The sequence below is a fragment of the Dictyobacter formicarum genome, from assembly GCF_016587435.1.
In genome coordinates this window covers 288,356-346,026 of sequence record NZ_BNJJ01000004.1, presented here as the reverse complement: position 1 = coordinate 346,026, position 57,671 = coordinate 288,356, and the positions used below count along the sequence as shown (strand labels likewise).

General features: G+C 50.4%; 49 protein-coding genes (1 of these 49 cut by a window edge). 17 read left to right on the top strand and 32 right to left on the bottom strand.

From position 1 onward, the window contains the following. Positions 1-239: the end of a sugar phosphate isomerase/epimerase family protein gene (locus tag JMI88_RS09005; protein ID WP_236022873.1), read on the top strand. The gene continues 610 nt to the left of window position 1, outside the view; only the last 239 of its 849 coding nucleotides appear in the window; the start codon falls outside the window, past its left edge; it ends in the stop codon at positions 237-239. A gap of 388 nt (positions 240-627) precedes the next feature. Here JMI88_RS09005 and JMI88_RS09000 read toward each other — a convergent pair whose 3' ends face one another. The 5 genes from JMI88_RS09000 to JMI88_RS08980 form a co-directional block, all read right to left on the bottom strand. Continuing rightward, entirely contained in the window at positions 628-1,413 is a 786-nt protein-coding gene (locus tag JMI88_RS09000; protein WP_201361473.1) for an amidohydrolase family protein, read from the bottom strand. 194 nt (positions 1,414-1,607) lie between these two features. Further along, a complete protein-coding gene (locus JMI88_RS08995) occupies positions 1,608-2,462 on the bottom strand; it encodes an SDR family NAD(P)-dependent oxidoreductase (protein ID WP_201361472.1) in 855 nt (284 codons plus the stop codon). After that, complete coding sequence (locus JMI88_RS08990; protein WP_201361471.1) at positions 2,449-3,447, bottom strand: sugar phosphate isomerase/epimerase family protein; 999 nt, start codon at positions 3,445-3,447, stop codon at positions 2,449-2,451. Before JMI88_RS08990 ends, JMI88_RS08995 begins: the two co-directional genes overlap by 14 nt. Positions 3,448-3,493: 46 nt before the next feature. Next, positions 3,494-4,261: an SDR family NAD(P)-dependent oxidoreductase gene (locus JMI88_RS08985; protein WP_201361470.1), complete on the bottom strand. Its 768-nt coding sequence runs from the start codon at positions 4,259-4,261 to the stop codon at positions 3,494-3,496. Between the two features lie 692 nt (positions 4,262-4,953). Next, positions 4,954-6,720 (bottom strand): MFS transporter, encoded by a 1,767-nt coding sequence (locus JMI88_RS08980; RefSeq protein ID WP_201361469.1) that lies wholly within the window; start codon positions 6,718-6,720, stop codon positions 4,954-4,956. 473 nt (positions 6,721-7,193) lie between these two features. Between JMI88_RS08980 and JMI88_RS08975 the strand changes: the two genes are divergently transcribed. Next, positions 7,194-8,141 (top strand): LysR family transcriptional regulator, encoded by a 948-nt coding sequence (locus JMI88_RS08975; protein WP_373323802.1) that lies wholly within the window; start codon positions 7,194-7,196, stop codon positions 8,139-8,141. 133 nt (positions 8,142-8,274) lie between these two features. Here JMI88_RS08975 and JMI88_RS08970 read toward each other — a convergent pair whose 3' ends face one another. Next, a complete protein-coding gene (locus JMI88_RS08970; protein WP_201361467.1) occupies positions 8,275-9,180 on the bottom strand; it encodes a PhzF family isomerase in 906 nt (301 codons plus the stop codon). Next, the gene (locus JMI88_RS08965) at positions 9,177-10,157 is read right to left on the bottom strand and encodes a DMT family transporter (RefSeq protein ID WP_201361466.1); all 981 of its coding nucleotides are present in this window, start codon (positions 10,155-10,157) and stop codon (positions 9,177-9,179) included. Before JMI88_RS08965 ends, JMI88_RS08970 begins: the two co-directional genes overlap by 4 nt. A 551-nt stretch (positions 10,158-10,708) precedes the next feature. Between JMI88_RS08965 and JMI88_RS08960 the strand changes: the two genes are divergently transcribed. Next, positions 10,709-11,230, top strand: a complete 522-nt coding sequence (locus tag JMI88_RS08960) for an Lrp/AsnC family transcriptional regulator (protein ID WP_201361465.1) — start codon at positions 10,709-10,711, stop codon at positions 11,228-11,230. Between the two features lie 106 nt (positions 11,231-11,336). On the opposite strand, the gene JMI88_RS08955 is transcribed toward JMI88_RS08960, so the two are convergent. Then, positions 11,337-12,488, bottom strand: a complete 1,152-nt coding sequence (locus JMI88_RS08955) for a metallophosphoesterase family protein (RefSeq protein ID WP_201361464.1) — start codon at positions 12,486-12,488, stop codon at positions 11,337-11,339. A gap of 1,128 nt (positions 12,489-13,616) precedes the next feature. Here JMI88_RS08955 and rpoD point away from each other — a divergent pair. Both rpoD and hypF read left to right on the top strand, forming a co-directional pair. Next, the gene (gene rpoD, locus JMI88_RS08950; protein WP_201361463.1) at positions 13,617-14,738 is read left to right on the top strand and encodes an RNA polymerase sigma factor RpoD; all 1,122 of its coding nucleotides are present in this window, start codon (positions 13,617-13,619) and stop codon (positions 14,736-14,738) included. 259 nt (positions 14,739-14,997) lie between these two features. Further along, on the top strand, positions 14,998-17,301 hold the full coding sequence (gene hypF / locus JMI88_RS08945; protein ID WP_201361462.1) for a carbamoyltransferase HypF: 2,304 nt from the start codon (positions 14,998-15,000) through the stop codon (positions 17,299-17,301). A 111-nt stretch (positions 17,302-17,412) separates the two neighbouring features. Here the strand turns inward: hypF and JMI88_RS08940 are convergent, their stop codons facing one another. The 11 genes from JMI88_RS08940 to JMI88_RS08890 all read right to left on the bottom strand — a co-directional run bounded on the left by JMI88_RS08940 (position 17,413) and on the right by JMI88_RS08890 (position 28,585). Next, positions 17,413-17,745: a hypothetical protein gene (locus JMI88_RS08940; protein WP_201361644.1), complete on the bottom strand. Its 333-nt coding sequence runs from the start codon at positions 17,743-17,745 to the stop codon at positions 17,413-17,415. 623 nt (positions 17,746-18,368) lie between these two features. After that, positions 18,369-18,725 carry a bacteriocin gene (locus tag JMI88_RS40070; RefSeq protein WP_268905978.1) on the bottom strand — a complete coding sequence of 119 codons (357 nt, stop codon included), beginning with the start codon at positions 18,723-18,725 and terminating at the stop codon, positions 18,369-18,371. Between the two features lie 568 nt (positions 18,726-19,293). Further along, positions 19,294-19,635, bottom strand: a complete 342-nt coding sequence (locus tag JMI88_RS08930; protein WP_201361461.1) for a hypothetical protein — start codon at positions 19,633-19,635, stop codon at positions 19,294-19,296. 250 nt (positions 19,636-19,885) lie between these two features. Beyond that, positions 19,886-21,190 (bottom strand): copper resistance CopC/CopD family protein, encoded by a 1,305-nt coding sequence (locus JMI88_RS08925; RefSeq protein ID WP_201361460.1) that lies wholly within the window; start codon positions 21,188-21,190, stop codon positions 19,886-19,888. Positions 21,191-21,244: 54 nt separating this feature from the next. Further along, positions 21,245-22,561, bottom strand: a complete 1,317-nt coding sequence (locus tag JMI88_RS08920; RefSeq protein WP_201361459.1) for an MFS transporter — start codon at positions 22,559-22,561, stop codon at positions 21,245-21,247. A 56-nt stretch (positions 22,562-22,617) separates the two neighbouring features. Next, positions 22,618-23,199 carry a TetR/AcrR family transcriptional regulator gene (locus tag JMI88_RS08915; RefSeq protein ID WP_201361458.1) on the bottom strand — a complete coding sequence of 194 codons (582 nt, stop codon included), beginning with the start codon at positions 23,197-23,199 and terminating at the stop codon, positions 22,618-22,620. Positions 23,200-23,372: 173 nt separating this feature from the next. Then, positions 23,373-25,331: a HEAT repeat domain-containing protein gene (locus JMI88_RS08910; RefSeq protein WP_201361457.1), complete on the bottom strand. Its 1,959-nt coding sequence runs from the start codon at positions 25,329-25,331 to the stop codon at positions 23,373-23,375. 6 nt (positions 25,332-25,337) lie between these two features. Further along, complete coding sequence (locus tag JMI88_RS08905; protein WP_201361456.1) at positions 25,338-25,922, bottom strand: RNA polymerase sigma factor; 585 nt, start codon at positions 25,920-25,922, stop codon at positions 25,338-25,340. A 224-nt stretch (positions 25,923-26,146) separates the two neighbouring features. Further along, on the bottom strand, positions 26,147-27,181 hold the full coding sequence (locus JMI88_RS08900; RefSeq protein ID WP_201361455.1) for a zinc-dependent alcohol dehydrogenase family protein: 1,035 nt from the start codon (positions 27,179-27,181) through the stop codon (positions 26,147-26,149). Between the two features lie 609 nt (positions 27,182-27,790). Then, positions 27,791-28,018 carry a hypothetical protein gene (locus JMI88_RS08895; protein ID WP_201361454.1) on the bottom strand — a complete coding sequence of 76 codons (228 nt, stop codon included), beginning with the start codon at positions 28,016-28,018 and terminating at the stop codon, positions 27,791-27,793. A gap of 180 nt (positions 28,019-28,198) precedes the next feature. Continuing rightward, a complete protein-coding gene (locus tag JMI88_RS08890) occupies positions 28,199-28,585 on the bottom strand; it encodes a hypothetical protein (protein ID WP_201361453.1) in 387 nt (128 codons plus the stop codon). A gap of 162 nt (positions 28,586-28,747) precedes the next feature. Here JMI88_RS08890 and JMI88_RS08885 point away from each other — a divergent pair, with 162 nt between their 5' ends. Both JMI88_RS08885 and JMI88_RS08880 read left to right on the top strand, forming a co-directional pair. Beyond that, on the top strand, positions 28,748-29,674 hold the full coding sequence (locus tag JMI88_RS08885) for an EamA family transporter (RefSeq protein ID WP_201361452.1): 927 nt from the start codon (positions 28,748-28,750) through the stop codon (positions 29,672-29,674). A 147-nt stretch (positions 29,675-29,821) separates the two neighbouring features. Beyond that, a complete protein-coding gene (locus JMI88_RS08880) occupies positions 29,822-30,841 on the top strand; it encodes a hypothetical protein (protein WP_201361451.1) in 1,020 nt (339 codons plus the stop codon). A gap of 120 nt (positions 30,842-30,961) precedes the next feature. Here JMI88_RS08880 and JMI88_RS08875 read toward each other — a convergent pair whose 3' ends face one another. From JMI88_RS08875 to JMI88_RS08825, 11 genes are all read right to left on the bottom strand, one after another. Then, entirely contained in the window at positions 30,962-32,485 is a 1,524-nt protein-coding gene (locus tag JMI88_RS08875; protein ID WP_201361450.1) for an alpha,alpha-trehalose-phosphate synthase (UDP-forming), read from the bottom strand. A 764-nt stretch (positions 32,486-33,249) separates the two neighbouring features. Further along, positions 33,250-33,753, bottom strand: coding sequence for a hypothetical protein (locus JMI88_RS08870; protein WP_201361449.1), 504 nt, complete (start codon positions 33,751-33,753; stop codon positions 33,250-33,252). A gap of 269 nt (positions 33,754-34,022) precedes the next feature. Next, a complete protein-coding gene (locus tag JMI88_RS08865) occupies positions 34,023-34,478 on the bottom strand; it encodes an RNHCP domain-containing protein (protein WP_201361448.1) in 456 nt (151 codons plus the stop codon). 793 nt (positions 34,479-35,271) lie between these two features. Then, entirely contained in the window at positions 35,272-36,246 is a 975-nt protein-coding gene (locus tag JMI88_RS08860; protein WP_201361447.1) for a DMT family transporter, read from the bottom strand. Positions 36,247-36,380: 134 nt separating this feature from the next. Further along, positions 36,381-37,583: an enolase C-terminal domain-like protein gene (locus JMI88_RS08855; protein ID WP_201361446.1), complete on the bottom strand. Its 1,203-nt coding sequence runs from the start codon at positions 37,581-37,583 to the stop codon at positions 36,381-36,383. Positions 37,584-37,718: 135 nt separating this feature from the next. Beyond that, positions 37,719-39,356: a peptide ABC transporter substrate-binding protein gene (locus tag JMI88_RS08850; protein WP_201361445.1), complete on the bottom strand. Its 1,638-nt coding sequence runs from the start codon at positions 39,354-39,356 to the stop codon at positions 37,719-37,721. Positions 39,357-39,616: 260 nt separating this feature from the next. Next, a complete protein-coding gene (locus JMI88_RS08845) occupies positions 39,617-40,285 on the bottom strand; it encodes a methionine ABC transporter permease (protein WP_201361444.1) in 669 nt (222 codons plus the stop codon). Beyond that, positions 40,285-41,265 carry a methionine ABC transporter ATP-binding protein gene (locus JMI88_RS08840; RefSeq protein ID WP_201361443.1) on the bottom strand — a complete coding sequence of 327 codons (981 nt, stop codon included), beginning with the start codon at positions 41,263-41,265 and terminating at the stop codon, positions 40,285-40,287. Before JMI88_RS08840 ends, JMI88_RS08845 begins: the two co-directional genes overlap by 1 nt. A gap of 413 nt (positions 41,266-41,678) precedes the next feature. Next, positions 41,679-42,506, bottom strand: coding sequence for a MetQ/NlpA family ABC transporter substrate-binding protein (locus JMI88_RS08835; protein WP_236022872.1), 828 nt, complete (start codon positions 42,504-42,506; stop codon positions 41,679-41,681). Positions 42,507-42,818: 312 nt separating this feature from the next. Beyond that, entirely contained in the window at positions 42,819-43,919 is a 1,101-nt protein-coding gene (locus JMI88_RS08830) for a sensor histidine kinase (RefSeq protein WP_201361442.1), read from the bottom strand. Positions 43,920-44,234: 315 nt separating this feature from the next. Further along, complete coding sequence (locus JMI88_RS08825) at positions 44,235-44,945, bottom strand: hypothetical protein (protein WP_201361441.1); 711 nt, start codon at positions 44,943-44,945, stop codon at positions 44,235-44,237. A 634-nt stretch (positions 44,946-45,579) separates the two neighbouring features. Here JMI88_RS08825 and JMI88_RS08820 point away from each other — a divergent pair. From JMI88_RS08820 to JMI88_RS08795, 6 genes are all read left to right on the top strand, one after another. After that, entirely contained in the window at positions 45,580-46,404 is an 825-nt protein-coding gene (locus JMI88_RS08820; RefSeq protein WP_201361440.1) for a glycosyltransferase family 2 protein, read from the top strand. A gap of 362 nt (positions 46,405-46,766) precedes the next feature. Next, the gene (locus tag JMI88_RS08815) at positions 46,767-47,432 is read left to right on the top strand and encodes an alpha/beta hydrolase (protein WP_236022871.1); all 666 of its coding nucleotides are present in this window, start codon (positions 46,767-46,769) and stop codon (positions 47,430-47,432) included. Positions 47,433-47,796: 364 nt separating this feature from the next. After that, positions 47,797-49,119, top strand: a complete 1,323-nt coding sequence (locus JMI88_RS08810) for a DUF4352 domain-containing protein (RefSeq protein ID WP_201361439.1) — start codon at positions 47,797-47,799, stop codon at positions 49,117-49,119. 260 nt (positions 49,120-49,379) lie between these two features. After that, positions 49,380-49,823, top strand: coding sequence for a MarR family winged helix-turn-helix transcriptional regulator (locus JMI88_RS40065; RefSeq protein ID WP_201361438.1), 444 nt, complete (start codon positions 49,380-49,382; stop codon positions 49,821-49,823). Further along, a complete protein-coding gene (locus JMI88_RS08800; RefSeq protein WP_201361437.1) occupies positions 49,807-50,607 on the top strand; it encodes an ABC transporter ATP-binding protein in 801 nt (266 codons plus the stop codon). The genes JMI88_RS40065 and JMI88_RS08800 overlap by 17 nt, the downstream gene beginning before the upstream one ends. Continuing rightward, positions 50,564-51,439 (top strand): ABC transporter permease, encoded by an 876-nt coding sequence (locus tag JMI88_RS08795; RefSeq protein ID WP_236022870.1) that lies wholly within the window; start codon positions 50,564-50,566, stop codon positions 51,437-51,439. The genes JMI88_RS08800 and JMI88_RS08795 overlap by 44 nt, the downstream gene beginning before the upstream one ends. Before the next feature lie 63 nt (positions 51,440-51,502). Here the strand turns inward: JMI88_RS08795 and JMI88_RS08790 are convergent, their stop codons facing one another. Both JMI88_RS08790 and JMI88_RS08785 read right to left on the bottom strand, forming a co-directional pair. Then, entirely contained in the window at positions 51,503-52,009 is a 507-nt protein-coding gene (locus JMI88_RS08790) for a nucleotidyltransferase domain-containing protein (RefSeq protein ID WP_201361436.1), read from the bottom strand. A 180-nt stretch (positions 52,010-52,189) separates the two neighbouring features. Further along, on the bottom strand, positions 52,190-53,683 hold the full coding sequence (locus tag JMI88_RS08785; protein ID WP_201361435.1) for an IS4 family transposase: 1,494 nt from the start codon (positions 53,681-53,683) through the stop codon (positions 52,190-52,192). A gap of 371 nt (positions 53,684-54,054) precedes the next feature. Between JMI88_RS08785 and JMI88_RS08780 the strand changes: the two genes are divergently transcribed. From JMI88_RS08780 to JMI88_RS08765, 4 genes are all read left to right on the top strand, one after another. Further along, positions 54,055-54,660 (top strand): TetR/AcrR family transcriptional regulator, encoded by a 606-nt coding sequence (locus tag JMI88_RS08780; protein WP_201361434.1) that lies wholly within the window; start codon positions 54,055-54,057, stop codon positions 54,658-54,660. 51 nt (positions 54,661-54,711) lie between these two features. Continuing rightward, positions 54,712-55,950, top strand: coding sequence for a beta-ketoacyl-ACP synthase II (gene fabF / locus JMI88_RS08775; RefSeq protein ID WP_201361433.1), 1,239 nt, complete (start codon positions 54,712-54,714; stop codon positions 55,948-55,950). 144 nt (positions 55,951-56,094) lie between these two features. Then, a complete protein-coding gene (locus JMI88_RS08770; protein WP_201361432.1) occupies positions 56,095-56,703 on the top strand; it encodes an HdeD family acid-resistance protein in 609 nt (202 codons plus the stop codon). A 102-nt stretch (positions 56,704-56,805) separates the two neighbouring features. Further along, entirely contained in the window at positions 56,806-57,294 is a 489-nt protein-coding gene (locus JMI88_RS08765; RefSeq protein WP_201361431.1) for a cupin domain-containing protein, read from the top strand. Positions 57,295-57,671: the final 377 nt, after the last annotated feature.

Genomic DNA, 57,671 nt, shown 5'->3' with positions numbered 1-57,671 from the left:
GTCCCACCAAATATGAAGCATTAACCGCCATTGCTCCCTACGCAGAATCCTGCCACACAAAAGCCCACTTCTCAGATAAGGATGAACTAGATGGCGACGACTACGTGCGCTGCCTGGACATCACCCGTGAGGCCGGCTTCTCAGGTCCCTACACACTTATCTATGATGGCCCCAACCCCGATGAATGGCATGGCCTGACCCGCGAACGGCAGGTCGTAGTGCCATACATCCACTCGTAAAATACACATTAAGCTCGGCCAACAGGTGATTCCGTTGGATTTTTTGTAATAAAGTTCCATTAACACGAAACGTAACCCTGTAGGCGGCATAGGCTTGCGGCCTTTTCAACACGCTTCCCGCACGAAAAAGCAGCAAGCCGGCCTCGTGCATGCCGCCCAGTTGGCGTACGTAACGTTCCTAAGAAGCGTTCATGATGTCCATGTTGAAAACGCCATAACCAGCATTTCGTGCGTGAACAGAGCGGCATGCACAAGGCCGTCCGGCTGCTTATTTTTTCCCGTTTGGAAATCAAAAGCTCGCCGGACTATGCCGCCTACGGGGTTTTCGTTTCGTGTTTGAGGAAGGTTCGTTTATGAATGGAAACGTATTCGCGTTCAGGCAAGCTATTTATTCATGCCCCGGATGGTAGAAGGCCAGGGCGTTTTCGGAAAAGACGCGCCTGGCCAGCGAATCTCCCAGGGCTTCTATGACGAGGTCAACGTCACTATCCAAAAAGGGACGCGGAGCACGAGGACAGGGCAGGTCGGTGGCAAATAATAGGGCGGCAGGATTAACGGCGGCGATTGCCTGTAAGGCCTGGGGGACGGCAAAGTCGACGCGCCCAAAGCCGGTAGCTTTAACATAGATGCCCTGCTCTACTAGGCGCAACAAGACATCAAAGCCTGCCTGTGAGAGTCCTAGATGATCGATACAGACTCGTGGCAAGGATGCTAGCAAGGGAGCCAGTTCAGCCAGGTCCCGCGAGTCGATGTAGAGTTCTGCATGCCAGCCAGCCAGATCATAGACGCGGCGGGCCAGGGTCTCCAGCTTTTTTAACACTTCAACGCCACCGCGCCTGACATTAAAACGTACGGCCCTTACGCCAGCGGCATTCAATTGTTGAATTTCCTGATCGGAAACAGTAGCCGACAACTGGGTCACGCCAACAAAACCAGGGCCTAAGCGCTGGAGCGCATCAAGCAAATAGGTCTGATCCTCCGCCTGGAAGGAGCCCGAGACTATCGCGCCCCCGATGATCTGGAATTGCGCGGTCCGGGCACGGTAATCATCGACAGTAAAGGTATCTGGTAGATAACCTTGATTGGCGACCAGCGGAAAACGTGGATCGACGATATGCAAATGGCTATCAAAGATCGGAAAATGCACGCGTTGATTATTGTTCAATTCTTCCATAATTTTTTTTCTCTGTTAGAGGGTGTCAGACTCCCGTAGCATCCGCATGCACGGTGCATGGGTTTGCGCACCTCTCGTGCTCAGGATGTCCTTTCATGGCTGGTGCAGCAGGTGCGCTAATGCGCACCTGCTGCACCAGCCATGAAAAAGAGATTGTGGACTAGCTATGTGTTCTCACCTGCGTACAGTGGTGATCAGCCGAACCAGCAGACGATGGTTTCGCCGGTCAGGATGTCTGATTGAGTGCTAGCCAGGAACAAGATGATCTTTGCCATGTCTTCCGGTTGCGCGATACGTTGCAGTTTGGATCGGCCTTCTTCGCTGCCAACGCTGCGTGTCGCCAGAAAGCGTCCGGTGTAGGTGGGCGCAGGCGAAAGACAATTGACATTGACGCCAAATGGACGCAATTCCTCGGCCAAACAACGGGTGTAATGCGAGACGCCCGCTTTAGCGGCCGCGTAAATGAGTCCGGTGCGAGCCGCGACGTGACCGGCCGCCGAGCCGACATTGATGATCTTGCCCGTACCACGCGCACGCATATGGGAGCCAACATACTTGCAGGTGAACATAGACGTCAATAGATTGCGCTCGACAACCGAACGAATATCCGCGGGATCAATGTCCAGGGCGTCATTGGGATCGGGGCGAGGGGTGTGCGCGCCGATATCTCCACCCGCGTTATTGACCAGGATATCAATCTGACCAAGTTTGTCCAGGGCCTGCTGTACAAAACGTTCGACCTGCGCGGCATCCGTCAGGTCGGCGATAAAGAAGGCCGCTCTGCGCCCAAGGGCCTGTATCTCTTCAACCACGGCCTCGCCCGAGGGGGCCTCGCCAAACTCGGAGGCAGCCTGGGCGTGAACGTCATGGACGATCACATCTGCGCCTGCGCGAGCCAGGTGGAGGGCATAATGACGACCCAGGCCCCGGCTGGAACCGGTAACCAGGGCAACTTTTCCTGTGAGATCTTCTGCAGCCATGCGTGAAACCTCTTTCATTGCTTCAATCGAAACACTGCGATCCAGGGGAACTTTATCAGAAGCGTCCACTCAATACTTCTTGCTGGTTGGGCCCCCCGAAAAGCATTTGTAAATAAGCCAGGCTGGAGGCCAGCTGGCGTTGCTCATAGGCTACGACGGCCTCGACCGGCTCTCTCAGTTCGAACGGGGTACGCCACTCGCCGACGGGCCGGGCGTGCTGCTGCACAAAACGCCAGACCTGCGCGAAGTGAGGGGCCGAGCGGGGTGGATATTCCGGCCAGTAATCATCAGCCAGCACGCGCACATGTCGTCCCTCTAAAGCGCCCAGCTCCACCACCTTTGTGATCTCATGCCCGGTCTGGGCCAGTATATCAAGCATGGCCGGAAAATTGATCACTCCCTGCCCCAGGGGACAACGAACCAGGCGGTAGCCTTCTTCACTCAGGTAGATCCAATAGTCTTTGAGGTGCATGTGCTTGACGTAGGGAGCGATACGCCGTGTAAAGTCCAGCGGCTCCTCAGCTGTGGCCAGCGGATTACCCGTATCAAAGACGATGCCAAATTGTGGAGAGGCAATGGTCGAGCAGAGCCAGAGCAACTCCTCCGAAGCAATATCCTGGTGATTCTCTACCGCCAGGTTAACGCCCAGGCGTTCAGCCACCACGGTCGCCTGCTGAAAACCAGCCAGTGCCTGCTGCAGATAATCCTGCCAGTGTCCAACCATCTCGCGGCGATCGCCACCCAGTTTAGCGCCGCCCACCAGCGTACGCACCGTAGTGACCCCCAGACGTGCCCCTAGCTCAAGCACCTCGCTCAGATGCTCAGGATCATAACCATACGTATCCAGCGTAATAAAGAGCTGTTGTTCTTGAGCATAGCGCCTGAGTGCCTCGATATCGGCACCGTTCAGAAACACAAAGGGCAATTCGACCCCCTGCAATCCCAGAGCTAAAGCCTGCTCCATAAGCTGCTGTGGACGCAGGGTTGGGCGTCCAGAAGCGGGATGCACTCCCATACTAAATGTAGTGCCATAAACGGAAAGTCCAACTTGCATACCAACCTCGCTTTCATCGTGTGCCAATTCTACCAATGGCAAAAACTTACTCAGCCGTCCAACCTCCATCTACGGTAAGCGCGGAACCAGTCATAAAACTGGAGGCATCGGACGCCAAAAAAAGGATCGCGCCACCCAACTCTTCAGGGCGGCCCCAGCGATGCAGAGCGACATGATTGATGAAAAACTGGTTGGCCTCAGGATTATTCAGAACAGGCTTATTGAGCTCAGTCATGAAGGGTCCCGGGCACAGCGCATTTACAGTGATATTGTAGTCAGCTAATTCCAGGGCCAGCACTCTCGTCAGTTGAATCACGCCACCCTTACTGGAACAGTAAGCGCTACGCTCCGCCAATCCCACCTGGCCCAGCATCGAAGCGACATTAACGATACGTCCATACTGCTGCTTCTTCATAAAAGGAGCCACCGCTTTGGCACAGAGAAAAGGAGCCTTAAGATTAGTGGATTGAACGAGGTCCCAGCTCTCCTCATCGAATGCCTCCAGCGGCTTACGAATGTTGATGCCAGCGTTATTGACCAGGATATCGATACGTCCAAAATCCTTGATAATCGTCTGCGCCATATCCTCAACCTGCTGCGGCTGAGTCACATCCACGGCCAGACCCAGAGCGCGGCTATTGGAGCCTCTGGCAAGCTGCGCGGCGCTCTCCTCGGCCCGCGCGCGCTCCCGACTGGTCACAATCACGTCCGCTCCCGCTTCCGCCAGAGCCTGCGCCATCACAAATCCCAGGCCCCGATTGCCACCAGTCACCAGCGCCACACGACCCTGCAAATTGAATTTCTCTAAATACATAGGACAAAGTTCCCCTTTCATATCACCATCCGCCAACAACGGTTTCGCCGGAGAATGATCTTCAGTGTTTACAACAAAGCTGTCCGATGCATCTGAATATATCCATGCCTAGCGAATCGACACAAAATGAATTGTCAGAAAAGGAAATACTATTCCGGTTCAAGGTCGGGTACAATGGAGGATTTATCATCACAGGGGAGAAGGTATTGTGCCTGGTGAATCAATTTCCTCATCGAAATATATTCATTATTGTTAAGTCTAATAAGTGAGAATTCTGGTGTCAAGGAAAAAGTGTCTATATTTAATGGCAAAAGACAGGATGTTTGCCATGGGGCGGGGTTATGTGCGCCCGCATCCATAGGTTCGGAGCTTGCCTCCGATTGTCGCCCTCCGCAGGAGCGGCGACCCGGTGCCCGGCCGGTTCGGCTTCATCACCGCCATCCCCTCGACCAGAGAGGGCACCCGTGCCCGGGAAACGGCGTGCACCATAGGTTCCGGAGCTTGCCTCCGATTGGTTCCCTCATCAGCACGTTCCTCTTACACGTGACATTCGCCTATGGCGAGACGTTTTCGTGGGCGAAGGAGCAATCGGACGCAAGGTCCGAACCTATAAAAAGGGAGCCGGCAGAGCCGACCCCCTCGCCATAAAACGGAACACACGCGAAAGGGAAGCGGGAAAGTGGGTTGTCTGCCTACTGCTCTCCTGCCAATTCCGCGACAGCCTCAACCTCGGGGGCGACGACCTCCAGGTGTTCAATCTCGCTGGGGCTCACCTGCGCACGCTGCGCACGAATCAATGAGACGCAACCAGCTACCAGACACATGGCGGCGGCAATATAGAAAGCGATATGCAGGCCATCCACAAAGGGGCCAGAAATCAGATTGGGGAAGAAGCTCTTGCTCAGCAGATGGTTCTGACTGGCCTGTGGTAGGCTGTGAAGGACCGTCGGAGGCAGCATGGTCTGCATGGGATTAAAGCCCAGGAAGGCGGCGAAGAGAGCCGCGACAGGAGGCAGGTGCGCCACACCGTTCGCTATGCTAGCAGGCAAGCCCGCCTTCGTCAAACCATCAAACAGAGCATTGGGCAGCGAGGCCGCCAGACCAGCAGTCACAATGCTAAAGAACATACCCATACTGATAACGGTGGCCGCATTCTGGAAGGTGCTGCGCATGCCGGAACCAGCACCACGCGCGGAAGCCGGTACGCTATTCATAATATCGGTCGTATTGGGAGACGCAAACATACCCTGTCCAATACCCATTATAAACAGGATGACTGCAAACGGGAGATAATCAAAGTTGGTTGGTAAGAGGGTCAGCAGTACAAAGCCAATCGTCTGCAGGAACATACCTACCGCAGAAAAGATGCGCGCCCCAAAGCGATCGGAGAGCCAGCCACTCAGCGGTCCCATGATCACAAAACCAATCATCAAGGGCAACATATAGATGCCAGCCCACAGCGGGGTATCCTCAAAGTTGTAGCCATGCAGTGGCAGCCAGATGCCCTGCAGCCAGATGATCAGGATAAACTGCAGACCACCACGGGCCAGACCAGATAGAAGACCGCTAATATTGCCGGTAGTAAAAGCGCGAATTTTGAACAGCGATAACTGGAACATTGGATCAGCGACATGCAGCTCGATCCAGACAAAAGCGACCAGCAGCACAATACCAATCACCAGGGCCGCGATCACCATTGGATTACCCCAGCCCATAGCAGAGGTGCCATATGGCTCGATACCATAGGTCAGGCCGATCAGCAGAATCGTCAAGCCCAGGAAGAAAGTGATATTGCCTAGCCAGTCGATACCCTGGCGCTTCGAGCTCATCGTCGACGTTTCGCGTAGCTTCAAATAGGCCCAGATAGTACCAAGTACGCCAAACGGTACACTGACCAGGAAGACGTCGCGCCAGCTTACTACGGAGAGCAGACCACCTATGATCAAACCAAGGATAGAGCCCAGGATGGCTACCATCTGGTTAATACCCAGGGCCATGCCGCGTTGATGAGCGGGAAAGGCATCCGTCAAAATAGCCGTACTGTTAGCCATTAAGAAGCCAGCGCCCACGCCCTGAACCAGGCGGAATAAAATCATTAAGATAATGGCACTATCACCGGAGCCCGGGGTCAGGAACAATAGAATACTACCAAGAGTAAAAATGGCGAAGCCGAGGTTATATAATTTGACGCGTCCATAGATATCACCGATACGCCCAAAGGTTACCACCAGAGTAGCCGTGATAATCATATATCCCATCAGCATCCACAGCAGGTAATTCGTTTCACCGGGAGCCAGAGGATTGACGCCAACACCTGTAAAGATAGCAGGCAATGAGATGAGAACAATACTGGAGTTGATGGTGGCCATCAACATACCAAGCGTTGTATTGGACAACGCAATCCATTTGTAGTTTGGACCTATCGGACGAGCAGACCTTGGGACCGTTGTTTGAGACATATTGTATCCTTTTTACTCCATACCACTCTGTATCACCCACACATCACTGTGTCTCCTCCACATTTCATTTCAAATGGGGATAATAACTATTGATATGCTTTCAGTTATGCGCCTCACGCAGCGTCGAGAAGAAAGTATATAGATGTGCGCTTTTTAATATACTTAAAGTGTACCCTTGAATATTGATAATTTCCAATATATAATTTTCTATATATTCATTCGATTCAGGCTATGAGAGAATGTCAGCTTCCCAGAGCGCTAGGAAGCTGAGCGCCCCCGTACGGGCGTCCGCATACGCGGCCGCATCTTTTTTTTATTCGGTGGTGCAGACCCGTGCGCGGTGCGCACGGGTCTGCACCACCGAATGGGGTATGTTTTGAGCTCCTATTATGTTTTTATGTTTCAACTCATGCAAAGGAAAACCTGCCATAATGGGAGTTGAGCACTCTCTGAGAGAATTTGAGGAGGAAAGTGTGGATCTGCTACAGCTACGCTACTTTCAGACAGTGGCACGACATGAACATATGACGCGCGCAGCCGAAGAGTTAACGATCGCGCAACCCTCGCTGAGCAAGATGATCGCGCATCTAGAGAAAGAGCTGGGCGTACCACTGTTTGACCGTCACGGTCGCCAGATACACTTAAATAAGTTCGGCAAGATTTTTCTGCAGCAGGTTGAGCGCGCTTTCTTCGAGCTGGACGAGGGGAAGCGGCAGCTGCAAGATATGGCCGGACTCGAACATGGCTCGATCTCGATCGGCACCGCTAATGTCAATCTACTGGCCGAGATCTTAAGCGTCTTTTGTGCTCAATATCCCGCGATCAGCTTCCGCCTCTTTCAACAGCCCAACCTGACTATGGTCGAGCAGCTGGAGCACGGCGAAATCGATCTCTGCCTCGCCTCACCTCCCGTTGAACGCGCAGGCATCGGCTGGATCTCCCTGATGACCGAAGAGATTTTCCTGATTGTTCCCAGCAACCATCGGCTAGCCGACCGTGGCAGCATCCGCCTGAGCGAAGTCGCCAATGATGCCTTTGTGAGCGTCAAGCCCGGCTATGGGCTACGCGACATTACTGATCAATACTGCCAGCAAGCCGGCTTTACGCCAAAAATCATCTTTGAAGGCGATGAGCCAGCCGCCATTCGTGGACTGGTCAGGGCGGGATTAGGCATGACCTTTACCTCGGCCGTCAGCTGGCAATCCATTATCCAGCAACCGGACCCATCGTTCAGCATTCTACGCATCGAGGAGCCGGTCTGCCAGCGAACCATCGGTCTGGCCTGGTCAGAAGAACGCTATCTATCGCTGGCCGCGCGCCAGTTTCGCCAGTTTGTCATCGACTACTTCGCCCATAATGGCGAAACGCTGGGCAACCTTCCCCCATCGATACAATCAAAAACGTCATCTCTATCAACGTAGGTTCGGGCGACAATGGAAATCATGTATTCTCATTGAGGAGGGAGAGCAAAACCTCATCTAATTCCTGGAAAGAACTCTTCGCATGTTGCGCAACCCACGATCTCTTGTGGCGAAGTTATGGTCATTCCAACAACTACAAAGAGATCTCCGTCTGAAATACTGTGACCGCCTGGCCTGCCACCTGCACAAGCTCTGGCTCTTCGTCATGACCATGGACAAAGACCTCAACCTGTCCAGTGCGCTGCAGCGCTTCACCTTGCCTGCCGACAAAAGAGAAAAGTCCTTTCTGAAGAGGAAAAAGCTGATGGTGCACGAGATAAGCACCCAACGGACCGTGCGCATTCCCGGTAACCGGATCTTCGAGAATGCCAATGGCTGGCGCGAACATTCTTCCCCAGGTGAGGATGCCAGGTACATCGGAATCAAAAGTGAAGACAAAATACCCGTTGCACCCGATCTGGCGGCTTAACATCCGCAGCACCTCCATATCTGGAGCAAGCTGATTGAGAACGCTTTTCGACGTAATGCCAACCAGCACTTTAGAGTGGCCGGTTGAAACAATCTGGATAGGACAATGCTCGAGAAGCATCTCACGGCGAAGCTTCAATGCCTGTAAGAGCTTCTCTTGCTCATTCCCCTGGAGAATCTTGCCGAACTCCACCTTTCCCTGTGTCATCAAAATTTTATAATCATCGTTCTCCCATATAACTTCAATGGGTAAGATGCCCGCTCCTGTGAGGGTAGAGATACATATTGGAGCGGCCAATCCAAGCTCTCTGGCGCGCACATAATGTGCGGCGATAGTCGCGTGCCCACAAATGGGAACCTCAGTGACTGGAGTGAAATAACGGATATGAGCCTCATGATCGGGTCCTTGCGGGGGAAAGATAAAGGCTGTTTCGGAACAATTCACTTCTCGTGCAATCGCTTGCATCTGAGCTGAGTTTAATCCTTCAGCATTTGAAACAACCCCGGCCGGGTTGCCACGAAACTTCTGTTGTGTAAATGCATCTACTTGATAGAGACGATAGTGCTTCATGAGCGCTCCTCCTTCGCATAGAATTCTCTCTGCTGCGATGTCACCTTCGTCTGGGCGGCGAGTATTCTCTCACCTTGCTCCGGCAGGATTTCCACTACACGTTTCGGCCTGTCGGGCAACAACAGTTCTGTCACCAGGCCAGCGCCCACCAGGATGATTATCAGGCCTATGAACGGGCTGGGCGTGAGGGGTTCCTTCAGGAACAGTACTCCCCAGAAAACGCCAAAGACGGGTGCCAGGAAGGTCACCGTCAGCGTTTTCGTTGGGCCGGCATGGGCAATCAACCAGACGTAGAGCAGCAGGGTGGCAGCAGTGCAGAACACAGCCAGGGCAGATACCGCCAGCAGCACAGTGGGGGTTGGCATCTGCGTTGGAGGCGAGACAACGGTCAGTGGAATCAGAAAAAGGGCGGCAAAGAACTGGCTACTCGTGGAGATTGACAATGAACTTACTTTGTTCCCAAGGTAGACCTTGATATAGACGCTGGCGATAGCATAGGAGGCGGCGGCAGCCAGTGAGGCCCCAACCGCCAGGAGAAGCGCCATTGAAAATGGAAGCGTACTCCAGCCAACCACAACGACCACGCCCACGAGCCCCAGTCCAAGGCCCACAGCTTTTTTGATCGTCATCGCCTCCTTCATCCAGATCACTGCTGTTATCGCCCCAAACAGCGGCGTGGTCGCGTTGAGTAGCGCTGCCAGCCCACTGGTAAGGGAGAGTTCTGCCACACCAATCAAGGTAAAGGGCACCGCCGCATTGATGATCCCGACAACCAGGTAATACTTCCAATAGGTCCGCAGTTCCAACCGGGTACGGGTGGCCAGAGCAAACAAGAACAGGCAAAGCCCGGTCAGCACGACCCGCATTGCCATCAAAGCAATCGGCCCAAGCACTGGTGTGGCGATCCGAATAAACAGGAATCCTCCCCCCCATAGCGCCGAGAGCACCAGTAACACCCCAACTTCTTTTGCCTTCATATCTCTTTTTCCTCACGCGGTTCATACATACATAGATTATTCTTCTTCAATTAGTCTCTCAGTGAGCGTGTTTCTAAATACCATACTTTTCGCGCCTTCGGCCCCTGACGCTACGCGCCTTCGGCGCTCAAAAGATTTTTTAGTATGTGATGCAGAACAGGTGCTCCGCACCTGTTCTGCATCACATACTAAAAAAACAGTGCGGGCGCGCATGCGCCCGCCTGTAAGGGGGCGCTTTACTCTGACAGGTATAGGTTTTTTGGATTCACGCCAGGAAAGCGGGGATGCAAGGGGCGGCGAGCCCCTTGACTGGGGGTTTGGGGGCTGTGCCCCCAACTCTTCCCTTCCCCGTGCTGCCCGCAGGGCGGCATCAGGGGCCTCAGGGGCTACGCCCCTGAAAAACCTACACCTGTAGGGGCGCTTTACTTCCCATAAGAATGGGATTCAGAAACATTCTTAGACTTCTAGTATAGGATGTTTTATGGTAAAATTCGACGAAAAAGCAAAATATTTACTTGTATTCGCTTCAAATATGAAAGGAAAAAGAGGATATGGCTTTAGAAATTGAGAAGCTACTCGATGAGACAGGCTGGTCTCTCCTCCGAGAACTACAACAGAATGCTCGCCTCTCCTACAGTGAACTAGGACAGCGAGTTGGACTCACATCACCTGCAGTAGCCGACCGTATGCGCAAAATGGAGGAAGCGGGCATTATTACCGGCTATCGTGCCCAGATCAATCTCCCCAGGCTGGGCTTGCCGATACTGGCAATTATTCGCCTGGGAAGCTTTGCGGGTCAGGATTGTAATCGCGTGGCTACACGCGTGAGCCAGATTCCCGAGGTGCTCGAATGCTACCGTGTCACCGGCAGCGATTCGGTTGTTGTCAAGGTCGCTGCTGCCTCGATCGAACACATGGAAAAAGTCGTCGATCAGCTCTCTCTCCATGGGCTACCGACAACATCGCTTGTATTCTCTAGAGCCATGGAATCCCGAATAATCACGCATAAGATGCTTGAGCGAACAGAAAGTCGGGAGGATAACACCTTACAGGATGAGGCCCTAGAGAGGTAAATATATTGATTGGCCTACTTGTTATATACATAAACATTATCTACATAAACAGCCCTCCCAGGTCATCACCATACCTAACCTGAGAAGGCCAGTTAAGACTCGCCAGCTACCGCAGAGGAATGGCGAATTGGTCGAAGAGGGACGCCGGTGCGCTCCAGGATTCTTGAGAACGGGGAACGGTATAGTATTCACCCTGTATAGCGTCTGGCGTGACGGTCATTTTCAGGTATCCATGACGGTCATCACTAAACAAATTTAAGCTGATATCGGGTCGATCGGGCAGGGGATAAGGAAACTCAATCGGCGAGGGAGGGTGTTTGATGGCATTGAGCATGCTGTGCAGATTCCAGTAGCCACCAGCGCCAGCTACCAGATAAGTAATTGCCTTATTGTTGTACTGGCGGGTAAAGCGTTGGTAGTTGTGCACGTGCGCGGTCAACACCAGGTGCGGTATGCGCCCGGTAGCTTGCATCGCATCATCCAGAATGCCCTCCATATACTGGCTACCCGAGTGGTGCGTATCGCCCGAATAGATGGGATGGTGCGTCGCCACGATCAAAGCCTTATTGGTTGGGGCCTGCGACAACTCACTGTGAAACCAGTTAATCTGGGTAGCATCCAGAGCACCACCTTCAGGCACATTAGTATACAGGCCAATGAACGTCGCGAAAGGCGTATTCAGCGTCCAGTAGACATTTGGCTGCGTCATCGTGTCGCGCGGCGCATCCCCCGAGGAAGGCGCGATCCCGGCCTCAGGTGCACAGAAATTGGTCACAAAAGCCTGCAGAGAGGGCACAGACTGATCAATCAGGTCACCATCATGATTGCCAGGAATAGCAAAGATGGGTGCAGGATAATGTGAGTTCGGCTCATAAAATTGTGAATAATACTCGCTCTCTGCTCCGTAGTAATAAATCACATCTCCCAGATGATAAAAGAAAGCAGGGCGCTCAACTAGATTTGCGGACTGGAAATCCTCCTCCATATGATTGATAACCAGTTGCTGATCAGCTGGATGTTTAATTCCTCCTGTATCACCTATCGTATGGAAAACCATCTTTTGAGCATCAATCATGCTCTGCACAGCATCGGCTGGCAAGATCTGATCCAGGTTTACATGATAAGGAGGGTTCCCGGTAGGCTTGGGCAAAGGGCGAAACGGTTGGGTAGGGAATTTACCATGAAGGCGATTGATCTGAATACCCTGAGGATCGGGTACGTCCGCGCTAAAGCGGCGGAGCTGGCTACTATCAGTCATAAATGTTCTCCATTTCTATATTCTAAAAGGTTACTCACTGCCCTCCTGTTATAATATAAATGTTACTTTTCCATCTGCTATAAAATATAATCATAATTTATCACAAAATCAATTAAACATAATCAAATGCATAAAATTGATGACATAAAGGCAGAGAGGGGGATCAATAAACGCCCGTTGGACTAGCCAAAAATTCCCAGACAAGACATAAATGATCGTTACCTGGCTAATCCATATGGTATAATCGCAAGAGAATTTGTCACATTCAATGCCAGTTCGAGAGAGTATAATTCACACTCTCGAAATGATAGATAGGCAAATAATTTTTTACTACGATTTTCCATACTCTTACACAGAGGTATGTTGTGCCAGTTGAGGGTTCCGACTAACCAGCTCTCACTGTCTACAAACGAGATCTCTATCAACCTGACAGAATGGCATGATGCCCGCTCCTCTTAACATAGGATTAATGCTCCATCCGGCATGGATAGTGAGCAGCGGGTATGTCTGCGCATATTGGAAGAGGCTAGTACCAAATAGATATATGGCATAGTCCACTTTCAGATATTTTTTTTGTGTCACGTTGTACGCAGACAATACGTAGTAAAGTTAAGACGAGCGCAAAAATTTGGGATGCTGTAGTCATCATTCTTCGAATGAGCAGGTATGCCTTGTAGTTCAAGTTGCACTGCTAGCCTACCCACAATTCCAAATTTTATAAATAGGGGTACGAAATGGGAAGAAAAAAGCACAAAATTGTGTTATCATAGACAGAGATAAAATGATATATGATACTACATGTGCTTGATGTAGGATATTGAAAACACACTCCTGGATTTCTCCGATAACGCTCGTTCACTTATACGATTAACCGTAATTGCCAACGAAGTCAGACGAGTTAAGCTGCTCAAACCAGGCAACATGCGCCAGGTAAGCCTTATATCCAGTGAGCCGCAGCCGCGGTTACGCTAGTGCATCATAAAGCATGCTTTTAAGTTTTTTCCAATGTCGTTCGTCTATCATTATTAGCACCTGTGCCTGAGAGTGCAGACCAGCGCAACTGGCTTGAATATCACATCTACATGTATTTTATTCGCAGTACTTATTCTATATAATGGAGATTCCTAAATGGTGGCAATGCTTAAAGAACAAGATAAAGAAGGGACATCACCATCTCTGCAATTTGAGATTGACGACATGCCGGTGGTTTCTGATTTCGACGCAGTGAGTGATATTCATGAGCATGAAATAGATAGAGAAGTGTTCCTGGAAGAAGAGGATGAGGAAGAGGATCTAGAAGAGGATACCCAACTCGATACCAATCTGAAAGGACATAGCCTGCTGGCTTCTGGTACCAGTGAGGTTGATGATTCTGTTGCCATGTATCTGCGCGAAATTGGCCGTGCCCCTCTGCTGACCGCAGAGGCGGAGGTACGCCTGGCTCAAGCCATTGAGAGAGGCAAACTTGAGCGCATGCGCGCAGAGCAGCTACATGTTGCGCCCGATCGTGCGATTATCGAGCGAGCCAATGAAGCCCATCGTCACCTGATTGAGGCAAACTTGCGCCTGGTCGTGAGTGTCGCCAAGAAATACACTGGTCGCGGCATGTCCTTACAGGATCTGATCCAGGAAGGTAACACCGGACTGATCGGCGCGGTCGATAAATTCGACTATACCAAGGGCTACAAGTTCAGCACCTACGCCACCTGGTGGATTCGGCAGGCGGTAAGCCGCTCAATTGCCAACCAGGCGCGTACGATTCGCCTACCAGTGCACCTGGCAGAGACCATCAATCGCATGGGTCGTGTCAGTCGTGCACTCGTCCAGGAACTGGGACGCGAGCCTTCCCCGCAGGAGATCGCCGATAAAATGGGCATCTCAACGGAGAAAGTGCTTGAGATCATTCATGTCAACCAGAAACCTGTCAGCCTGGAAACCCCAATTGGCGAGGATAGTGATCGCAACCTGGGCGACTATGTCGAAGATGAGACAACCGCAACACCGACTGAGGGCGCCGATCGTCAACTGCTGAAAGAGCAGATCAACCAGGTACTCTTGAATCTATCTGAGCGCGAGCGCAAGATCATTCAGATTCGCTTTGGCTTTGTAGATGGTCAGAGTCATTCCCTGGAAGAGGTGGGAAAAACATTTAATGTAACTCGTGAGCGTATTCGTCAGATTGAAGCTAAAGCGCTGCGCAAGCTGCGCCAGTTGAGCACGACACACCATCTGCAGGATTACCTCGACTAAGAGCCCTATCCTGAAGGATGTATGTAAACAGAGCAACTCAGCTCATTGCATGAAACGTGTGCATTTTCATTGAAGATAATCCGCTGCGAGTACAAAAAGCCCGGTGGCCAGTTGGTCACCGGGCTTTTGATTATGTAATTCCAATACCATCAGCTACCGGAACAGTTACAAATAATGCCATAGCGACGTGAAGAAAGAGTGCAGGTATATTTAAAAGTCACAGGGCTAGGCTATATATGTGAAAACAGGGAGTGTGAGGATGGAGAGAGAACGATGGCGTCTCCTTGTGCGGGGAATTGTGCAGGGAGTGGGGTTCCGCCCTTTTGTATATGGATTGGCTCAACGCTGGCAGTTGAGCGGCTTTGTGCTTAATAATAGTCAGGGCGTGCAGATTGAAATTGAGGGACCACCCACAGCTCTGCGCTCGTTTCAGCAGGCCCTGCGCTCTGAGCTACCTCCGCTGGCACAAATCGATGAGATACAGGTCACGCAGATGGCGACGCATGACGATGCCTCTTTTGTCATCGTTGAGAGTCAGCGCCAGGCTACCAAACACACGCTGATCTCGCCCGATACCGCCATCTGTGCTGATTGCTTACGCGAACTATTTGATCCGCAAGATCGTCGTTATCACTATCCATTCATCAACTGTACCAATTGTGGTCCCCGCTTCACGATTATTCAGGACGTTCCCTATGATCGCGCCAACACAACTATGCGTGCCTTCCAGATGTGCGCGCAATGTCAGCATGAATATCATGATCCATTGGACCGGCGCTTCCATGCCCAACCAGATGCGTGTGCGTGCTGTGGTCCACAGGTGCATCTGACGATGCAGCCAGGCATGGGAATGGAAACGAGCATCTCCGCCACAGCGATTGATCAGGCCGCAGCCTTCCTGGCACAGGGAAAGATACTGGCAGTGAAAGGACTGGGAGGCTACCACCTGGCCTGCGATGCCTTCAATGAGCAGGCGGTACAACGTCTACGTCAGCGTAAACAGCGGGAAGTCCGGCCCTTTGCTTTAATGGTGGCAACCACAGATAGTGCGCGCCAGCTATGCCACATGACCGCTGAAGAAACTGCTCTGCTGGAATCCTATCGGCGTCCAATCGTGCTACTAGAGCAGAGGGAAGGGCAGCAAGTCGCTCCCAGTGTGGCGCCAGGATATCACACGCTGGGAGTGATGCTCCCGTATACGCCGCTCCATTATCTTCTCCTTGCGGCCTGCCAGAAGTACTTCAAACCAGATAAACCCATCGTACTGGTTATGACCAGTGGCAATATCAGCGATGAGCCCATCGCTTATCGCGATGAAGATGCCCGCACTCGCCTGACAGCGATCAGCGACGGCATCCTGGCGCATAACCGCGACATTTTCATTCGCTGCGACGATTCGGTAACACGAATAACCCGAGCGGGACCACAGTTCATACGCCGCTCGCGCGGCTATGTACCAGAGCCATTGACGCTCCCGTGGTCAATCTCAAGACCCATCCTGGCCTGCGGCGCCCACCTCAAAAATACATTCTGCCTCGCCAAAGACAAACAGGCCTTTATCAGCCACCATATCGGGGACCTGGAAAATCTGGAGACGCTGCTCTCTTTCAAAGAAGGCATTACACATTTTAAGCAACTCTTTGATATCCAGCCAGAAGTAGTCGTGCACGACCTCCACCCCGACTACTTAGCCACCCGCTACGCATTAGAGCTGGATCTACCAAAGATCGGTGTACAGCACCATCACGCCCATATCGCCAGTGTCATGATCGAACACGGTCTGACCGAAACGCTAATTGGCATTGCTCTCGACGGTTCTGGATACGGTCCTGATAATGCGATCTGGGGGGGCGAAATATTACAGGCAAACCTGAGTGATTTTGAGCGCTGCTTCCATCTGGCATATCTACCATTGCCAGGTGGTGAGCAGGCCATTCGACAACCCTGGCGCATGGCCGCAACCTATCTCTCAGCGGCCTATGGCCCAGATTTTCAGCAGCTAGATATTCCTTTCAACCGACACCTACCAGTCCAGACCTGGAAAACGTTGGAGCAGATGATCGAGCGCCACCTGAATTGCCCGCTCACCTCTAGCATGGGAAGACTTTTTGATGCGGTGGCCGCCTTACTGGGCATTCAGCTACAGGTGCAATACGAAGGGCAGGCCGCCATCGAGCTGGAACAGCTGGCCATAACGTGTACAGAAAGCCAGCCATGTTGTTACCCTTACTATATCTCAACCTCGACAGGTGAAATGAATGTACTCCCTATGATCCGCGCCATCACCAGGGACATTGAGCAGCATATAGCTACAGCAACCATCGCGCGCCGCTTTCACACCACGATCGCTCACCTGCTCGTCACCGCCTGTAATGAAGTACGCTACCAGAGCGGTCTACAAAAAGTAGCGTTAGGAGGGGGCGTTTTTCAAAATCAAGTGTTATTAGAGGATCTCATGCATCAGCTGAGACGGCACTCCTTCACTGTCTATCTCAACAAAAAAGTGCCAGCCAACGATGGAGGGCTGAGCCTGGGGCAACTCGCAGTGGCAGCGGCGCGATAAAAAAAGTAGCCGGATAACTCATTTGAAAGGATGTGGGGACGTTTCTACTTATAATAAACTAAAAAAACCATGTGGCCATACCCTACAGTCAGGATATGGCCACTCAACTAATTAACGATGGCGTCCGCGATGGCGTCCGCGATGACCGCGATGACGGCGATGACGGAAGTGATGGCGGAAGTGACGGAAGCGACCGAAGCCGAAACCATAGCCACCGAAGCCGAAACCATAGCCAAAGCCCAGGCCACCACCACAACCACCGAAGCCAAAGCCGTAGCCACCACAGCCACAACCACCGAAGCCGAAGCCGCGGCCACCCCACCCACCATTGACTGCCTCCAAGTCCATGTCAGACAGCTCCTCAGCATCTACATTGGCCAAAAATGCTGGATATGCCTGCTCACTCAGGACATCTACGCGCTGATCTGCTTTGCTGCTAAACATCACGTTCATCCTTTCGTAAAGTATCAGGAAGTCCTACCGGGGAAAACTCCGGGGGGCCATGTACAATTTCATATTTACTCGATTATTTTTTATATGTCAAGTCTACTATAAGTAGCTCATTCGATGCACTTTAATCATATATTAATCTATTTTTGTTGAGCATGGATCGATCTAATAGCAATATGCCAGAGTCTGCTGCTTGTAAAATGAGCGTTTGCGACAAAAAAAAGCTGTTCGGAGGCTGAAAATGACATTTTTTGGTGGACTGAGGGGAGAAAAAAAAGATACAAAAAAACCGGCCAAAAATAAAACTCATGATAAAGCAACTTCCTTAATAAATCCATATTGTAGACTTATATGTTTTTCTGCTTGCCAGAATACATTAGCAAAAAACACAGCCCGCAGGGAATGGATGTGACTGGAAGCGCTCTTCCATAGAGTATTCATGTATGTAGTTGCTTGGCGCAGACAGGTATGGATCGCCAGGCACGCAAAAATGATTGAGAGCAAGCGCACTTAGACAGGATAGCAGCACTATGAGAGCAGCAACCCCGGAAGAAATTGCTGCTCTCAGGTCAACCGTATGTATTATCATGCGGTAAAATGCATGAGCATACAAGCTGCTAGTGGCGATGTCCATGGCGATGTCCGTGGCGATGTCCGTGGCGGCGATGGCGTCCGCGACGGCGTCCGCGACCGCGCCCGAAACCATAGCCACCGTAGCCGCCAAAGCCAAAGCCGAAGCCATAGCCAAAGCCACAACCACCGAAACCAAAGCCACCACAGCCGCCGAAACCAAAGCCACCACAGCCACCAAAGCCATAGCCGCCGTAGGCACCACAGCCACCACCATTCCATCCACCGGTGACGGCTTGCAACTCATTGTCAGACAATTCCTCAGCATCCACATTCACTAAAAATGCTGGATATGCCTGCTCACTCAGGACATCTACGCGCTGATCTTTTTGACTGTCAAACATCACGTTCATCCTTTCATAAGGTATCAGGAAGTCTCACTGGAAAATTCCAGGTGGCCATGTGCCACTTCATATGTACCCTATAGTGATTTATATGTCAAGTCTGCTATAATTTATGTATTCGCTAAATTTAATAATAAGTTAATCTATCGATTTCATCGCATGTTGATCTAATAGCGATATAATGGAATCTATCACTCGTATAAAGGAAGATTCCAAAGTGAGAAGCTATCTGACGGATGCATTGAAGCCTGCTGGTGACTCAAAATGGGAAGAAAAATGAGAGGAAAAAAGCGGCCAAAAATAAAATTCTTACTGATGCAACTTCCTTTGTTGTTCACCAGTATACGTTACTTCGTTTTCATGTCCGCGGATTTACGCTCGCTATAGCTGAAACTATTTATAAATAGTTGAGCCTGACAGCGAAATTTTAAGTAGCATGTCGCGGCACATACAATTAATTTCTGCGCCACCACCCCGAGCTGAGCAGAAAGTTTCAACGTTTCTGCTCAGTCCAGAATATGGCAAAGGATGTGTGGTCATGCAGCCGATAGCATGACCACACAATCTACTAACGACGGCGTCCGCGACGGCCTCGTCCGAAGTTGCCGTAGCTACCGTAGCTGAAGCTGGCAAAGCCGAAGCCTAAACCGGAGCCGAGGCCACCACAACCGCCGAAGCCAAAGCCGTAACCGCCAAGGCCACAACCGCCGCCAAAGCCGTAGCCGAGGCCACCGAGGCCTAAACCACCGAAACCGAAGGCGAAGCCGTAGCCACCACCGTAGCCACAACCACCATGGGCACCGGTGACGCTCTGCAGCTGTGCGTCAGACAATTCCTCAACATCTACGTTTACCAAAAATGCTGGATATGACTGAGTATCCACATGCTGGTCTTTGTCGCTGCTAAACATCAGATTCGTCCTTTCATAAAGTATCAGGAAGTCTCACTGGAAAATTCCAGGTGGCCATGTGCCACTTCATATGTACCCTATGATGATTTATATGTCAAGCCTACTGTAATTTACGAATTCAGCAAATTTAATAATAAGTTAATCTATCGTTGCTTATGCCTATGCATTTAATAGCGGAATACAGGAATCTATGATTAACAGAAGGGAAAATCTAGCGCAAAAAGCCAGACAATAGGTGATGATGACCTTTTTAACGGGTCAATAGAGGGGGAGAACTTGTTAAAAGAAAGCCAGCCAAAACTAGAATTCCTATTAAGGCAACTGCTTCTAATATCAACCAGTATAGGCTGTATTGCTTTCGTACCCGCTGATAAATACCTATAGAGACCACAACTATAAGAAACACGATGATCTTTATGAGTAAGGCTCTTCCATAAATAGTATTGAAGAGGCTAGAAATATGAGCGATCTGTAGCCAGCTTAAAACCAGCCCTGAAATAAAGAGTTCAGCCACCGCAGTGGCTGCCAGATAGCCAAAGCGTGTGAGAAGTACACTCCTTTGTGTAAACAGTTTCTGGTGTCTCCAGAGAGCGAATAAACTGCTCAGCCCGCCAACCCACATGCCCATCGCCATAAGATGAATCATATGCGCCAGCAAACTCAGCCATGGTGCGCGTGAACTGGTAGCGTGACTGCCCAGGCTGTCAATCAGTGACAGCACAATACCTATCGCGCAGGCAAATAGAACTCCCCTTTTCTCTCCCTGCTGTACGACACCCACTCCTATCCAGAGAAGAAGAGCAGCTCCCAGGCGCAAAGAGAGTAGCCAGCCAAATTGAGTGGACAGCAAACCGCTAATGACTTCAAAGCTCAAACCCTGGCTGCTAGCCAGGCTGAGACTCTGTACCAGCAAGGCCAGCGGCTCAGCCAGAAACAGCGCTCCCAGGCCATATTTTGTCAGTTGTAAAAGCCGTTGCTGAACATCTTCTATGGTTGGCAAGTGTAGCGGATAAATAATGAGCCAGAGGAAGGCCAGGGTACCAAAGCCAAGGGCATAACCCAGAAAGTGCAGTAACTGTATTCCCACTTGCAATGCCGTATATTGGAGCGGCAGTTGCTCCTGCTCACCAGTGTTGGCCCAGGGACCAGCCACCCGGCCAACACTAAATACATATTTGCCACTGACTGGCTGGGTGTCCTGAGAAAGTACCTGCCAGCTAACCAGATAACTCCCTTTCGTATGGGCGTCAATGCTCATCTGTACCTGATCGTCGGAGATAGTAACTGCTCCATGTGCCAGTTGCTGGCCTGAGGGAGATAAAATGGTAATCGTCTGTCCAATAGGCTGGACCGGCTCGGAGAACGTTAGCCGCAGCCGCGACGGTGGAGCGGCCAGCACACTATTTGCAGCCGGTTCTGCACGTAGCAAGCTAGCATGCAAGGACCTGGCCAGCGCAGGTCCCGGCTGCGTTAGCCATAAGCTTATCAGCGCACTGCATATAATGATTAGAAGTAGCCCCCGGCGGCCCAATAACCAGCAAGTCGATAGACGCATAGACTATTTTCTCACATTTCATCACCATAAGCATTGGCAAGCTGACACAGCCATTTAAACGCTTTCTGCTAATGGAGTATCCATAGCAGTCGGCGTATCATCTACCAGTAAGGGGCGCGTCCGAGTCTTGCGGCCAATACGAATGACCATGCCAGAGGCGCAGAGGCAGAGCAAGCCAGCTAAGATAAAGCTGATCTGATATGATCCTAGCCAGGTGCGCAGCAGTCCAGCAAAAAAAGCTGCTGTCGCAGCTCCCAACTGATGGGATGCAAAGATCCAGCCATAAATCACACCTGCATTGCGTACACCAAACAATTCAGTAGTCAAACGGGCCGTTGGCGGCACGGTAGCCACCCAATCCAAACCATAGAAAACAACAAATACAGCCAATGTGAGATATGACGAGCTCAGCGCATAAGGTAAGAGTAGCAGCGAGCAGCCACGCAATCCATAGTACCAGCAGAGCAACCAGCGATTATCGATACGGTCGGACAACCAGCCAGAAATAGTTGTGCCAAACAGATCAAATATACCGATTACAGCCAGCATACTGGCGGCTGTCACTTCGGTAATGCCATGATCCATCGATGCTGGAATCAAGTGGGTACCGATTAAACCATTGGTGGTTGCGCCACAAATAAAAAAGCTGCCAGCCAGCAACCAGAAATCTGGTGCCTGTAATCCCCTCACCAAACTTTCGATGGCGGTTACAAATGGGTTAGCAGTGCTAGGCGTAGTCGCTCCTTCATCCTGAGCGTCAGCCCCATAGGGCAACACCCCTATATCTTGAGGTCGCTCACGCATAAAGATGGCTACCAGAGGAACAACCAGCAAGGCCGCCCCGGCAGTGGTCAAAGCCGCCGATCGCCAGCCATAGGTCACCGCCAGCGCCGCCAATGCCGGCAAAAACACCAGTTGTCCTGTTGCATTGCTAGCAGAAAACAACCCCAGCACCAATCCTCGACGTTTCACAAACCAGCGATTCGCCACCATCGTCCCTAGCACTGATGTAATTGCACCAGTAGCAAGGCCCACCAGCAATCCCCACAGCAGATATAATTGCCACGGCTGACGCATAAGCACCGTCAGACCAGCGGAGAACGCAATAAGGAGCAAGGCAATCAGCATGACACGCCGAATCCCAAAGCGATCCATCACCGCCGCCACAAAGGGTCCGCTTAAGCCAAAAAACACCAGATTGATCGAAATAGCCAGCGAAACAGTCGCCGCGCTCCAGCCAAACTCATGCTCCAATGGTACCAGTAAGATACTGGGGGTAGAGCGCATGCCAGCGGCAGCCAACAGCGCCAGAAAGATTATAGCAGCGATAATCCAACTATAGTGTACACGTAATCGTGTCGATGGTGACATGCTTTTTCCTTCTTTGCTAACCATGCATATGTGCTACAGAGATCGATTCAATATATTTAGCAGGTGGCTGGACAATGGGCAGCTATCAGTAAACGGGCAGCATCTTTTACAGCTAGAGCCGGACCCTCAGAACCAAAAATAGGAGTGGTCGCAAAGACGCCTTCCATCAGCAACAGCAATTGATCAGCCAGCAGGGCAGGCCGGGCAGCAGTGGTTTGCTGACAAATAGAGCACAGGCGTTGCCGCACCTCATGCTTGGTTGAATAAGGCAAGAGATGTCCCGGATGGGTGACAGCAGGAAATTCGGTTGAAGCATTGATGAATGCACAGCCTCGATAGCCTGGTACGCTCACTTTCTCAATCAGCGCCTCAAATAGAGCACATAATTGTTCCCGGGGCGCCCCTGCATAGGGCTCAATCGCGGCATCAAACCAGGCCAGGAAAGCTACTTTGCGCTGCTCTAAGTAGGCTTCAATCAAGGCATCTTTAGAACGAAAATGATAATAAAAAGTGGCCTTCGCTACCGAAGAACGTTCAATGATGGTATCGATACCAATTGAACGGATACCTTGCTGGTAGAACAATTCGGATGCCACCTCCAGAATACGGTCACGCGCGGAACGCACCTGAGTTTCCATCGCTACTCCTCCCATCATTGCCAGCTTCGCGTCGCTATCAAGGGTATACAGACGAGCTATACCGGCCTTACCATACAGACCTGTCTGTATGGTAACATATATCGAAATTATAAGCTAGAGGTATGATTAGAAAAAAGCATAGATATACAGAATGGCACGCTAATAAGTAGGAATCAGTGTTCCTTTACATCCCAGACAAAGAGGTTGCCGCTGATATCGGTAGAAAGGATACGATCTATACTGGCATTGGGAACCCAGGCAATCGCGTCCACAGGCGTTTTGTGGCGCATATACGTACAGACCAGTTGACCATCGTTATTGTCGCCTGAAACGTTCCAGACCTGGACTTCGCCGTTTTTGTTTGTTGAGGCCAGATATTTGCCGTCTGGCGACCAGGCAATAGCTCCATTCCAATTGGTTTCCGTGGTACTTCTCGTGTTATAGACACCATCAATTAAGGTTACCCGATCATGAACATGAATCACGCCGTCAGCCAACGTATAGGCCAGGCGCGTCCCATCTGGCGACCACGACAGTCCAATTACAGTTCGGGGGAGGCTTAAGTACGGTATAGGCTCCTGAGCCAGGGTAGAATGGCCAGTGCGCGCATCCCACATCTCAATCTTCCAGGCTTGCTGACCATCGCGGTCTACCGAAGCGCTAACCGATGCCAGCACATCCCCTTCAGGTGGCCAGGCAATGGCGGTAATGGTACCCTGTTGAGCAGTATAGCTGGTCAAATAATGTCCTGTGATGGTGTCCCAGATTGAGATAGTAGTGACGACGCTCATATCATTCAGGGCCAACGCGACGTAGTGGCCATCAGGAGAGAAAGAGGCGACGGGAATCTGCGAGTTAGTAGGAATAGCAAAAATAGTCTGCTGGTTATCCTTACGGACCTTTATGGTTCCTTGCTGCAGTTCAGCGGTATAAAACGAATGGTTAACGCGCGCTAAATCCAGAATCCTGGCCGAGGTGTTATACATAGTGATTGACTGATGCGCAATAGCATTCGCCATCTGCACAGTTCCCTGCCCATCCGCCCAGGCAAACTGTACTTTGTCCAGCCACCTGATACCCGCACTTTTTCCGCCATTATCATGATAATGGGCGTACTCGATGATGTGATTGCTCTCTGCGGGTGCCATCAAAGGTGGCGGCAGGATAGCAATGGCACAGATCAACAAAATACCCATCAACATGCTAATACCAACAGGTCGGATCAATCTGGAAATGCTTGTCAGTCGGGACAAAAAATGTAATGGGAGAAGATGATCTGAAGCTAATGGTACATCATCGGAAGGCGGCGGTGACTGTGCTATGGCTGGCGTTTGCTCTTCATGAGCCATGAAGATGCTCGCCTCAAGGGATGGCAGAAAAGTGTCCGCTGAGCTTTGTTGTTGGCTCTGCCAATGTTGGAGGGCAACAGTTGCCAGGCCGCCTAATACTTCTTCAGCCGCTTGCTGTACGTTGGTATCGCTATCCTCCAGCGCACGCAGCAGGAGTGAGCGTGGAACGCGCTCTCCCAAATCTCCTAAAGCCAGCACAGTGGCCTCGCGCACCATCCAGGAGCGATCATGCAAACAGGCGCTCAATGCATCCAGTGGAGCGCGTTCTCCCAGTTTGCCGATCGCGGTCACCGCGGCGGAGCGGACCGTTTCGTCCTGGTCCCCCAGGGCATACACCAGCGCATCTAATGGCACTCGTTGGATATGCTGGCCAAGCGCCTGCACAACACAAGAGCGCACGTGCCAATCTGAATCATAAAGAGCGCCCAGTAGAGGGGCCAGGGGAATATCTTCTTTCAATGTACCCAGTATACGAGCGGCAGCGGCTCGCACGGCTTTATGTTCATCCTGTAAAGCGGCCAGGAAAACATCCAGGGGAACTCGCGCTTCCATGCGCCCCAACTGCTTCAGGGCGCTGACACGCACGGCCCAATCGGGATGCTGCAAATCCGCCAGTAGTTGTTCATCTGAGCGCGCATGAGTTGCAGCGTTATTACCCAGGCCAAGATAAGTTAAAGGTGGCAGCGACAACTCAGGCGCATCATCACTCTTACCATGTAGCCACTGTCCAGAGGCATTTTCGCGCTCTGGAAATTCCTGGTGATCGCTTTCATTCTTCGCCATCGAAAATTACCCTACCATATTCACCTGCATCTGCGATATCTTCCTCAGTTGCTGAATACCACGGCGTACATACACTTTTACTGTGCCCAATGGCTGGTTAAGCACTTCAGCCACTTCCTGAAGGCTAAGCTCTTCAAAATAATATAAACTTACCACAGCCTGGTAATGTCGAGGTAAGGACGCCACCAGCGCCTCTAGCTCCTGTCGGCGTTCCAGCTGTTCGAAAACTTCCTCTGGATTGACGCCATTCTCATCGTCGGCCTCAAACCATTCGTGCTCTTGTCTCTCTTCCAGGGCGACAGATAAACCTTGCTGCTCAGGTGAACGACTAACAAAATTATAATAAAGGTTCCAGGTAATCTTATAGAGCCAGGCACGCACCTTGAGTTCCTGCCGCTGCCGAACCGAGTACCGCTCCAGCGCCACATAGGCCCGAATAAACACTTCCTGGACGATATCTTCGGCATCCTGAGGATTTCCAATGCGTGCCATTACAAATGCCTTCAATTGCTGCCAGTAAAGCGCTACCAGGCGCTCATAGTAGGCATCAACCTCGTTGGCAAACTGGGCCAGGCTCTTCTCACCGCTCACATCCATAACACTCCAGTGTGTTCTTGCTCCTCTCTAGGAGAAAACACAATAAAATGATTTCTGGTTACACCGCTTGCTTCAAAAAGACATATTCTCATTTACAAATCCAACAAACCACTGAGCCGGAGAATATCTCGCTGATGAAATCTTGCAGGGTATATATTTGATACGCTGAAAAGAGCTACAATGGCTTCGAAATGTGACTTATTTTAAACGAATCTGCCTCAAATTTCTCCATTCGGGAGAATCTGAGTTTTGACGCCTTCGCCGCGCCTGACCTTTTCAAGCGCACTCGGGAAGTCTTCAAGAGGCAACGCCAGGGTGAGCATGGCTTTGGTATCGATGGCTCCGCTACTCATCAGATCTACCGCGGCACCATAGGAGAAGAGGACGGCCATTGAACCCAGAACAGTGATTTCATCGTTGTAGATACGGAAAGGCGACAGCGAGATACGCGCCTCCTGAGGAGCAACGCCAAAGACCATAAATTTGCCGCCCCGCCGCACAGCGTTAAACGCGGCCTCCATCGCTTGAGAGACGCCCGTAGCATCAATAACGCAGTCAAAGCCCAGTGGCTCATCTTTCAGCAGCGCGGCGATATCTGTTCCGGTGCGATAAGCGCCCAGTTGCTCAGCCCGCTTTAAGCGCTGCGTATTGGTATCGTTAACTACCACCTGCGAGGCCCCACCGCGCAATAAGAGTTGCAACAGGAGCAGTCCCATCGTTCCAGCTCCAACGATCAAGCACTTATCACCAAGGCGAGGATTGAGCCGATGAATGCCATGTACCGCACAGGAAATAGGCTCAATTAAGGCCGCTTCACGATATGAGATGCTATCAGGCAACAGGTAAGCGTTGGCCGCTGGCACTTTCACGTATTCAGCAAAAGCGCCGTCTACAGTATCACCGATGGCCGCCCAGTTCTGGCAAAGATTACCATGGCCAACGCGACAAAAATCACATTTTCCGCAAAACAGTGATGGATCAACCGCCACACGCATTCCCGGCCTGAATTTTGCCGTCACCGGGTCTTTTCCTTGCTGGATATTACTACCTACCATCACTACTTCGCCAGCGAACTCATGCCCAGGCACAATTGGATAGGGGGTGGGAGGGAATTCTCCCTCAGAAATATGCAGATCAGTGCCACAGATCCCACAGGCACCCACACGAATAATCAGATCATCCACGCCTGGAGTAGGATCAGGCCTCTCACCGACGCGTATCGTTCCTGGTCTATCAATAATAGCTGCACGCATAGTAATCGCTCCTTCGATAAAAATGTGAGTTCAAACGTCCTTTTATTGATACGTCTCTCAAGAGACTATCCGCTGACCCTACCCGCTGTCAAGCCTGTTCGGCTACTTATCGGCACAGATAGTAGACACGTAGAGCTAATGCTAGAGCTTTTTCATGGGTCAAGACTACAAGAAAAAGCGGCATAAATAAGGATAAAAAAAGGGAGAGGAAATAGCCAGAATGGGCAATCACAACCAGAACCCTTTTTATTCAGAGCGCCCCTGGACCTGGGGAGCGCAGGCGTCCCCAATCTCTTGTTCAATGGCTGGTACATGCAGGGTGCACAGCGCCCTGCATGTACCAGCCATTGAAAGTATCTGAAGTCCATTACTATGGGAAGTAAAGCGCCCCTGTGCGGGCGCATGCGCACCCGAGCCCTTTTATACGTTGGTGCCGCATTCGCGCAAAGCGCGAATGCGGCACCAACGTATAAAAGGGCTTTTGATCGCTGTAAACGCGTAGTGTCATAGGTGCTGACGAGGATGTCGGGGACATCACGAGCATGCCGGGGGCATGATCTCCTCCTCCTTGCTTCAGCTTGAAGCTGGGGAGTCAAACACCCTCAAAACCTACGTCTCATCTGGCAGCGGTGAATCATAGGGGACAGTTCCCCAATACACCAGCTTTCCGCCCACTCGCATCAGCAAAATACCCAGTTTCCTTACACTCAATCTGCCGGCCCGCCGCCAGGAGAAATGCCTGTTTGATACAGGTGCATGGATGCGCTTCTGCTCAGACTCTTTCAAGAGCATACGGATATACATCAATGAGAGCATCTGATTATTATATGGAAACATAGAGACTGGTTACTCCTTATTATGGCTGCAACTGTACTATTGTACGGTTGTCCTATCACTGCACCACAAACAAAACGTTTCCAGATCCGACCGTGTACACGACAATGAGCGCTACAGAGTTTTCTTTACTTGAGCAGCACGAATCAGTGATCACATATGTTACAAAAGGTAAACGACATACTAGCTCTTTGTCGTATGTCTTTTAATTACACGTTCGTTGGCAGCCATAATTTTCTCCTGTTCTTCCATCTCTGCAACCACCTGATAGCCACTATAGAGGTATGGCTGGATAAAGAAGTCCTGGGCAAGCAAGTGGTGAATGCCATAGTGTGGATGGCGATGATGGATATCACAGAGCACCATGATGTTATCTTCCGAATCAATGAACTCTTCCAGAGTCTGGTGATCCTTAATCTGAGGAAAAGTGATGTGCAGTTTCTTGGGATCGCAGGCGTTGAGCAGGCTGCGCTCGATGGGATAGTGATGCGTCTCGATAGCGCTGGCCTTAAAAGGATTCTCGTGTGGATCTTTCAAGGTTGATTTCCGCACCCGAGCCCTTTTGGCCACAGGGCAGCCCTTTTGCACCATAGAAATTCATTTTAAGTGCCGAATATGACATAATAATAAAGAATTATTTAATAATACGAATTAAAAAGCCGCCCTCTTGTGGTTATGTATTATAGAAGATACATACAAATTGGTACTCCAACGTATAAAAATGAGGATATAATGCAGAAAAATCTATCATCGCCTGAACTACCTTCTGTCACCGAAGAAATTACCCATCCGCAACCACAGCACACTACCACTTTGATGAAGAAAATACCGCCTCAGATTTTTGCGCTGCTGGCCATGGTCTCGGTCCAGACGGGCGCGACCGTAAGTAAAAGTCTGTTCCAGAGCATTGGACCACTGGGGGCGACTTTTTTGCGCCTGGGGTTTGCGGCCATCCTGTTGTTGCTCTTCTGGCGTCCAGATATTCGACATCTTACCCGTCGACAAATCGGATTGAGCATTATATTTGGAGTCGCCATTACCTGTATGAACGCCTCTTTTTATATGGCAATCAATCGTATTCCTTTAGGGATCGCGGTGACGCTTGAATTTGTGGGACCGCTGGGAGTGGCGCTCTTGCAGTCTCGCCGCCTGAAAGATCTGCTATGGGCAGCCCTGGCCGCCACAGGCATTATTTTGCTGGCACCGATTGGAACGACCAATGTCGATCTGATTGGCGCCATCTTTGCTCTCATCGCGGGCATCTTCTGGGGAGTCTATATTATCTCCAATGTGCAGGTTGGGCGTGCCTTCTCTGGTGGACAGGGGTTGGCGCTCTCAATGCTGGTCTCGGCCTGCCTGATCGCTCCCTTTGGCATTGCTACAGGCGGACCAATGGTCTTTAAGCCATCTATCTTATTGATTGGCCTGGCCGTCTCCGTGCTCTCAACCATCATCCCCTTTTCGCTGGAGATGGAAGCACTGCGCCGCTTACCATCGCGTGTCTTTGGTATCTTCATGAGCGTAGAGCCAGCGATGGCCGCCATGATCGGCTTTCTATTTCTCCACGAGCTCATTACGGCGCGCGACCTGGTGGCCATGCTCTTGATCATCACGGCCTCCATCGCTACTTCGCTGGAGACCAAAACGCTCCATCAATAAGGCTGGCTGGTCAGTATCATTAGCCTCAAAAAAAATTACTGTTATACGTCTAATATACAGATATGTGTATCAGTAATGCAAAACTGTAAAAGTAGCATTTCCCCCTATCCAGAGCGGCACTGAAGCTGCATCAAAGGGAACACGCCCATGACGGACCACATCATCTTCATCCATGGCGTTAACACTCGCGAGGCAGGTGTTGAACCGACCTATGCAGACGCCTTAATTAAACAGTTGTATCGGCAAAATGAAACACTGGACAATCCATTAGACCTCAATATGATTCCGCTCTATTGGGGAGATGTGAATCAAGCGGATGAAGCAGCATTGCTGCAATTCTACGAACGTTCTCCACTCTGGAAAAAGATGAATTTTATCGGTGTTCGCAGCAATCAGCTTCTGCAATTTACCGGTGATGCGGCCCTCTATATTAGTCGCTTTGCGGGTATCAAAGTGATTGAAAGATTACGCCTGCAAACCATAGCAGGTCTGCGGCAGAATGGCAGGCCTGGTCCTCGTCCAGGTGATCGCTTTCACCTGGTCACGCATAGTATGGGAACAGTTATTCTGTATGATGCGCTCTTCAGCGCCCGCTGGGATCCCGAAAAAACCTCTGACTATCAGGGCGTTGAAGAGATACGTGAGGCTATCTTTGGTTTAGGTGCTCAGCCTGGCCAGGGTTTACCTCTCTGTAGCATCCACACCATGGGCTCGCCAATCAGTATCTTCAGTCTGATCATGATCAAAAATGGCAATGGCGTTATGGATAGCATACCGAACACGCATGATATTACTCCCAGACTGCAGCAGCTCCTTACGGCGTTACACACGATTCTAAGGCGCAAACTGCCATGGCGCAACTACATCCATCCCGGTGATCCTGTGGCGTATCCTCTAGAAGATTTGCTCTATGCCATGATTGACCCACAGCAGGAGCTGTTAGAGATCAATGATGTCCTGACGCAAGAACCAGGCATCCTTGATCCTCTCCTCAATACACAAATTGTAGGAGAGGTCGCCGAGATTGCGCTCTTTGGCGGCAAGGCACACAATAGCTATTGGACAAACGAGCTGGTCGCCAGCCAGATTTTTGAGACGCTCCTCCAGGCCAGTCAGATAGCTGCCCTGAACAATCCAATGCTTCAGGACCCCGATCTAACGGCTTAATAACCAGCAACCCCGGACGCTATGCTCTAAATATCATATCTCTGAATATTCGAGTGCACCACAGCAAGAGAGGCAGCGGTATCGTGACCGCTGCCTCTCTTGCTGTGATATGAAAATAAATCAGTTGTGGATATGTAGCAAGTCATTGACGTCATTAATCTGCTGGGTCATCCAGGTACGTAGATCGTCGGTTTCTACTTCATGGCGAGCGCGCTCGGCCAGTAGCTTCCTTTCTTCCCTGGGGAGCATCAATGCTTTATAGAGAGCATCAGCAGTTTCGTTGCGGCTGGCTGGCGATATGGCGATCGAAGCATTTTCTAACTGCTGGAAAGCGCCGCTGGTACGAGAGAGCACCAGCACACCATCGTTTGTATTGACGGCCGCTCCTTCTTTAGCCACCAGATTCATGCCATCGATCACAGAATTTACGAGCAAGACATCGTAGAATTGCAGCGCCGCCAGGGCAGTGGTGCGATCATTTTGTACAAAGGTATGGATGGGCTCCCAATCCTTGGTGCCATATTTCTTATTGATCTCTTCGATCACTTTCATGGTCTCATTGTGATATTCCCGATAGAGAGGAAGAGATTGGCGTGAAGGGATCAGAAAGGCCAGGAAGGTCGTTTGTCCGTGTAGCTCCGGATGCTGCTCCAGCAAGGTCTCATAAGCCAGGAAGCCCTGCACAATATTTTTGGTGGGCTCAATGCGATCGACACGCATCAGTGTATATTTGTTCAGCAAGGGCTTAATTTTTTCGGCAGCATGTTTGCCTGCATTGCTACGCACCAGGCGACGCTCATCGGAGACCGAAATAGAGATCGGATAATCACGCACAAAGGTCTGGTGATCGTTAAAAATCACACGGCGCTGCTCTAAATCGACTTCGGCATCATCGACAAAGGCGTGCACACCTTCCAGGAAATTATGCGCGTCTCCACGCGTTTGAAAACCAAGAATATCATTACCCAGTAAGCCACGAAAAATATCTTTGGTTATCTCGGTCGGCAGCGAGGAAGCCCAGTAGCGATGTTCGGGCCACGGAATATGAATAAATTGCTGCATCGCCACCGAAGGATGCTGCTGGCGAATCATGCCAGAAGCCAGGTACAGATGGTAATCGTGCAACATGACCAGAGCTTTTGATTCCTGGCTGGTAATTTCCGCACCTACAGCGTCCGCGATAGCTTTGTTGACCTGATAGTAACCTTTATTCCAGATATCCTGCATCTTCTCAAAAGGAAAGACATCCTCGCCTTGCTCTAATAAATAATGTTGCGTAAACCAGAGAACACGATTACTCATCATGTCATAGTGCTTACGATAAGTAGTTTTAGGAACCGTAACATAGCGCAGGCGCACATCAATATCGCGGATAGGAGAGGGCATAACACCATCTTCCGCGGACTTGAGGGCTTCGCGATCACCTTCGGTCATAGCCAGGGCAACCCAGGTAGAGTTGACCTTACTGACTGTGCTCGTCAATGCGGTGACGACGCCTCCCGATCCCCGGCGTGATTTGATCTGACCTTCCTTCGTCTTGAAATACTCAACGGGGCCACGATTGGTGGCAATAATAAGACGGTCAGCCTCTATAGATAATTGGTCTTGTCCAGTCTGAGGTTTTTTTCTGGTTGCTGTAGACATATGATCCCCACCTTCTTCAGTACGACCAAATCTTCTACCTCACTTTACACGAGTCATAAGCACAAAGCAAGACAGAAAGACCGCATAAATAACTATCCAAGAAATACCTTATGGCAATGTCGTCAATCATATACTGATTGATGACAATTAAAGTCTATCACATCTCCCATTATAGTTTACATCATAAATATGCTGTTTGATTGAATGTAGATTAAACCTGATCGTTTACTATAAGAAAATCATTCTTCCTGATATATATGCCAGAGATTTTCAGGAGATAAAACTAGATGCAATCAAAAGAAGGAGGCAATAAAACAAGGAGAGAATCTGGTCAGCGACAAAATATTTCACAAAAACCGCTTAGAACTCAGGTACGGCAAAATTGCTATTCTATATCTAATATAGTTATAGATTTTGCTTTGCACGTTTGTACATACTTTGAATATTCAAACCCCTATAGCTTTAATCCACATAAAAGAGAGAGGCCCGCCCTACTATATTGAGTACCCCTATATCAGGTAGAAAGGATAGGAGCAAACGGGTCTCTTAACTATTATACATATACAAACAATTCCCACCTGCCAGAAGTACATAAAAGATTAAATTTCTACTCGTTCTACTTCTAATTATACTCCTGGTCAGGCAAGAGATTTTACGCAATCTATGCGCGGTCAATAAAATTAGCCAGACGCCATGCAACTCCTCCTGAATTTTTCTACCACATCCATACTAAAAAGAAGCCGGTTAATGAGTGATGCTTTTTCCTACGACTCTTCCTGACCATACGAACCTTCTTCGGCAAAATAAACGACGCGCCGACGACGCGGCACCTGTGGGGCTGGTTTTGGTATATCGACGGATTTGATGTTTACGACCTCGTGATAAAATTTTTGCACTTTAAGCGCAAAAACCGTCACGCAACAAAGAAGTACGCAGCCCCAACCTGCTTCCCAATAATTGCTGATCACATTTAAGACCTTTACTGTTGGGTCCTGGGAAGGGACCTGGACATAGGCGCTCCCTAAAAAGGGAAAGAGTACAATCAAAAGGCCAATAAGGGGAAGTAAGCAGAGGATCATCTGACCCTTCAGTCGCCAGGAAACGCTACTGTTCCAGCTCTCTACGAAAAATATGATGATAAATAAGACCGCCTCGATTGCTATAATGTAACGCATGATGTGCAGCAGGTGATTATTCAGTAGCGTATACATGATAAAAATCGAGCACACTAAAATAAGCAGGATCAAAAAATTATCCCTCTTGATCATCCTACCAGACCTTCCGCTATGTGCGTTTGTTACACATGACTTTTGAGTATTATACATTCTTCCTGCCTGTTTTGTCTCGTCCATCGCTTCTCACTACAAAAATTTTCCTTTCTCCTCAAGCATTTGCGCCTGTTCGTTGCTAGCAAACATTTCATATCGGTGGTGTTTAAGAAGCGACGAAAAATGATCTTCGTTGCGCCGTAACGCAATATGATGACCCCATATTTCTCTATGTAAAGGGAAATATGGGGTCACTATATCAAACAATGCTATTCAGTTTCAGCCAGTTCTGAAGATTCCAACTGCTGCTGGATACGCTGCAGTTTCACGTCCCGACTGGTGCGCGGCGGCAACTCTGGCAGAGTGAGCAGCAGGTCAAAGTTATCATCGCCTGCGATGCGATTGAAGCGCTCAAAGTCACAGCCCAGGCAACGGTGGACCAGCACATATTCGCCATTTGGCCGCTGAAAATAGCCAATCGGCGCCATCCTGGCACTGCATGCGTTCAGGCGGTCACCCTTACTCTCGTCCACATGACAAGAGTAGAGACAAAATGGACAATGGTTTCTATGATGGCCGCCATACGGCAAGGGACCAATAAAGCGGCGGCAGTTTTTGCATTTAAACACGTCGTTCGTGGAACGGTTATGCCGGTGCTGGCGTGTGGGTTTATGAATTGAGTACTCTCGATAGTCGTTATTGGTATGTCTGCGTGTTGTGCGCAATGGTTGTCCTCATCTTTTCTGTCAACAAAAAGTGAATGTTTTTTCGATCGCCATGGCGCCACTGCTGCTCGTAGTGCAGCCTGTACTGTGGCGCAAAAAACCAAAGAGAGGACAAGACGTATTGTTAACATACTGGTACTCATGAAATGACTTCCCTTCCAGTGCCTGACGGCCAATTAAAAAGTGGAGATGCTGTGTACGCGCGCGCACCATCTGGGCACAATAATGCCCGGGATCATGCAAAAAAAGGTGCACAGAAAATTAAGGAAAAGAGTGGAGAGATTTGTGGAGGTTCGCTGCAAAACTATGTCGTGGCTTATCGCTATTTGTTACGCCAAAACCACATAGCAAAAGGAAATCATAACCAATCATTAGCTGCATACATATCTCGTGCATGCCCATCTAATGAACGTTACTTCACGATCAAAACTGTACAGATCTGCACAGTAATTAGCGCCCACCCGCCACAAATTTAATTGAGAGGACTTGCATAAAATCCCTTTCTAGAAAGCAAGATTGCCTGATCAGTATACTGGACCCTCATTTAAAAGTCAAGCATACATATTCGCCTCTAGAAAGGTCAAATCTCACGCCTACACCAACGCCCACACCACACGTAAGCCCGTCCACGCACACGCCCATATGCGAACGCTCCTCGAACACGAAACGTGACGCATTTTATATTTTTCCGTTTCGTGTTATGGAGACGTGGTCGTCATTTATATTTTCCATTTCATGCTTCGGAGGCATTAGCGTAGGCCGCATGGATACATGATGGGTGCTTCGGTCCTTGTTATAGTTCGGTGGTGGTCTGAGCGACGACTACAAGTTCATTCTTGGACGAAGCCAGGCTGTGCAAGATCATGCCAGTGAGAACTAGCAACATACCACCTAGTGAGATCAGTGTGGGAAGTGCGGCCGAAAAGAAGAGGACTTCGCCGATCAGGGTAAACAGCACTTCACCGGCCTGGGTAGCTTCAACGGCTGCCAGATGATGCAGGCTGCCCTTGACCATGTCGGTGGCGCTAAAAAAGAGGATGGTGGCAATCACGCCTGAGGATATAGCTACAATCAAGGCCTGCAAAGATTGGCCTGCGCTGGGTGGGCCGACCGTGAACCAGCCATATATCGAGAGACCTAGCCAGAGCGGCAGGCTACAGATAGTCATACCGAGCACACGCTGGTATGTATCGAACTTGCCTTCACATACCTTCATCATCTTGCGGTTTCCTAATGGATAGGCAAAGGCCGCCACGACAATTGGTACGACACCAAAGAATATATCTCGTCCAGCAATATGCGTGGCATGTTCAAATTGCATCACGCCAACGCCCAGCACAATCAGCAATGACAACAGTAAACCACGACGTGGCAAACGCTTCCTGACTTTCTTAGGTCCATATGGCGTAGCCACCGTTTCATGAAAGAAGGGAACTAGCAAGGTTCCAGCAATAATAGTGATTTGCCAGGTGCCGGCCACGAGCCAGCCAGGCTCAAAAGCAGCAGCAAAACAGATGGGCACATAGAAAAGGCCAAAACCAATCAGGCTCCACAGAAACCAGCGCCAGAAGTGGGTCTTCAACTCTCTCAATAGAGGCATTAGATTTTTGCGGCTCCCCACCAGGAGTAACAAAAAAGGGAGCATAAAGAGGAAACGCAGCGCCGAGGTCCAGATCCAGCTTCCTCCTTCTAGCTGCATAGCATGGTTCAAGATAAAGCTGCAGGCAAAAAAACAAGAGGCAGCAATTCCCAATAAAATCGGCTTCACAGATAATACCTCATCTATAAAAGAGAAAAAAACGCATATATATATAAAATTGTCGCGTAAAATCTTGATCGGATCAGGTGCGGCATAGTGTACAGCCCTGCGCAGGGCACATACTCTTGCGCAGGGCTGTAGTGTTATGGTCTGGCTGCGGTGCCGTCCCAGGTGCGGGCCAGTGTCCACTCGGGGGGACCATCTGAGCAAGGATAGCGGGCGGCCTGTTTCTCGTCGATATCGATGCCCAGGCCGGGCTTCTCATTCGCGTAGAGATAGCCGCCGCGCAGCTCTGGACAGCCCGGGAAAACTTCACGTTCCTGCTCGCTAAAGGCGTGGCCCTCTTGAATGCCAAAGTTATGGCTACTGAGATCCAGGTGCAGGTTGGCCGCATGTCCAACCGGCGAAGTATCGCCAGGACCGTGCCAGGCGGTGCGCACACCAAAGGCTTCGCAGAGCGTGGCCAGCTTTTTCGCGGGCGTCAGACCACCAATCTGGCTGATATGCACACGAATAAAGTCGATCCAGCGATTGGTAATCAAAGGAATCCATTCATGAGGATTGTTAAACAGTTCACCCATGGCAATGGGGGTGGCACATTGTTGACGCAACATGGCAAAATAGTCGTTCTGTTCAGGTGGAAATGGATCTTCCAGGAAGAAGAGCCGATAGGGTTCAAGCTGTTTCGCCAGTTGTATAGCTTCGATGGGTGGCAGGCGCTCATGTACATCATGCAAAAGCTCTATCGCATATCCCAGGTGACTGCGCAAATAGTCAAATAGGCGCGGCACGCTGCGTGCATAAGCCTGAGGATCATAATAGGCGCCCGGCAGAGATTGCTCTGGTGGAACCTTTAACTCGGTACGTCCACCGTAACCACCCCACTGGCAGCGAATATGCTGGTATCCCTGCTCCATGTAAGCCTGCACATTTTCCAGTATCTCCGCCTCATTACGTCCGTCTGCATGACGATAGACGGCCGCCGCTTCGCGGCACTTGCCGCCCAGCAGCTCATACACAGGCATACCCGCCAGTTTGCCCTTGATATCCCACAGTGCCATGTCCACCCCCGAAATTGCGTTATTGAGGGTAGGTCCATTGCGCCAGTAAGAGTTCTGATACATAGTTTGCCAGAGATCTTCGATGCGCATAACATCTTTGCCCAGCAAAAAAGGCTTGAGGTAATCCTCAACCGCAGAACGCACCGTTAATGGACGCTGGGTAAAGGTGGCACAACCAACTCCGTAGAGTTCTGGTTCGCTTGTTTCAACTTTAACGATGACCAGACGACTGGTGTCTGGCATGGTAAGGATGACGCGAACATCTCTAATCGTGATGTTTGACATAATTCCCCTTTTCTAGCCAGTTGCTTACTTTGTGGATAAGCTTAACATTTTTATACAACATTTATCAACCTCGATCGACATAAAAAAACCGACTACTCAAAATGAGTAGTCGGAATTGTTTGGTGATTCGGCAGGCTATTTGGTCAGATAGATATCGGACCAGTCGCCGAAGTAGAGGCCGTTGCTGTTCATGGTCAGGCCATGGATTTTGCTCGGGATGATGGCTGCCGCTGATTGGTGGTCGATCGGCAACCAGCCAACGTTATCGATGGCGATCCGTTCAGCTTTAGCATACAGGGCCAGGCGAGCGTCGCCAGAGGTTTGCTCGGCCTGAGCAACGGTCTTGTCAAAATCAGGATTGCTCCAGTTGCCGTTGTTGTTGGCGGAACTCGAGAGCAAGCTGAGATCTAACCATTCGTAAGGATCCGGGAAGTAGACGCCCCACTGCGTAAAGCCAAATTGTACGGTGCGCTTGGTGGTTTCGGCGTTATAACTTGTTAATTCCTCAGAGTTAAGTTTTACCTTAACACCCAGATTATCCTGCCACATCTGCTGCAAAGCCTCGGCCAGTTCAGGTGTGACCTGAGACGATGGATAGGAAAACGTAATGGGGGGAACCTTACTAACGTCCGGGTAGGCACTCTTCAACAATGCTTTAGCTTTGGTGGGATCAAAAGGGATACCAGGATAATTAGCCTGGGAGCCAGGCATACCTGGAGGAATGATTGTGCTGGCAGGAGTCACAGTATCATGGAAGATGGACTTGGCGATAGCCTGTTTATCGATGGCGGCGGCAAAAGCCTGGCGCACCGCCACTTTGTCAAAAGGAGCAATCTTATTGTTAAAGAAAAGGAGATCGCTCTCCAGAACTGGCTTGCGTACAAAACCAGGCATGCTCTGCGCCTGCAACTGGTCGGTAGAGTTCAAATCCCAGACCAGGTCATATTGACCAGCCTGATAGGCCTTGAACGCGGTTGACACGTCGCGCACAAAGGACATCTGTACTTCTTTGAGCTGCGTTTTCTTACCATAATAATGTGGATTGGGAACAAATGTCATCTGTACCCCATGCTGCCACGATTTCACCATGAATGGTCCGGTGCCAATGCCACTACCAGCAACATGGTTAACCCAATCTGTCTGTCCGTATTGCTCGATTACTTTCTGATTCAAAGGCTGAAACAGAGAAACCGTCAGCAATTGCAGAAAATAAGAGGTGGGACGAACCAGCGTGACCTGTAAGGTATGATCGTCCAGCGCTTTAACGCCGGTCAGGGTTTTGGTCTTGCCAGTAATAACATCATTAGCACCCTGAATGGCTTCTTCCAATACCGGCCCAACGGGTGACTTTACTTCTGGCAATAAGGCGCGAGTCCAGGTATAGACATAGGACTGTGCCGTAACCGGGGTGCCATCAGAAAAGGTAATGTCATTGCGAAGGTGAAAAGTATAAACTTTGTTATCTTTTGACACGTCCCATGAGGTGGCCTGATCAGGCTGTGCTTTTAGATCTTTATCTGGTCGCACCAGCCCGCTGAAAATCATATCAATGGCCTGATTAGAGTTGGAGTCGGGGCCGCTGGCTGGATCGAGTTTACCGATATCGGCGGTTCCGACATTTGGGAAACGCAGGACCTGATTGGTGCCGGGAGTGGTATTGCTCTTACTAGGTGTGCTAGTCGTCGCTCCACCACAGGCGCTGAGCAGTACAACTACAGCTATCAGCAAGAGCAAGGAAAGTGAATGCGGAAATTTGCTCCGCCATGAAGACATAAATAAATACTCGCTTTCTGTTACAAGTACGCTGAAACACAATACTATACGGAAATTTGCAATTATAGCACAACCATGGTTGCGGCCAAATGGACCTGTCTCGCTAGCAACGCACAGGTACTCAAGGCACCTGTGCGTTACAGTTTATCTATAAGTTCCACGTATGTATTGAATATTTAGATGTTACTTTATTTAGAACCATGCTGGCTATATATTTATTCCTAAAGATTATCGCGTGGGTATCGTTCGGCAATATGCATTTATGCATGTCGCGTCAATCTGCGCGCCAACCTGTTACCGCCCCATTGAATAATCTGTACCAGCACGATCAACAATACCACGGTCACGACCATCACAGGCGTCTCAAAGCGCTGGTAGCCATAGCGAATAGCCAGGTCGCCCAGGCCGCCAGCGCCAACCGCTCCAGCGATCGCAGAATAACCAATCAGGCTGATAATCGTGATGGTCACACCGAGAATCAACGAGGGCAGCGCCTCCGGAATCAGCACTTTGCGAATGATCTGCCAGTTATTGCAGCCCATAGACTTAGCAGCCTCCACCACGCCTCCATCCACCTCACGCAGCGAGGTCTCCGACACACGTCCAAAGAAAGGAATAGCCGCCACAGTCAGAGGCACAATGGCCGCCGAAGTCCCAATAGTCGTTCCAACCATCAGGCGGGTAAAGGGAGTAATGGCAACCAGGAGAATAATAAAGGGCAGCGACCGACCGATATTGACAATAAATCCCAGGATCTGATGCAACCAGGAGAGCTGAAACAGGCCGTTGCGGTCTGTAATCACCAGTAAAACACCCAGTGGCAAGCCAAAGAGGACCGTAAAGAGAGTAGAGATCACCACCATCCATAAAGTATCCTGCGTAGCCTGCAACAGATCCGGTATTAAATATGACCAGTAATTCCAATCCATCAGACATTCACCTCCACGCGTAGCCCCAGACTCTTCAAGTAATCCAGTGCCGCATCAAATTGCTCGCCAACAAATTCTGCCTGCAGCTGTCCGATACGCTGGTCGCCGAATTTTTCGATATTGCCGCCCAGGATATTCACATTTAAATCAAAGCGCCGAATCAAATTTGAGAGTACTGGCTCATCCGCATTATGGCCTGCGAACGAAATAGTGACCACCCGGGCACCGGGCTGCGCCACATAGCTCTGGGGACGAGGAAAAAGGCTTTGAGCTAAGCGGGACTCGGGGCGGGCAGCCAGATCACTGACGCGGCCCTGCTCAACGGTTTTTCCAGCCTCTAAAATAGCTACCTGGTGACAGATTTGCTTAACCACGCCCATCTCATGCGTAATTAAAAGGATCGTCAAACCCATACGCCGATTCAGATCTTGCAGCAACTCCAGAATAGAATGGGTCGTCTGCGGATCTAAAGCTGAGGTAGCCTCATCTGAGAGAAGTACATCAGGCTCACCGGCCAGCGCACGCGCAATACCCACGCGCTGCTTCTGTCCTCCTGAAAGCTGCGCTGGATACGCGTGAGCACGCTGCTCCAATCCAACCAGCGCCAATAATTCTCTTACCCGTTCCCGGCGTGCCGCCCGGCTATATCCCATCACCTCAAGTGGAAAGGCTACATTATCCGCAATCGTGCGTGAACTCAGCAGATTAAAGTGCTGAAAAATCATACCTATACGCTGACGTGCCTTGCGCAGAGCGGTCCCGCTCAGCGTGGTAATGTCCTGTTCATTAACGAAAATACGGCCCGTGGTTGGCCGTTCCAGAAGGTTAACACAACGAATCAATGTACTTTTCCCGGCGCCACTTTGTCCCAGCACGCCAAAAATTTCGCCCCTGGGTACCTCTAAACTAACATCGTCCAGCGCGACAATTGCTTTTTCGCCCTGGCCATATACTTTTCTCAAATCAGTAATTGTTATCATCACATTTCCCCTGGCAAATGCTACCAAAAGCCTCCATCATTACTGATCACGCTCTTAACAGTACGATACAGTACGATGGAGGCTATGCATCTACACCCTTGGACACAAAGACAGCCAACGATCAGAATAACTGCTTAGAATGTGTCTGAATGCCATGCTTTGCGCGCCTTCAAGCTGAGGCAAGGAGGAGGAGGAGGAGATCATGCCCCCGGCATGCTCGTCATGCCCCCGGCATGCTCGTCAGCACCTATGACACTACGCTCCTGCGGAGCTCAAAACAGGTTTTTTATGTTGGTGCAAAAAGTGCGCTGTGCGCACTTTTTGCACCAACATAAAAAAGAGATTGGGGGCGTCAACGCCTCCAGGCTGGCGCATAACGTGATTCCCATGATCATGGGAGTGTGTCCCTTTTCTTAGAAAGCAGGAATGACCGATCCTTTATATTTATCTTCAATGAATTTTTTGACTTCAGGAGAATTGAGCAGTTTCGCCAATTTGGTGACACCTGGATCATTCTCGTGGCCCTTCAGGACAGTTAACACATTAGCATAAGGATTGCCCTGGCCTTTTTCTAGCGCCAGAGCGTCTTTAGCTGGCGTCAGGCCGACACTCAAAGCATAGTTACCATTGATCACTGAGAGGGTTGTATCATCCAGCGAGCGGGGCAACTGAGCTGCTTCCAACTCTTTGATCTGTAAATTTTTAGGGTTGCTGACAATATCATGGGTGGTGGCGCTGGTGCCAGCACCATTTCTTAACTTGATCAAGCCATGATCGGCCAGCAGTTGCAGGGCGCGACCACCGTTGGTGACATCGTTTGGGATTGCGACGACAGAACCACTGGCAACCTCGTTCAAGGACTTCACTTTATGCGAATAGATGCCAAGCGGCTCAATGTGTACTTTCGTCACTGCGACCATATTCATGCCATGCTGCTGATTGAAGTCTTCCATATAGGGAATATGCTGGAAGAAGTTAGCATCAATTTGACCATCTTGCAGTGCCAGGTTGGGCTGCACATAATCCGTAAACTCGACAACCTGGATGTTCAGGCCGGCTTTAGCCGCCAGATTATCATTGATGTAGCGAAGAATTTCGGCATGAGGGGTGGGTGCAGCACCAACCTTGATGGTAATTGGCCCATTTCCATTAGATGAACTGGTACTACTTCCACCACAGGCTGCAAAAACGGTGGCCATCAATGCGCATAAGATGACCAGATTAAACTTCAACGAGCGCATGAGGTATTTTCCCTTCTGAATAGGTTCTGCTGGCCAGCAGAACCTGGCCCACACCTGCTATGCGCGGAATGCCAGTGCAAATGGCAGATCAACTTTGTGATATTTCCTCTTTTTTTCCGTTTCGAAAGCAGAGAGCAACTTTACTGAAAATCACAATAATTATTTATCAATATATTAAATAATATCTCACCTGCAACGTACATCCACGCAAACAAATGTATTAACTATAATAACAAACTCCATACAAAGAGGAACAATAATCGCTTATGAGTTAATCATAACAATCCTGATATATTTTGTCAACTATTCTTTTTATACGGGAATAGCGACAAAAAAGGTGGCGCCACCGCCTGGAGAAGCCTCAGCCCAGATACGGCCATGGTGCTGTTCAACAATTTCTCTACTGATCGTCAGGCCAATTCCCCAGCCTGTTTGAGTGGCTTCAGCCTCTGGAGCACGATAAAATATATCAAAGGCGCGACTTAAGGAGGTAGCGGATAGTTGAGGGCCCTCGTTGTGTACCCGCAGCACCACCTCGCGCGGCCCCTGATCCACATCAACAGTAATCACTGTGTCCTCAGTTGAATACTTGATCGCATTGCTAATAAGGTTCGTGACAACCTGTGATAGCCGCTTCTTATCAGCATAGAGAGAAACTCGTGATCCCGTCTCATTGAAAGTGATAGCTCGATTAGAAACCTCACGCTGTTCCGCCACCACGTCCTGAGCTATTTCTACCATATCACAGGTCCCAAAGTGTAGAGGCAGCGTCCCGGCACGCAGACTATTAAGATCCAGCAGATCATCCAACAATAATTGCATATCTGCGGCCCGCCCATCCATCTTCTCGAAATGCCTCTGTATAGTAGCTTGAGAAACCTCATCTTTGAAATTCCTCAAGCGTCGCAAAGCCAGTTGTGCCTGTCCTCGAATCGTGGTCAATGGTGTGCGTAGCTCATGCGTGGCGCGCGCAATAAACTGATCCTTAAAATTGGCCGATTGTCCCAGATCCTGATTGGCCCGAATGAGTTGCTGGTTAACAACTGCCAACCTGGCAACCAGCACAATGACAATGAAATCAACAGCCACAAAAGGGCCACCAATCGCGGTATCCCGGCCAATATCGGGCGTAAAAATTCCAGGAACAATAAAATATTGCGTGGCCAATAATCCCAATGCCAGCGAGAACAGGCCCGGCCCGATGCCCCAGCTAAGGGCAACAACAGTAGAGACCAATCCCATAGGAGCAATAGCAAAGTAGGGAGCCTTTGCCAGAAAGATATCAACATATTTTAAAAGAACCATTGCGGCAATCAGCAGAACGCTGGCGATATATCCGAATAAAGGTTTATGCCAGAACACATTGTACGCACGCAAAGTAATCATGAAGATTGGATACAATAAGCGTTGCATATCATTGAACCCTTTTACTCTAATATTCTCAATAACGTTGAAAACATGTGTATTGATCACATACAATAGTATATGCAATCAATACAACACATAAAAAACTTCTGAAAATAATATAAAGGGTCATATGGAGAAAAACTTATGGTGAGAGGAGTCTGTTATCAAAAGGTAACGGGGATAGCAAACAATAATATCATGAAAAACACCGAAGCCAAAACGCAGCAAGCGCTGCAGATGCTGCAGCGCTTTAGAGGTCAAAAAGTCTCAATCGACAGTCGCCATATGTGTTCAATCCAGTCTCAGCACCCATAAATGGCACTAAGAAGCCTGGCGGCTCACCTGTGACTGATTAACAATATGGGGGAAACCATCTTTGCAATCCACAATATACCTGGCGGCAATACCGCTTGTAGAAGCCGTGCCAGCCACTGTGTGATATCCCCTGGAATTGGGTTTGCGGCTAGTAACTACTTTACCTGGAGGGATACTATAAAGAATCTCGCCCTTAAATTCGCGCTCGCGCTCTTTCAGAGTAACCATCTCACCAGGCTGATAGTCGCCTTCGCTAGCTGGACCGAAAAGCCTGACACACTGTTCTTTATCATGACCGTCGAATGCATAGGGTTCATAGACACGCTGTCCATTTTTAATCGTCTCAGCAATCGCGATGCGCTCATCCGTTTCCAACGTAACGATCCAGAGGCTCAAAAATTCTTCTGGCTTCGCAACATCCACGGGACTCCACATCAACACTTTGAGGTTTGGATTGCCATGAACGTATTGCAAAGCTGCATGAGCTAACAAATTGATGCGCACACGCCGCAAAACCGAATCAGCCTCGAACTGGTTAAACTCTATCAGAGGAGCAATCTCAATACCATTGACATATACTATTGCCCGCATTCCGTATTGTTTCCAGTCGATAGGATCCAGGTGAAAATGAAGCTGCTCGCAAATAGCAGCAAGTTGTTTAATTTTTTGACTGGCCTCTTGTTGTTCCTCAACCATATTTCGGCGTGTATAAGTCATGATGTTTAAGCTCCTCTACGGCAGATATACCATTCTGCTTCTGCCTGGTGAACCATTCCGAGCTGAACATAAGAGAATGGCATCATCAACAGGTATACCACTTGACTATATGAGTGCAGCCACCTGGGAGGATGACTGATCGCTGACTCTAACACAACGACTGCGCCGTAAAGATAGAGTTAATTGCGATTGAGTGGCGTCGACATGCTCTTTTATTGTAGTCCGTTGGAATAATTTTGATGTGGATAACCACTACAACAACTTCCGCGCTCTTATGTGTTACCAGAAATGTCGTAGCTTCCCAGGATACGATCGAGTTATACAGGTAGGACCAAAAAAATCGGTGCAAATCCTGAGGAGAAAAATATTAGTGCAATAATCTTCCCTTATTATTAAGTCACATTTTCTCAAGTAATGTCAACAGAATCGGAGAACCTGGGCCGGTCGGCTGGCAATGTTGACAATAGATAACTTGAGAATTATAATGATGTATCATATAGAGATAAAGTGAAGAGCGCCTATAGTTCATTATTTCCCAATTCAAGGCAAAATTGCGTGCAATAGTATATTATAGAATTGCTGCGTTCTGTGACTGGATTATTTCAAACACAGCGAGAAGAGGATGGTGGAGGGGATGGAACAACCACTTGTGTCATGTATTATGCCGACCAAAAACCGACGCGCCTTCGTTGCGCAGGCGCTACACTATTTCGATAAACAGGATTATCCCAATAAAGAGCTGATTATTGTTGATGATGGCGAAGATCTGGTGGTCGATCTGGCGGCACAATATCCTCATGTGCGTTATTTTGCTCCACAGTATATCCATAGTGTGGGTGCCAAACGTAATTTTGCCTGTGAAAATGCCCGCGGGGAGCTGATCTGCCATTGGGACGATGACGATTGGTATTCTTCTGCGCGCCTCTCTTACCAGGTGGCCCCTCTGCTTTCCGGCTCCACAGACATCACGGGGCTACATTTACAGACCGTGCTGGATCTACAAAAAATGCAGGGATGGCAATGCGCAGACGCAACAAAGATAACGCCTGGCGTTGAGAGCATGCACTATGGCACCATGATCTATCGCAAACAACTCTGGTCCAACCTGGCCCGTTTTCGCGATAGTCCCAAAGGCGATGATGGCTCAGGCTTTGTGCGCCGACTAATCAATCTAGGTGCCCGCGTGTGCACGCTTCCCTGCGCTGGACACCAGACTTACATCAGACATGGCAAAAATATCTGGAAGTATCAACCAGGCTCCAGTATCAATAGCGAAAAATGGCATCGTGTCAATCCAGAACAATGTATAGCCCAGGAGAATCTTAGCTTTTACCAGCAGATGCATCTTAAACAATTACAGAAAAATGCGCACGGTTCGCCACAAGTCACACTCGCGGAACGTATTGGCAATCATATCGCCAGAAAGTTTATCTCGGTCGCGATTTTATTCAAACGCTGATACGCCAGCGCACGGTAAACAGCAGATAACTCGATCTGCCTGGGTTTATCACGCATTCTCCCACCGCATTTAAGTCAGCCTATATAATTATATTAATTCTATGATGGTAAGCTGATGCTATCCTGCTTGCTCCTATAAATTTCTGGCTGAAAAAGAAGCTTTTGTTGTGGTATCTTTGTTCAGAGAGAGTTTGAAAATTTTGTTGTTCTGCTGGTTGATGAGCGGAAACATCACATCGTCTCTTGAACCTTTTCACGCGTGGGTCCGAACCTACGGGGACCTTTTCGAGCGTGGAGGGAGAAATCGGGAGCAAGCCCCGAACCTACGGGAACCTTTTCGGGCGTAGAGGGAGAATACATATATTGAATAACCCACCCATTAACAAAATTACCGGCATACATCGTGGTCAACCTGTGTTGATGGCAGGTGAGCAATTAGAGCAAGCTCAGGCGGCGATGATTATGATGCACGGGCGCGGTGCCTCGGCTCGCGATATCCTTGGTTTATCCGCTGAATTGCACCAGCCAGGTTTTGTCTATATCGCCCCGCAGGCGGCCGGAAACACCTGGTATCCCACCAGTTTCCTGGCCCCGCTCAGTAGTAACGAGCCGGATCTTTCATCGGCCCTATCAGTAATTGGTCAGCTATTGGATAGCCTGACGGAGGCTGGCATTGCGCCTGAGCGCACTATTCTGCTAGGCTTTTCACAGGGCGCCTGCCTCTCGCTTGAGTTCGCGGCGCGTAACGCTTGCCATTATGGTGGCATCGCCGCTCTCAGCGGTGGACTAATTGGGCCCAATACGATTGCGCGCGACTATCCCGGATCGCTCGCAGGCACGCCAGCCTTCCTCGGCTGTAGCGACCGCGACCCTCACATACCCAAAGAGCGCGTCGATCTGTCAGCTGATGTGCTCCAGCGCATGGAAGCAACAGTCACCAAGCGCATCTATCCCCAGATGGGACACACCGTCAATGATGATGAGATCGAACAGGTTAATGCCATGATGAAAGCACTTATCACGGCATAATCGAACGGATGAAAAAAAGGTCCCTGAAGCAAAAGTAGATAAACCATTGCTTCAGGGACCTTTTTTGTCCACCTCATGCCGAAGCTTCTGTATCAGGGCAGATTACGAGCATACCCCGATAGGTTCGATCCAACCACGAAGGACACCAGATAGCCTGCAGACAACCGCCCTGCATTCGCTTTTGTTGTCATCCCCACCAGGGTATGGTGCATTTTGACACACAAAGCGACAACCATGAGACGCTAATTTTGATGCCAAAGAATTAATCTTGTTTGTCGTTCATTAGATAGCGCAAAGCTGACAAGCATTCAGTTATTCAACGAGACAGACTCACTTTTTCAGCTCCAATTCAAAGGAGAGGAACATGCAGGAACCACAAACACCTTTATGCCGATATTGCGGAACTCCTGTGCAGCCAGGGCAACGTTTTTGCTCGAATTGCGGGCAAACAACTGAGGGCAATATTAACCAACGTACTGAGCGCTCAGTCGATGCAGAGGAGACCGTCTTACCAGATCAAGGAGGCAAGGCTCGTCAACAAACGCCTCCACCACCTCCGGCTGCATTTGGAAGTGGACAGCGATCAGGCTATCAAGCTCAGAATTATCGCTCGGATACTCCTGTGTATCAACCACAGTCTGGCTATCAACCAGACACGCCTCCTATGGTTCAGGGGCAAGTTCCTGCCTATGCAATACCAATGAAGGATTCATCGCGCAGCGTCTTCAAACAGGTAGGGTGCGGCTTCCTGGCAGTCATCTTACTGGTCCTGGCTCTATGTGGAGGCGCCAGCTACTTTGTCTATCACCAGATCGCCGGCGCGGTACAGCAAACGACCACCCAGCATACCTCCATCAGCACGAATAGTAGTGGTAGCAATACCAGTGATACGAAAAGTATCCCAACACCAGTGGTTACTACCTTAAATATTCAACCAGTAACCTATGCTAGCGTGAAGTTCAGCATACAAAATGTTCAACAAGCGGCTAGCTTTACAGATGACGATAGCGCCAATTCAGGTGTCCTGCGGATATCGCTCAGCGAGGAAAACACATCCACACAATCGGCTTTTTACTCGTATACTGAGTCGATGCTCTTATTACTGCCCGATGGTACAAGCGTTCATCCTAACAAAGAGCAATACTATTCAGCGCCCGACGCTTCCGTCAAACGCAATAACTGGATTGATTTTCCGGTCCCCACCACCATCAAACCTGATCAGGTCACCCTGCGTATTGGTACCGCCACCGAATCACAGATGGATATCCCTCTCAAGAATGGTGCCGACGTTGCTAAATATCAACCGGTGAGCGCTACGCCAAACAAGCTGCTACAATATGCAGGCGCCAACTGGACCATCACCAAAGCCACCAAACAAACCAGCTACAATAGCAAGCAGGCCGATAAGGGCAGTGTCTTTGTGGTGGTCAACCTCAAGATCGATAACAACTCACAGAAGACCGTCTACCCTTTTCCATCAGATGTGATGCGGCTCCAATCCGGCAACACCGTCAACAAACCTGACTCGAACACATTAAGCTCCAGCATCGCTCCTGGCCAAACCAATGCTCAGGGAGCGTGCGTGTTTATTATGCCTACCGACTCGACTGATTTCACCTTCATTTTCTTACCAAACGATCTACTCAATACCACCCAGCAAGTTAGAGGCACCTTCCAAATCAAATAAAACCGAAACACATGGAGCGGCGTGCGCTGCGCCGTTCCACCCCCTCATAGGTTCGGAGCTTGCCTCCGATTGTCGCCCTCCGAAGGAGCGGCGACCCGGTACCCGAATATACCTTCCCTTCTATACGGTATCGTATTCAAAGGGACGTTATGGTGTGGCGAGGAGTAATCGGAGGCAAGCTCCGAACCTATTGATAATCAAAATATTTCTATGTATAATTATTTTGAACATCAAAACAATCTACCATCAAAGGATCATGTATGGCTATGGAACGTTTGACGGAAGACTTACTGTTACTGACGCGCCTGCTACGTCCATCGCGGCACACGGATATGACACCACAGCAATACTGGTTGCTACGCCATCTGCGCTGCTCTGGTCCACAAAACATTGGGGAACTGGCTCAGGCGCTGGGGATTACAACCGGTTCAGCCACTGTGGCCTGCAAGCGTCTGGAAAAGGCGGCTCTGATCACGCGTACCCGACAGGCCGATGATGAACGGGTGGTACAGGTCTCTTTAACAGACCTGGGACGTACACAGATTGATGCGGTCCGCCAGCAAAGACGCGAATCGCTAACCCACTTATTGCAGGTACTTGATGAGCCAGAGCAACAGGAATTGCAGCGGCTGGTCGAGCGCTTATTGGATGTAGCGGAAGCACAGGGATTTGGAGAAATGAAAAAAAATGACACCCATCATTGAAGTATCTCATCTCGTAAAAAAATTTGGGGACTACGCAGCCGTCAATGATGTGAGCTTTGAGGTGGAAAAAGGCGAGGTCTTTGGTCTCCTCGGTCCAAATGGTGCCGGCAAAAGTACGACCATTAAGATGCTCACAACACTGCTCAGCCCTACATCAGGACAGGCCAGCGTGGATGGTTTCGATATCGTCCATCAGACGACGGCAGTACGCCATAGTCTGGGATATGTGCCGCAGGCTTTGTCGGCCGACGGAAATTTGACAGGCTATGAGAACTTACTGATTTTTGCGAAGCTCTATGATTTGCCACGCAGTATACGCGATGCTCGAGTAAAAGAAGTGCTGTCATTCGTCGGGCTTACCGATGCGGGATCACAACTGGTACGCCAGTATTCTGGAGGAATGATTCGCCGACTGGAGGTAGCCCAGGCGCTCCTACACCAGCCGCATGTACTCTTCCTGGATGAACCGACAGTAGGACTCGATCCGATCGCACGCCAGGCGATCTGGGAGCATCTAATGCAACTGCGGGCCGAGTCAAATATGACGATTTTCTTGACCACCCATTCGATGGAGGAAGCCGATAGCCTATGTACACGGATCGGCATCATGCATCGTGGCCGGATCGCCGCTATTGGCACACCAGCGGAACTCAAGGCGACCGTGGGCGGCGACGATGTAACTTTGAATGATGTGTTTGTCCATTTCGCGGGCGATGCCCTTGAGTCAGGAGGAACCTACCGTGACGCTTCACGAGCACGACGTACAGCACGAAGACTTGGCTAAAATTAATGCCCAGACCCAGCCATACCAGGCTGCAAAATCCCCATTGGCCTGGCTGGCCAACTTCTTCGGCAAAACTCTCACGATTGCTGAATGGGAAGCACGCAAGATCCGTCACGACTTCACTGATCTGATTACGCGTGCGGTGCAACCCGCGCTCTGGATACTGGTTTTTGGCGAGGTCTTTACCCGCATTCGCGCGATTCCCACTGGCAGCAAAAACGTCAGCTATCTAGAGTTTATGGCTCCCGGTATCCTGGCTCAGAGCGTGCTCTTCATCTCAATCTTTGCCGGCATCGCTATCATCTGGGAACGAGACCTGGGAGTCATTCATAAGTTTCTGGCCAGTCCAACGCCCCGTGGTTCTCTGGTGCTGGGCAAAGCCCTCTCATCTGGCATTCGCGCCTTGCCGCAGGCCATAGTTATTTATCTGCTCGCCCTGATCCTTGGCGTCAAAATGAATTTTAATCCGCTGGCCTTACTGGGAGTACTGGTATTTGTAGTCATGGGAGCAGGCTGCTTCTCTACCTTTTCTCTGATTATCGCCTGTCTACTCAAGACACGCGATCGCGTCATGGGTATCGGGCAGGTACTGACCATGCCTATGTTCTTTGCCAGTAACGCCATCTATCCTATCGCCATTATGCCCGGCTGGCTGCAGGCTATCGCCCACATCAATCCGCTCACATACGTGGTGGATGGATTGCGTGCGCTGATGCTGGCCAATCCAGCTATTAATATGGTCGATGTCGGCAGGGATTTCGGTATTCTACTGGTCGTCACCGTCGTACTGGTGACGATTGGCGCCATGCTCTATCCGCGCATCGTCCAGTAAAAAAAGAGAGAGGCAGGCCCATAAGATAGATGGATCTGCCTCTATAAATTTATGATGTCTGGTCTACCCTTGAAATTGCTCTGGCACCGATAGCTGGAAAGACGCAGCCAGCAGGCGCATATCGTGTTGATCCTTAGCACCCGGCTCGTATCCCAGGTGACACAATAGCTGCGCCTCTGCCGTCACACAGGAAACGACCACTCCTGCGATCATGCCATGCCCCGTAAAACCGCTGGCCGGATAATGAAAAGGCGTCCCGTCCTGCAACTGTTGAATACCATCTCCCTGCGCATCAAAATACACGGGATGGAAATCAATGCTCAGACCAGTCGCATGACGCATGACAAAGCGCGTCGGCAGCTCATCCTCTACCAGTGCATAGCCGACGGCCTGCAAACTTGTTCTGGCCAGCTCTACCTGCTCTAGCCTGATCACCAGATCCACATCGCTATGCTCGCGTGTCTGCTTGCCCAGCAATGCATCGATACCCCAGCCACCATCCAACCAGAGCTGTATGCCCACCGCTGTCAACGTTTGTATAATCTTCAACACATCTTGCGCCTGCATCATTAATAAATTATCTATCCTCAAAGTCAGGGACGGTACTGCCCCGCGAATGAACAAACCGGACACAAGGTCCGAATCTATTGGTATCATGTTTATTATAAGATTTTATAATGTTAACATTACAAATAATCCATTACGGAAAATCCCCTCGTAGGTTCGGGCCTTGCGCCCAATACTTTCAACTTAAGCACTTTTGGGATGTGGTTTGGATGGCACCTTGGATCGTTGTGCGGATTCCTGTTGTTCAGCCAAGTCTCGAACAACAGGAACCACAAACGTGAGATAGGTGTCCGTCTTCTCAAATGGCCGGGGCGCTGGCGTCCCTCGCTTTTTGGGTTTGTGTTTGTGGTAAACTTGCTTGATTTCCCGCCGATTGCTGCGCAAACGCGGGGGAGGCAAGACATGGTCGCCAATCGCTTGCACCATCCGTGTGAGAATGAGCTCTCGGTCTTCCAGACTCCGGGTCGCGACCCGCTCGATGCGGCGGCGCAGGTGCTCAAAGGCGTTCACACAACTCAAGGCCCGAGGATCGTGGCCTGTCCGCTCCCCGGCTTGTACCATCCAAAAACGTAGCGCGTAATGCGCCAGCATCAACCCATACATCTCTTGTTTGACTCCTTCCGGGGTCTGCGATCGCAAGACTTTGATCTGCTCATGCAGCACACATTTGAGCTCCCGGATCATCAGTTCCACCTCCCAGCGTTGCTGATAGAGCTCGATGAGCTCGCTGGCGGGATAGCGCTTTTCGTCGAGCAAGGTGGTGACCAGTCGGTAGACCCGTCCTGGCGTTCCCAATCGGGCATCGGTGATCGTGTACTCAATCACGCGCAGTGTCTGCTTGTCTTTGGCACGAAAGGTGGCGGTGCGGCACGGCTTCAACACCGCCAGGTAGCTGCCATCAGTCAGTCGGGTATAGCCCCGGCGCAGCATATGGCTCGACAAACCACACAGCACATGGGCACCCCGCTCGCGGGCCTCTTGGGTCAGCACCCCGCTGAAGATCCCGCAATCTCCCAGCACCAGCATGCCCTGCTGCAGCCAGCGCACCACCTCTCGCACCCCCTGGGCCTCGGCCCAGCGGTAGCCCCCGAGGGCAGCGGCAATGATGGCATGGCTGGCACATTCCATCAGCATCACCGCTCGCACCTGCGGATAGGCTCCTTTGCCGTGCTGGTTGCTTGATCGACCAAACGCCTGATCATTGGCTGGGGTATCGGGCACATTGAACACCGATCCATCGATGGCCATCACGCGCCAGCCATGAAAAAAAGCAGTTGGGGTGTGCGCTCGATCACACAGGGGGCGGCAACCGCGCTCCAGCAACTGACGAAAGGGGTCGGCACCCATACGGGCGCGTTGCGCTCCCAAGGCCTGGGCAGACATGGTTTCCCGTGACTGTTGCGGATGCAGGTCGATCAACCCATCGGTGATCTGCTGCCAGACCTGCTCCTGGGAGAGGCGACGCCACCAGGAGCAACACAATTGAAACAGGATGATGCTGTGTGGGGTACAGTTGCGGATGCGGGCTTGTTGCTGCTGGCCTGCCTTGTTGCACCGGGGAGCTCGCGCAGCGAGAATCTCATCGACGAGCGAAGCGGGAAAACAGGCCTCGAACACATTCATGTCAATCAGGCGGCAGATCTTGTCATTTGGGCTCAGGTGGCGTAAGCTAGGCATGAAGAAGTTCCTTTCATCACAACGAAGAAATCGGTTTGTATTCAGTGTGACGAACAGCGAACTTCTTTTGCTCATTCATCCCTCTTTTGTCTCATTGCTCTTCAAACAACATGCTTAAGTTGAAAGTATTGGGCCTTGCGCCCGATTTCTCCTCGACGCACGTAAACGTTCCTCGTAGGTTCGGGCCTCGCACCCGATTTCTCCATTAACACACGAAAATATTCATTGTGATAGGTGATTTACAGGGTCATTTACCACCAGCCGCTCGGTTATTGACGCTTTTATGTGATGAATGGCAATTGACGCCGTATGATGCTCTATGTTATTGTGTACTATATAGTACACAATAATGGAGAGAGGAACAAAAGTTAATGGGCAGGCCCAGCGATGCCAGGAAACGACTGATAGAGGCAGCACGCATGGTCATCTTTGCACAAAGCTATGAGAGCGTCAGTATTGATGAGTTATGTGCAGCGGCGGGCGTGCACAAAAGCAGCTTTTATCATTTCTTTGCATCCAAGCAAGAACTTGTCCTGGCTGCCATCGAAGTGCAATGGCAATCCCTGGAGGCTACATTAAAACAAGCCTTTGCCAGTCACTTATCTCCTCCAGAGCGTATCTTGCGTTTCTTTGAGCTAACGCTACAGCACCAGCAGGCACTACAACAACAGCATGGTCAGATGCGCGGCTGTCCTGCAGGCAACCTTACACTGGAGCTAAGCACACAAAATGAACCGATTCGCGCGCGCCTGGAGCAATTGTTTCAAGCATGGCTCATATATTTTGAGCAGGCTCTCAATGATGCCAAAGCCGAGCAGCTGATACCAGCCAGCGTAGATACAACTATCATGGCACAGGCCTTACTGGCTTATTTTGAGGGCGTGCTACTACTGGCGAAAGGACAAAACAATCCCGCGCTGATTGCTACGCTGCGCTCAGGTGTGCTGGCCTTAATGCACTACCAGGAAAAGGGTTAATTCATTTATTAAAAGTTAATTGTTTATGAATAATATAAGGAGCATCAAATAATGAAGCGTGTAGTTATTACAGGCATTGGATTGGTGACATCGCTGGGACATACGGTAGAGGAGACGTGGGAGGGACTGGGCCAGGGTCGCTCGGGTATCGGGCCGATTACAAATTTTGATGCCCGTGAATATCCGGTGACATTTGCCGGAGAGGTACGAAACTTTGACGCCAGTCCCTATATGGATCGCAAGGAGATCCGCCGCAATGATCCATTTACGCACCTGGCGGTAGCCGCCTCGCGTCAGGCGCTGGCGCAAGCAGGACTGGAGATCACCAAAGAACTGGCTCCTGAGGTTGGGGTATGTATCGGCAGCGGAGTGGGCGGTCTGATAACCCTGCATGATCAGTTCAATGTCCTCCACGAAAAGGGTCCGACGCGCGTCAGCCCGTTTTTGATACCAATGCTGATGATCAATGCGGCCCCCGGCCTGGTTTCGCAACTGGTAGGGGCACGTGGACCGGCCTGGTCAGCGGTTTCGGCCTGCGCGACCAGCGGCAATGCTATTGGTGAAGCCTGGGAAACCATCCGTCGCGGCACGGCTCGCGCCATGCTGGCAGGCGGCTCAGAGAAGGCCGTTACGCCGCTCGGCATGGCCTCTTTTGCCAACATGCACGCCCTCTCACGGCGCAATGAGGATCCTCAAGGGGCCAGCCGACCATTCGATGCGACACGTGATGGCTTTGTCATGGGCGAAGGTGCTGGCGTGCTCCTCCTTGAAGAGCTAGAGCTAGCCCAGCAACGAGGAGCCACCATCCTGGCTGAACTGGTCGGCTATGGTTCAACCGCCGACGCTTATCATATTACCGAGCCCGCCCCAGGTGGAGCGGGATTAGTGATGGCCATGCAGCGAGCCCTACAGGTCGCTGGTCTGCGACCCGAGCAGGTCGACTATATCAACGCCCATGGCACCTCGACCTCCCTCAACGACGTCCGCGAAACCCAGGCCATTAAAACGTGCTTTGGTGAGCACGCCCACAAAGTCGCGATCAGCTCGACTAAATCCATGCTGGGACACACCTTCGGCGCCGCCGGAGCCATAGAGGCCGCGATTTCGGTGCTCAGCATCGTACACAATCTGATGCCTCCCACCATCAACCTGCACCAGCCCGATCCCGAATGCGACCTGGATTATATTCCCAACCAGGCCCGTGCCGGTAAAGTAGATGTCACCCTCTCAAACTCAATGGGCTTTGGTGGCCACAACACCAGCCTGATCTTTCAACGCTACCAAATGTAAATAAGCCCGGCCCTGTCAGTAGGCTACTGACAGGGCCAATTTTCATCCCTTTGGTGGATGCTCTGCACCAGAACCGCATGCTATTATTCACTCTACCAGATAAGACATCGAGGCGAAAAACGCCGATTCACGAGGAGAAAGAATATGCAGCGTCTGGTTCATAGGGTTCGCTCCACTACCACCTGGTGGGTTGTACTGGTCCAGGGTATTGTTGCTATCATCCTTGGGCTGCTGGTCTTGCTAGCTCCATTTAAACTGTCTACCCTGCTGGTTCGTTTGCTGGGTGCTTATCTTTTTATCTCTGGCATCCTCTTATTCTTCAACATGTTTCGCAGCAAATCGTATCCCAAATTCAAGATCATCGTCGCCGGCGTAGGAATAATCGCTGGCCTACTGCTGATGATCTTCCGCATCTGGAGCCTGAGTGTCCTACCGCCCGCAATCTTCCTGGTAGGTTCAATTCTAGGCATCATCTATGGCATCAGTGAAATCGTGCACGGCAGCCGAAACAAAGAGTGGGATGACATCGGGATTGGAGTGCTGAGTACCATTGTTGGCCTCACGCTGCTGTTCTTGATCGTACCGCTAGGCGGCTTCCTGGCTGTATCGCTAACGACGCTGGTGATAGTGGTGCCCTTTATTATCTGCATCAGCGGAATCGTCATTGGTATCCTCTTAATCCAGCGCGCGCTACACATGCGGCACGCACAGGCGTCTACTCCACCACCCATGATGTCGGCCACGCAGGAATAATCATGCTACCTGCTCACTCTCGACCATCCGACGATTAAGGCCTGGCGGCGAGAGGAAGCAGGTAGAAATCAACACGTCTTCCACGTTTTGAAAGGCAAAGTAATGACAGAGCATAATATTCAACACCACCAGACTGTCCCCTATACACGCAACCTGCGCGATGCGTGCCTGGGCGATGAATTGCAGCACTCTTACTATCTGGCACAAAAAGAAGATACAGCGGGACAGTTAACCCTGAACGAGGCTATCATTGAGCGAGGCCAGGAGCCGCCACCCCATACCCATACGCGTGAGGACGAAGCTTTCTATCTGCTCGATGGTGCAGCCACCTTCTATGTAGGCGAGCAAACTTTCTCAGCATCCCCTGGAACTTTCACCTGGCTACCACGCAACATACAACACTCATTTAGGATCGATTCTGCACGCGCCCGCTTCCTGATCTTTATCCTACCAGCCGGCCTGGAACTTTTCTTCGCGCAAATGGCACAGCTATTTCAGCAAGAACAGGTACAACCAGGACAAATCTCGCCCGAAGCGGCCCACAAATGGCAGCAGCTTTCACAACAATTCGGCATCACCCTCAACCCGTAGATGCGCCCCTTGCGGGCGCTTCTGCCCTCCTTGGCTCGAAAAAGAACCAATATGGATATAATACATCTCTTTTTGCTCGTTTCCGAGATGAAAGCAAGCAGTCGTCATAAATATATGCAATTATATGTATTTTTAATTAGTAATTTCTAAATAAGTTATGATCGGCATACATACGTTATCACCTCTAAAACACGAAAACAATCCCTCCGCAGATGGACGTCTCCACAACACGAAACGGATCACCATGATGGGATCGTTTCGTGATTCGAGATCACTTATCACTACGCACGTTTTTCTCTTCTTCAATTTGCTTCTTATCTTTAACTCAAGGAAGGGACAATGCTTCTTTTCAACCTGTGACTGATTCCTTGGGCAAT

Excerpts from the sequence above, each read along its gene's own strand:
- JMI88_RS09000 (WP_201361473.1), bottom strand. The coding sequence starts at position 1,413 with ATGGAAGAATTGAACAATAATCAACGCGTGCATTTTCCGATCTTTGAT.
- JMI88_RS08990 (WP_201361471.1), bottom strand. The coding sequence starts at position 3,447 with ATGCAAGTTGGACTTTCCGTTTATGGCACTACATTTAGTATGGGAGTG.
- JMI88_RS08985 (WP_201361470.1), bottom strand. The coding sequence starts at position 4,261 with ATGTATTTAGAGAAATTCAATTTGCAGGGTCGTGTGGCGCTGGTGACT.
- JMI88_RS08980 (WP_201361469.1), bottom strand. The coding sequence starts at position 6,720 with ATGTCTCAAACAACGGTCCCAAGGTCTGCTCGTCCGATAGGTCCAAAC.
- JMI88_RS08970 (WP_201361467.1), bottom strand. The coding sequence starts at position 9,180 with ATGAAGCACTATCGTCTCTATCAAGTAGATGCATTTACACAACAGAAG.
- JMI88_RS08965 (WP_201361466.1), bottom strand. The coding sequence starts at position 10,157 with ATGAAGGCAAAAGAAGTTGGGGTGTTACTGGTGCTCTCGGCGCTATGG.
- JMI88_RS08960 (WP_201361465.1), top strand. The coding sequence starts at position 10,709 with ATGGCTTTAGAAATTGAGAAGCTACTCGATGAGACAGGCTGGTCTCTC.
- JMI88_RS08955 (WP_201361464.1), bottom strand. The coding sequence starts at position 12,488 with ATGACTGATAGTAGCCAGCTCCGCCGCTTTAGCGCGGACGTACCCGAT.
- rpoD (WP_201361463.1), top strand. The coding sequence starts at position 13,617 with ATGGTGGCAATGCTTAAAGAACAAGATAAAGAAGGGACATCACCATCT.
- hypF (WP_201361462.1), top strand. The coding sequence starts at position 14,998 with ATGGAGAGAGAACGATGGCGTCTCCTTGTGCGGGGAATTGTGCAGGGA.
- JMI88_RS08940 (WP_201361644.1), bottom strand. The coding sequence starts at position 17,745 with ATGTTTAGCAGCAAAGCAGATCAGCGCGTAGATGTCCTGAGTGAGCAG.
- JMI88_RS40070 (WP_268905978.1), bottom strand. The coding sequence starts at position 18,725 with ATGTTTGACAGTCAAAAAGATCAGCGCGTAGATGTCCTGAGTGAGCAG.
- JMI88_RS08930 (WP_201361461.1), bottom strand. The coding sequence starts at position 19,635 with ATGTTTAGCAGCGACAAAGACCAGCATGTGGATACTCAGTCATATCCA.
- JMI88_RS08925 (WP_201361460.1), bottom strand. The coding sequence starts at position 21,190 with ATGCGTCTATCGACTTGCTGGTTATTGGGCCGCCGGGGGCTACTTCTA.
- JMI88_RS08920 (WP_201361459.1), bottom strand. The coding sequence starts at position 22,561 with ATGTCACCATCGACACGATTACGTGTACACTATAGTTGGATTATCGCT.
- JMI88_RS08915 (WP_201361458.1), bottom strand. The coding sequence starts at position 23,199 with ATGGAAACTCAGGTGCGTTCCGCGCGTGACCGTATTCTGGAGGTGGCA.
- JMI88_RS08910 (WP_201361457.1), bottom strand. The coding sequence starts at position 25,331 with ATGGCGAAGAATGAAAGCGATCACCAGGAATTTCCAGAGCGCGAAAAT.
- JMI88_RS08900 (WP_201361455.1), bottom strand. The coding sequence starts at position 27,181 with ATGCGTGCAGCTATTATTGATAGACCAGGAACGATACGCGTCGGTGAG.
- JMI88_RS08895 (WP_201361454.1), bottom strand. The coding sequence starts at position 28,018 with ATGTTTCCATATAATAATCAGATGCTCTCATTGATGTATATCCGTATG.
- JMI88_RS08885 (WP_201361452.1), top strand. The coding sequence starts at position 28,748 with ATGCAGAAAAATCTATCATCGCCTGAACTACCTTCTGTCACCGAAGAA.
- JMI88_RS08880 (WP_201361451.1), top strand. The coding sequence starts at position 29,822 with ATGACGGACCACATCATCTTCATCCATGGCGTTAACACTCGCGAGGCA.
- JMI88_RS08875 (WP_201361450.1), bottom strand. The coding sequence starts at position 32,485 with ATGTCTACAGCAACCAGAAAAAAACCTCAGACTGGACAAGACCAATTA.
- JMI88_RS08870 (WP_201361449.1), bottom strand. The coding sequence starts at position 33,753 with ATGATCAAGAGGGATAATTTTTTGATCCTGCTTATTTTAGTGTGCTCG.
- JMI88_RS08855 (WP_201361446.1), bottom strand. The coding sequence starts at position 37,583 with ATGTCAAACATCACGATTAGAGATGTTCGCGTCATCCTTACCATGCCA.
- JMI88_RS08850 (WP_201361445.1), bottom strand. The coding sequence starts at position 39,356 with ATGTCTTCATGGCGGAGCAAATTTCCGCATTCACTTTCCTTGCTCTTG.
- JMI88_RS08845 (WP_201361444.1), bottom strand. The coding sequence starts at position 40,285 with ATGGATTGGAATTACTGGTCATATTTAATACCGGATCTGTTGCAGGCT.
- JMI88_RS08840 (WP_201361443.1), bottom strand. The coding sequence starts at position 41,265 with ATGATAACAATTACTGATTTGAGAAAAGTATATGGCCAGGGCGAAAAA.
- JMI88_RS08835 (WP_236022872.1), bottom strand. The coding sequence starts at position 42,506 with ATGCGCTCGTTGAAGTTTAATCTGGTCATCTTATGCGCATTGATGGCC.
- JMI88_RS08830 (WP_201361442.1), bottom strand. The coding sequence starts at position 43,919 with ATGCAACGCTTATTGTATCCAATCTTCATGATTACTTTGCGTGCGTAC.
- JMI88_RS08825 (WP_201361441.1), bottom strand. The coding sequence starts at position 44,945 with ATGACTTATACACGCCGAAATATGGTTGAGGAACAACAAGAGGCCAGT.
- JMI88_RS08820 (WP_201361440.1), top strand. The coding sequence starts at position 45,580 with ATGGAACAACCACTTGTGTCATGTATTATGCCGACCAAAAACCGACGC.
- JMI88_RS08810 (WP_201361439.1), top strand. The coding sequence starts at position 47,797 with ATGCAGGAACCACAAACACCTTTATGCCGATATTGCGGAACTCCTGTG.
- JMI88_RS40065 (WP_201361438.1), top strand. The coding sequence starts at position 49,380 with ATGGCTATGGAACGTTTGACGGAAGACTTACTGTTACTGACGCGCCTG.
- JMI88_RS08800 (WP_201361437.1), top strand. The coding sequence starts at position 49,807 with ATGACACCCATCATTGAAGTATCTCATCTCGTAAAAAAATTTGGGGAC.
- JMI88_RS08790 (WP_201361436.1), bottom strand. The coding sequence starts at position 52,009 with ATGATGCAGGCGCAAGATGTGTTGAAGATTATACAAACGTTGACAGCG.
- JMI88_RS08785 (WP_201361435.1), bottom strand. The coding sequence starts at position 53,683 with ATGCCTAGCTTACGCCACCTGAGCCCAAATGACAAGATCTGCCGCCTG.
- JMI88_RS08780 (WP_201361434.1), top strand. The coding sequence starts at position 54,055 with ATGGGCAGGCCCAGCGATGCCAGGAAACGACTGATAGAGGCAGCACGC.
- fabF (WP_201361433.1), top strand. The coding sequence starts at position 54,712 with ATGAAGCGTGTAGTTATTACAGGCATTGGATTGGTGACATCGCTGGGA.
- JMI88_RS08770 (WP_201361432.1), top strand. The coding sequence starts at position 56,095 with ATGCAGCGTCTGGTTCATAGGGTTCGCTCCACTACCACCTGGTGGGTT.
- JMI88_RS08765 (WP_201361431.1), top strand. The coding sequence starts at position 56,806 with ATGACAGAGCATAATATTCAACACCACCAGACTGTCCCCTATACACGC.